At 70.7% G+C, this 55603-nt stretch carries 54 protein-coding genes, 1 tRNA gene and 2 pseudogenes (1 of these 57 only partly in view); 19 read left to right on the top strand and 38 right to left on the bottom strand.

The features are described from left to right. The 11 genes from AB0G17_RS06240 to AB0G17_RS06190 all read right to left on the bottom strand — a co-directional run. Window positions 1–646 carry the 5' portion of a tryptophan 2,3-dioxygenase family protein gene (locus AB0G17_RS06240; RefSeq protein WP_361376245.1) on the bottom strand. 215 nt of this gene lie to the left of the window's left edge, so 646 of the gene's 861 nt are visible here — the first part of the coding sequence; the start codon lies at window positions 644–646; its stop codon lies off the left edge, out of view. Between the two features lie 102 nt (window positions 647–748). Beyond that, window positions 749–1447, bottom strand: a complete 699-nt coding sequence (locus tag AB0G17_RS06235) for a DUF3152 domain-containing protein (protein WP_361376242.1) — start codon at window positions 1445–1447, stop codon at window positions 749–751. Between the two features lie 158 nt (window positions 1448–1605). Then, window positions 1606–2019, bottom strand: a complete 414-nt coding sequence (locus tag AB0G17_RS06230) for a DUF3151 domain-containing protein (RefSeq protein WP_361376239.1) — start codon at window positions 2017–2019, stop codon at window positions 1606–1608. A 181-nt stretch (window positions 2020–2200) separates the two neighbouring features. After that, window positions 2201–3670, bottom strand: coding sequence for a DHA2 family efflux MFS transporter permease subunit (locus tag AB0G17_RS06225; RefSeq protein WP_361376236.1), 1470 nt, complete (start codon window positions 3668–3670; stop codon window positions 2201–2203). Between the two features lie 98 nt (window positions 3671–3768). Next, on the bottom strand, window positions 3769–4791 hold the full coding sequence (fbaA, locus tag AB0G17_RS06220) for a class II fructose-bisphosphate aldolase (protein ID WP_361376233.1): 1023 nt from the start codon (window positions 4789–4791) through the stop codon (window positions 3769–3771). Window positions 4792–5083: 292 nt separating this feature from the next. Further along, window positions 5084–5623, bottom strand: a complete 540-nt coding sequence (gene pyrE, locus AB0G17_RS06215; protein WP_361376230.1) for an orotate phosphoribosyltransferase — start codon at window positions 5621–5623, stop codon at window positions 5084–5086. Between the two features lie 24 nt (window positions 5624–5647). Next, window positions 5648–6454, bottom strand: a complete 807-nt coding sequence (locus tag AB0G17_RS06210; RefSeq protein WP_361376227.1) for an aldose 1-epimerase — start codon at window positions 6452–6454, stop codon at window positions 5648–5650. A 91-nt stretch (window positions 6455–6545) separates the two neighbouring features. Further along, the gene (locus AB0G17_RS06205) at window positions 6546–7394 is read right to left on the bottom strand and encodes an SRPBCC domain-containing protein (protein ID WP_361376224.1); all 849 of its coding nucleotides are present in this window, start codon (window positions 7392–7394) and stop codon (window positions 6546–6548) included. 152 nt (window positions 7395–7546) lie between these two features. Continuing rightward, window positions 7547–9127, bottom strand: a complete 1581-nt coding sequence (locus tag AB0G17_RS06200; protein WP_361376221.1) for a polyamine aminopropyltransferase — start codon at window positions 9125–9127, stop codon at window positions 7547–7549. A 122-nt stretch (window positions 9128–9249) separates the two neighbouring features. Next, complete coding sequence (locus tag AB0G17_RS06195) at window positions 9250–9774, bottom strand: DUF2617 family protein (protein ID WP_361376218.1); 525 nt, start codon at window positions 9772–9774, stop codon at window positions 9250–9252. A gap of 335 nt (window positions 9775–10109) precedes the next feature. Further along, window positions 10110–10406 (bottom strand): hypothetical protein, encoded by a 297-nt coding sequence (locus tag AB0G17_RS06190; RefSeq protein ID WP_361376215.1) that lies wholly within the window; start codon window positions 10404–10406, stop codon window positions 10110–10112. A gap of 102 nt (window positions 10407–10508) precedes the next feature. Here AB0G17_RS06190 and AB0G17_RS06185 point away from each other — a divergent pair, with 102 nt between their 5' ends. Then, window positions 10509–11711 (top strand): pyridoxal phosphate-dependent aminotransferase, encoded by a 1203-nt coding sequence (locus tag AB0G17_RS06185; protein WP_361376212.1) that lies wholly within the window; start codon window positions 10509–10511, stop codon window positions 11709–11711. A gap of 99 nt (window positions 11712–11810) precedes the next feature. Beyond that, complete coding sequence (locus tag AB0G17_RS06180; RefSeq protein ID WP_361376209.1) at window positions 11811–12941, top strand: glycosyltransferase family 39 protein; 1131 nt, start codon at window positions 11811–11813, stop codon at window positions 12939–12941. 27 nt (window positions 12942–12968) lie between these two features. Here AB0G17_RS06180 and AB0G17_RS06175 read toward each other — a convergent pair whose 3' ends face one another. From AB0G17_RS06175 to clpB, 3 genes are all read right to left on the bottom strand, one after another. Beyond that, the gene (locus tag AB0G17_RS06175; RefSeq protein WP_361376206.1) at window positions 12969–13517 is read right to left on the bottom strand and encodes a YbjN domain-containing protein; all 549 of its coding nucleotides are present in this window, start codon (window positions 13515–13517) and stop codon (window positions 12969–12971) included. Between the two features lie 120 nt (window positions 13518–13637). Then, window positions 13638–13961 (bottom strand): AAA family ATPase, encoded by a 324-nt coding sequence (locus tag AB0G17_RS06170; RefSeq protein ID WP_361376203.1) that lies wholly within the window; start codon window positions 13959–13961, stop codon window positions 13638–13640. 140 nt (window positions 13962–14101) lie between these two features. Beyond that, window positions 14102–16699 (bottom strand): ATP-dependent chaperone ClpB, encoded by a 2598-nt coding sequence (clpB, locus tag AB0G17_RS06165; protein WP_361376200.1) that lies wholly within the window; start codon window positions 16697–16699, stop codon window positions 14102–14104. 116 nt (window positions 16700–16815) lie between these two features. Here clpB and AB0G17_RS06160 point away from each other — a divergent pair, with 116 nt between their 5' ends. After that, window positions 16816–17268, top strand: a complete 453-nt coding sequence (locus tag AB0G17_RS06160; RefSeq protein ID WP_361376198.1) for a TIGR03618 family F420-dependent PPOX class oxidoreductase — start codon at window positions 16816–16818, stop codon at window positions 17266–17268. Between the two features lie 119 nt (window positions 17269–17387). Here AB0G17_RS06160 and AB0G17_RS06155 read toward each other — a convergent pair whose 3' ends face one another. After that, window positions 17388–17708, bottom strand: coding sequence for a (2Fe-2S)-binding protein (locus AB0G17_RS06155; protein WP_283142738.1), 321 nt, complete (start codon window positions 17706–17708; stop codon window positions 17388–17390). Between the two features lie 398 nt (window positions 17709–18106). Here AB0G17_RS06155 and AB0G17_RS06150 point away from each other — a divergent pair, with 398 nt between their 5' ends. Continuing rightward, the gene (locus tag AB0G17_RS06150) at window positions 18107–19033 is read left to right on the top strand and encodes a helix-turn-helix transcriptional regulator (protein WP_361376195.1); all 927 of its coding nucleotides are present in this window, start codon (window positions 18107–18109) and stop codon (window positions 19031–19033) included. Between the two features lie 35 nt (window positions 19034–19068). Continuing rightward, a complete protein-coding gene (locus AB0G17_RS06145) occupies window positions 19069–19527 on the top strand; it encodes a hypothetical protein (RefSeq protein ID WP_361376192.1) in 459 nt (152 codons plus the stop codon). A 168-nt stretch (window positions 19528–19695) separates the two neighbouring features. Here AB0G17_RS06145 and AB0G17_RS06140 read toward each other — a convergent pair. From AB0G17_RS06140 to AB0G17_RS06110, 7 genes and pseudogenes are all read right to left on the bottom strand, one after another. After that, window positions 19696–20636 (bottom strand): annotated as a pseudogene (locus tag AB0G17_RS06140) (sigma-70 family RNA polymerase sigma factor). Window positions 20637–20924: 288 nt separating this feature from the next. Further along, a complete protein-coding gene (locus AB0G17_RS06135; RefSeq protein ID WP_361376189.1) occupies window positions 20925–21371 on the bottom strand; it encodes a helix-turn-helix domain-containing protein in 447 nt (148 codons plus the stop codon). A 1-nt stretch (window position 21372) separates the two neighbouring features. Continuing rightward, on the bottom strand, window positions 21373–22557 hold the full coding sequence (gene dnaJ, locus AB0G17_RS06130) for a molecular chaperone DnaJ (protein ID WP_361376186.1): 1185 nt from the start codon (window positions 22555–22557) through the stop codon (window positions 21373–21375). Window positions 22558–22602: 45 nt separating this feature from the next. Continuing rightward, a complete protein-coding gene (gene grpE, locus AB0G17_RS06125) occupies window positions 22603–23244 on the bottom strand; it encodes a nucleotide exchange factor GrpE (RefSeq protein ID WP_361376183.1) in 642 nt (213 codons plus the stop codon). Then, complete coding sequence (gene dnaK, locus AB0G17_RS06120) at window positions 23244–25097, bottom strand: molecular chaperone DnaK (RefSeq protein ID WP_361376180.1); 1854 nt, start codon at window positions 25095–25097, stop codon at window positions 23244–23246. The genes grpE and dnaK overlap by 1 nt, the downstream gene beginning before the upstream one ends. Before the next feature lie 701 nt (window positions 25098–25798). After that, entirely contained in the window at window positions 25799–26584 is a 786-nt protein-coding gene (locus AB0G17_RS06115; RefSeq protein WP_361376177.1) for an FkbM family methyltransferase, read from the bottom strand. Beyond that, entirely contained in the window at window positions 26581–27612 is a 1032-nt protein-coding gene (locus AB0G17_RS06110; RefSeq protein ID WP_361376174.1) for an MraY family glycosyltransferase, read from the bottom strand. Before AB0G17_RS06110 ends, AB0G17_RS06115 begins: the two co-directional genes overlap by 4 nt. A gap of 332 nt (window positions 27613–27944) precedes the next feature. On the opposite strand from AB0G17_RS06110, the gene AB0G17_RS06105 reads away from it, so the two are divergent. Both AB0G17_RS06105 and AB0G17_RS06100 read left to right on the top strand, forming a co-directional pair. Then, window positions 27945–30203: a (Fe-S)-binding protein gene (locus tag AB0G17_RS06105; protein WP_361376171.1), complete on the top strand. Its 2259-nt coding sequence runs from the start codon at window positions 27945–27947 to the stop codon at window positions 30201–30203. A gap of 323 nt (window positions 30204–30526) precedes the next feature. Continuing rightward, entirely contained in the window at window positions 30527–31495 is a 969-nt protein-coding gene (locus AB0G17_RS06100) for a Yip1 family protein (protein ID WP_361376169.1), read from the top strand. A gap of 71 nt (window positions 31496–31566) precedes the next feature. Here AB0G17_RS06100 and AB0G17_RS06095 read toward each other — a convergent pair whose 3' ends face one another. The 3 genes from AB0G17_RS06095 to AB0G17_RS06085 all read right to left on the bottom strand — a co-directional run bounded on the left by AB0G17_RS06095 (window position 31567) and on the right by AB0G17_RS06085 (window position 32910). Then, window positions 31567–32064, bottom strand: coding sequence for a phosphoribosyltransferase (locus AB0G17_RS06095; RefSeq protein ID WP_101392481.1), 498 nt, complete (start codon window positions 32062–32064; stop codon window positions 31567–31569). A gap of 14 nt (window positions 32065–32078) precedes the next feature. Continuing rightward, window positions 32079–32654, bottom strand: coding sequence for a dCTP deaminase (gene dcd, locus AB0G17_RS06090; protein ID WP_266981245.1), 576 nt, complete (start codon window positions 32652–32654; stop codon window positions 32079–32081). Window positions 32655–32724: 70 nt separating this feature from the next. After that, the gene (locus tag AB0G17_RS06085) at window positions 32725–32910 is read right to left on the bottom strand and encodes a hypothetical protein (RefSeq protein WP_361376315.1); all 186 of its coding nucleotides are present in this window, start codon (window positions 32908–32910) and stop codon (window positions 32725–32727) included. Window positions 32911–33167: 257 nt separating this feature from the next. Between AB0G17_RS06085 and AB0G17_RS06080 the strand changes: the two genes are divergently transcribed. Together AB0G17_RS06080 and AB0G17_RS06075 are read left to right on the top strand one after the other, a co-directional pair. Further along, a tRNA-Gly gene (locus AB0G17_RS06080) sits at window positions 33168–33241 on the top strand. Window positions 33242–33447: 206 nt separating this feature from the next. Then, complete coding sequence (locus tag AB0G17_RS06075; RefSeq protein WP_361376165.1) at window positions 33448–33924, top strand: hypothetical protein; 477 nt, start codon at window positions 33448–33450, stop codon at window positions 33922–33924. A gap of 320 nt (window positions 33925–34244) precedes the next feature. Here AB0G17_RS06075 and AB0G17_RS06070 read toward each other — a convergent pair whose 3' ends face one another. Then, window positions 34245–34583: a MerR family transcriptional regulator gene (locus AB0G17_RS06070; protein ID WP_361376162.1), complete on the bottom strand. Its 339-nt coding sequence runs from the start codon at window positions 34581–34583 to the stop codon at window positions 34245–34247. 859 nt (window positions 34584–35442) lie between these two features. Between AB0G17_RS06070 and AB0G17_RS06065 the strand changes: the two genes are divergently transcribed. Further along, on the top strand, window positions 35443–35982 hold the full coding sequence (locus tag AB0G17_RS06065) for an NAD-dependent epimerase/dehydratase family protein (protein WP_361376159.1): 540 nt from the start codon (window positions 35443–35445) through the stop codon (window positions 35980–35982). Here the strand turns inward: AB0G17_RS06065 and AB0G17_RS06060 are convergent. Continuing rightward, window positions 35975–36850 (bottom strand): glycosyltransferase family 2 protein, encoded by an 876-nt coding sequence (locus AB0G17_RS06060; RefSeq protein WP_361376156.1) that lies wholly within the window; start codon window positions 36848–36850, stop codon window positions 35975–35977. The genes AB0G17_RS06065 and AB0G17_RS06060 overlap by 8 nt on opposite strands. A 211-nt stretch (window positions 36851–37061) precedes the next feature. On the opposite strand from AB0G17_RS06060, the gene AB0G17_RS06055 reads away from it, so the two are divergent. From AB0G17_RS06055 to AB0G17_RS06045, 3 genes are all read left to right on the top strand, one after another. After that, window positions 37062–37643: a transferase gene (locus AB0G17_RS06055; protein ID WP_361376153.1), complete on the top strand. Its 582-nt coding sequence runs from the start codon at window positions 37062–37064 to the stop codon at window positions 37641–37643. Between the two features lie 607 nt (window positions 37644–38250). Continuing rightward, window positions 38251–38844, top strand: a complete 594-nt coding sequence (locus AB0G17_RS06050) for a hypothetical protein (RefSeq protein WP_361376150.1) — start codon at window positions 38251–38253, stop codon at window positions 38842–38844. Continuing rightward, entirely contained in the window at window positions 38841–39095 is a 255-nt protein-coding gene (locus AB0G17_RS06045; protein ID WP_361376147.1) for a hypothetical protein, read from the top strand. The genes AB0G17_RS06050 and AB0G17_RS06045 overlap by 4 nt, the downstream gene beginning before the upstream one ends. A 619-nt stretch (window positions 39096–39714) precedes the next feature. On the opposite strand, the gene AB0G17_RS06040 is transcribed toward AB0G17_RS06045, so the two are convergent. Then, window positions 39715–40179 carry a hypothetical protein gene (locus tag AB0G17_RS06040; protein ID WP_361376144.1) on the bottom strand — a complete coding sequence of 155 codons (465 nt, stop codon included), beginning with the start codon at window positions 40177–40179 and terminating at the stop codon, window positions 39715–39717. Between the two features lie 798 nt (window positions 40180–40977). Continuing rightward, window positions 40978–41598, bottom strand: a complete 621-nt coding sequence (locus tag AB0G17_RS06035) for a helix-turn-helix domain-containing protein (protein WP_361376141.1) — start codon at window positions 41596–41598, stop codon at window positions 40978–40980. 130 nt (window positions 41599–41728) lie between these two features. Here AB0G17_RS06035 and AB0G17_RS06030 point away from each other — a divergent pair, with 130 nt between their 5' ends. Beyond that, on the top strand, window positions 41729–42421 hold the full coding sequence (locus AB0G17_RS06030) for an NAD(P)H-dependent oxidoreductase (RefSeq protein WP_361376138.1): 693 nt from the start codon (window positions 41729–41731) through the stop codon (window positions 42419–42421). Between the two features lie 54 nt (window positions 42422–42475). Here the strand turns inward: AB0G17_RS06030 and AB0G17_RS06025 are convergent, their stop codons facing one another. The 4 genes and pseudogenes from AB0G17_RS06025 to AB0G17_RS06010 all read right to left on the bottom strand — a co-directional run bounded on the left by AB0G17_RS06025 (window position 42476) and on the right by AB0G17_RS06010 (window position 46866). Then, window positions 42476–44572 (bottom strand): PIG-L family deacetylase, encoded by a 2097-nt coding sequence (locus AB0G17_RS06025; protein ID WP_361376135.1) that lies wholly within the window; start codon window positions 44570–44572, stop codon window positions 42476–42478. 222 nt (window positions 44573–44794) lie between these two features. Beyond that, entirely contained in the window at window positions 44795–45898 is a 1104-nt protein-coding gene (locus AB0G17_RS06020; RefSeq protein WP_361376132.1) for an acyltransferase, read from the bottom strand. A gap of 234 nt (window positions 45899–46132) precedes the next feature. Then, a pseudogene (locus AB0G17_RS06015) lies at window positions 46133–46444 on the bottom strand (FAD-binding domain-containing protein); the annotation flags it as partial. Window positions 46445–46446: 2 nt separating this feature from the next. After that, window positions 46447–46866 (bottom strand): MazG nucleotide pyrophosphohydrolase domain-containing protein, encoded by a 420-nt coding sequence (locus AB0G17_RS06010; protein ID WP_361376129.1) that lies wholly within the window; start codon window positions 46864–46866, stop codon window positions 46447–46449. Window positions 46867–47266: 400 nt separating this feature from the next. On the opposite strand from AB0G17_RS06010, the gene AB0G17_RS06005 reads away from it, so the two are divergent. From AB0G17_RS06005 to AB0G17_RS05990, 4 genes are all read left to right on the top strand, one after another. After that, entirely contained in the window at window positions 47267–47719 is a 453-nt protein-coding gene (locus AB0G17_RS06005; RefSeq protein WP_361376126.1) for a hypothetical protein, read from the top strand. Window positions 47720–47874: 155 nt separating this feature from the next. Further along, entirely contained in the window at window positions 47875–48432 is a 558-nt protein-coding gene (locus AB0G17_RS06000; protein WP_361376123.1) for a toxin, read from the top strand. A gap of 151 nt (window positions 48433–48583) precedes the next feature. Next, window positions 48584–49837: an MAB_1171c family putative transporter gene (locus AB0G17_RS05995; RefSeq protein ID WP_361376121.1), complete on the top strand. Its 1254-nt coding sequence runs from the start codon at window positions 48584–48586 to the stop codon at window positions 49835–49837. Beyond that, entirely contained in the window at window positions 49834–50553 is a 720-nt protein-coding gene (locus AB0G17_RS05990; RefSeq protein WP_361376119.1) for a hypothetical protein, read from the top strand. Before AB0G17_RS05995 ends, AB0G17_RS05990 begins: the two co-directional genes overlap by 4 nt. Before the next feature lie 284 nt (window positions 50554–50837). On the opposite strand, the gene AB0G17_RS05985 is transcribed toward AB0G17_RS05990, so the two are convergent. The 3 genes from AB0G17_RS05985 to AB0G17_RS05975 form a co-directional block, all read right to left on the bottom strand. Continuing rightward, complete coding sequence (locus tag AB0G17_RS05985) at window positions 50838–51938, bottom strand: helix-turn-helix domain-containing protein (RefSeq protein ID WP_361376117.1); 1101 nt, start codon at window positions 51936–51938, stop codon at window positions 50838–50840. A 350-nt stretch (window positions 51939–52288) separates the two neighbouring features. After that, window positions 52289–52549, bottom strand: coding sequence for a DUF397 domain-containing protein (locus tag AB0G17_RS05980; RefSeq protein WP_361376114.1), 261 nt, complete (start codon window positions 52547–52549; stop codon window positions 52289–52291). After that, the gene (locus AB0G17_RS05975; protein WP_361376111.1) at window positions 52509–53360 is read right to left on the bottom strand and encodes a helix-turn-helix transcriptional regulator; all 852 of its coding nucleotides are present in this window, start codon (window positions 53358–53360) and stop codon (window positions 52509–52511) included. Before AB0G17_RS05975 ends, AB0G17_RS05980 begins: the two co-directional genes overlap by 41 nt. Before the next feature lie 136 nt (window positions 53361–53496). Here AB0G17_RS05975 and AB0G17_RS05970 point away from each other — a divergent pair, with 136 nt between their 5' ends. Continuing rightward, window positions 53497–53928 carry an ATP-binding protein gene (locus tag AB0G17_RS05970; protein WP_361376108.1) on the top strand — a complete coding sequence of 144 codons (432 nt, stop codon included), beginning with the start codon at window positions 53497–53499 and terminating at the stop codon, window positions 53926–53928. On the opposite strand, the gene trpS is transcribed toward AB0G17_RS05970, so the two are convergent. Further along, the gene (gene trpS / locus AB0G17_RS05965; RefSeq protein ID WP_361376105.1) at window positions 53925–54911 is read right to left on the bottom strand and encodes a tryptophan--tRNA ligase; all 987 of its coding nucleotides are present in this window, start codon (window positions 54909–54911) and stop codon (window positions 53925–53927) included. The genes AB0G17_RS05970 and trpS overlap by 4 nt on opposite strands. Window positions 54912–55207: 296 nt before the next feature. Then, entirely contained in the window at window positions 55208–55339 is a 132-nt protein-coding gene (locus tag AB0G17_RS05960) for a DUF6126 family protein (protein ID WP_361376102.1), read from the bottom strand. Between the last annotated feature and the right edge of the window lie 264 nt (window positions 55340–55603).

Genomic DNA, 55603 nt, shown 5'->3' with positions numbered 1-55603 from the left:
CGTACAGTCCGGCCCAGACCGCCTCGACCTCGGGCGACGGCTCGTACCGCTGGGAGAGGTCACGGTCGAGGACCGCGGCCGGGACGGCGTACCCGCGGCGGGCGAGGAGCGCGAGCACCTCGTCGTACAGGCTCGGCTCCTGGAGCGCCTTCTCCAGCTCGGCGTGCGCGCGCGGCGCGCCCCGGTGCGGAACCAGCATGGACGCCGACTTCTCGCCCAGCAGGAACTCCATCCGCCGGTACATCGCGGACTGGAAACCGGAGCCCTCGCCGAGGGCCGCGCGGTAGGAGTTGAACTGCGCCGGGGTCAGCTGCGCGAGCGGCGTCCAGGAAGCGTTGAGCGCCTCCAGCTCGCGTACGGAGCGCTTGAGCGCGTCCACGGCCACCGGCACCCGGTCCTCGCGCAACGCGCGCGTGGCAGTCTCCCACTCGTGGACGATCACCGTGAACCACAGCTCCATGACCTGGGTGGTGACCAGGAAGACCATCTCGCCGGGGTCGTCCGAGCGCAGGTGCTGGAGGTGGGTGAGGACGTCCGCCTGGACGTAGTCCTCGTACGGCGTCGTGCCCGCGAAGTCCAGATGGGGGGCCGTCTCGGCCTGCGAGGCGGCTTCGGTTTCGACCGGTTCGGACATCTTTGATGACATCGCTGTCTCCTCGACGTGTCCGGGTAGCGGTCCGCCCCTTCCTTCATCGGCATCGGAGCCCCGGTCCCCACCCGCATCATAAGCACGCCCCCGGCACCGCCGTCAGGGCACGGAGGGGCCCTCCACGAAGGTGCCGTCCGGCGCGTACGGCCAGGCGTTGGACTTGCAGCCGTTCAGGCCCTTGATCTGCTGCATCATCACCGGCGCGGCCTTGCCCGGACCCGGGCAGGACATGTGCTGCCGGAAGCCGATCAGATGGCCGATCTCGTGGTTGATGATCAGATGCCGGTACTCGGCGGGCGCCCCGTCGTACTGCGGCGAGCCCAGCACCCACCGCTTGAGGTTGACCACGACCCCGTCGGCGACCTCGCAGTTCAGCTCGCCGTGGGTGTCGCCGTTGGCCGCGCAGAGCCGGTCCGTGGTGGCGGGGGTGGCGATCTTTATCGTCACGTCGGCGCTGTCTTCGCCCGAGACCAGCTGGAAGCGGCCACGCCCGTGCGCGGCCCAGCTGCGGGGGTGGGCGAGTATCGCCTGGATCTCGGTGGCGGCCCGGCCCGGCGAGACGTCGACGCCGTCCTCGACGAGCACCTTGTAGCGGCGCAGGGGGCCGCCGGTGCCGACGGGGGCGCCGGAGGCGCGGGCGGCGGTGAAGGTGCCGGGGGCGTGCGCCGGCTCGGAGACATCGTTGTCCGTGCCGGGCCATTCGGCGAGTGCGGCGCCGCAGACGAGCGCGAGGCCGAGGAGGCCGCCGACGGGGAGGAGAGCGCGCGGGGTTTTGTTGCGGGATGTTCGCTTGCCCAAGACAGACTTCTCCCCTTGCTGTGGCTGGAGTTGGGGGGAGAGGTGTGGGGCCTCGTGCGCCAGCGCCGGATGCGATCCGGTCGTCCTGTAATCGATGGTGCGTGCGATCGTACCGTCCGTACGGGAGCTGCCGTCCGGACGGTACGGATCCGCGCAGGTCAGCCCAGCGTGTCGGCGGCCAGCGGGGATGAGTCCCGCAGGAACGTGGTGCAGCGCTCGAACTCGGCCTGCTCGCCGATGGCTTGGGCGGCGCGGGCCAGGGCGTGCAGGGCGCGCAGGAAGCCGCGGTTGGGCTCGTGCTCCCACGGCACCGGGCCGTGGCCCTTCCAGCCGGCGCGGCGCAGCGAGTCGAGGCCGCGGTGGTAGCCGGTGCGGGCGTACGCGTACGACTCAACGGTGCGGCCCGCGTCGAACGCGTCGTCCGCGAGCTGGGCCCAGGCCAGGGAGGACGTGGGGTACTTGGCGGCGACGTCGGCGGGGGCGGCGCCGGTCGCGAGGAGCTCGCGGGGTTCGGGATCGTCGGGCAGGTGCGTCGGGGCGGGGCCGCCGAGCAGGTTCTCGTGAATGGACATGGCCCCAGTCTGCCGCGTCCGGCTGCCAACGGAGGCTCACCCCCACCCCGCCCCTCCCCGCTGTGACACTGGCGGCTCCGCCGCGTGGCCTCCGGGGGTGGGTGGGGGTGCTTCTCCCGGGTCTGCGCCCCACCCACCCCCGGAGGGTTCAGGTGAAGGGGCGGGGTGGGGCGGGGTGGGGTCAAACCCCCCGGTCGCGCTCCAGTGGGGGGCCCGTGACCCCGCACGACACCCGGCACTCCGGATGGCACACCCCCGCCGCCGGGCGGCGAACCGTCGCGTACGCCACGGCCGCGCCCAGTACCAACACCCCCGCACACACCGGCATGGCCCGCCGGAGCGTCTCCCCGAACGACGCCGCCGAGCGGTACGCCGACGGTGACATGCCCACCACCAGCGGCAGCGCCGCCACCGCGATCAGCCCCGCCGCCCGCGCCGCCGCGTTGTTGATGCCGCTCGCCAGCCCCGCCCGCCCCGCGTCCACCGACCCCAGCACCGTGGCGGTCAGCGGCGCGACCAGGGTCACCATGCCCAGGCCCAGGACGACGACCGCGGGGAGCACGTCACGTATGTACGACGCGTCCACCCCCACCCGCAGCATCAGCAGCATCCCGCCCGCACACAGCAGCGGCCCTACCGTGAGCGGCACGCGCGGGCCGATCCGCTCGCCCAGCGCGCCCGAGCGGGCCGACAGCAGGAGCATCAGGACCGTGGTGGGGAGCAGGGCCGCCCCCGCGCCCAGCGCCGAGTACCCCGCCACCACCTGGAGCTGGAGGGCCGCAAGGAAGAAGAAGCCGGCGAACGCCGCGTACACGCACACCGTCACCACGTTCACCGCCGTGAACTGGCGCGACGCGAAGATCTCCGGCGGCAGCATGGGGTCGGCCAGGCGTCGCTCCAGACGGATGAAGGCGGCCCCCAGCACCACCCCCGCCAGCGCCGCGCCCACCACCACCGGCGACGCCCCCTGCCCCGGCGCCTCGATCAGCGCGTACGTCACCAGCGCGAGCGCCAGCGCCCCCAGCACCGCGCCCGTCACATCGAACCGGGCCGTGTGCACGCGCGTGTCCTTGGACTCCGGTACGTGCCGCAGCGCCACCGGCACACACAGCGCGGCCAGCGGCACGTTCAGCAGGAAGACCCAGCGCCAGCCGGGGCCGTCCACCAGCCAGCCGCCCAGGAACGGGCCGACGGCCGCGCCGACCCCGCCGAGGCCGGACCACAGGCCCACGGCCCCGGCCCGGTCGTCGGGGTGGAAGCTCGCCTGGATGAGGGCGAGGGAGCCGGGCGTGAGGAGCGCGCCGCCGATGCCCTGGAGGGCCCGGGCGGCGATCAGGACGCCCGCGCCCGGTGCCAGGCCGCACAGCAGCGAGCCCACGGCGAACCAGACGACGCCGACGACGAAGACCCTGCGGCGTCCATAGCGGTCGCCCAGCGCCCCGCCGAGCAGGATCAGCCCGGCGAGCGTGAGCATGTACGCGTTGACGGTCCACTGGAGCACCGCCATGTCCGCGTCCAGGTCCGCCCCGATCCTCGGCAGGGCCACATTGACCACGGTCGAGTCGAGCATGGCCATCCCGGACCCGAGCACGGTCGTGAACAGCACCCACCGGCCCGCCGCCGTGCCCATCCGTACGCTCACGTCGCTCATGCGTTCCACTCTCGCCGAACGCACAAGGCCCGGCATCCCCCACGAAGGGGACACCGGGCCTCGCACGGGGGAGCGCGGGCGATGGGCCCGCGCGCCCGTTACTTCAGCTTCGTGCCGGTCGAGCGCAGGTTCGCGCACGCCTCGGTGACGCGCTTGGCCATCGACGCCTCGGCGAGCTTGCCCCAGGTGCGCGGGTCGTACGTCGACTTCTTGCCGACCTCGCCGTCGACCTTCAGGACGCCGTCGTAGTTGCGGAACATGTGGTCCGCGACCGGACGCGTGAAGGCGTACTGGGTGTCGGTGTCGAGGTTCATCTTCACGACGCCGTTCTCCAGCGCGGTCGCGATCTCCTGCTCGGTGGAGCCGGAGCCGCCGTGGAAGACGAAGTCGAACGGGGAGGCCTTGCCGTACTTCGCGGCGACGCCCTCCTGGAGGTCCTTGAGGAGCTCCGGACGCAGCACGACGTTGCCCGGCTTGTAGACGCCGTGCACGTTACCGAAGGAGGCGGCCAGCAGGTAGCGGCCCTTCTCGCCCAGGCCCAGGGCCTCGGCGGTGCGCAGCGCGTCCTCGACGGTCGTGTACAGCTCGTCGTTGATCTCGTGGGTGACGCCGTCCTCCTCGCCGCCGGTCGGGGTGATCTCGACCTCAAGGATGATCTTGGCGGCGGCGGCCTTGGCGAGCAGCTCCTGGCCGATGGCCAGGTTGTCCGCGAGGGTCTCGGCGGAGCCGTCCCACATGTGCGACTGGAAGAGCGGGTTCAGGCCCTTGGCGACGCGCTCGGCCGAGACCTCCAGGAGCGGACGTACGTAACCGTCCAGCTTGTCCTTGGGGCAGTGGTCGGTGTGCAGCGCGACGGTGATGTCGTACTTGGCGGCGACGACGTGCGCGAACTCGGCCAGGGCGACCGCGCCGGTGACCATGTCCTTGTTGTACTGGCCACCCAGGAACTCGGCACCACCGGTGGAGATCTGGATGATGCCGTCGCTCTCGGCCTCCGCGAAGCCGCGCAGCGCAGCGTGCAGGGTCTGGGTCGAGGTCACATTGATGGCCGGGTAGGCGAACTTGCCTGCCTTCGCCCGGTCGAGCATCTCGTTGTAGACCTCGGGGGTTGCGATGGGCATCTGTCCGCTCCTTGTGATGTGCGGGGTGTGCGATATGTGCTGGCCCTGACCTGGGGGCGACGTCATCGTCGCGGCCCATCTTTCCAGACTCTCCGCCCGGCTCCACCCTGCGGACGGACGAGGGGGCGGCTGTTTCACGTGAAACAGCCGCCCCCTCGGGGAAAGCACAGGTCAGAGCCGGTATGCGGGCGATCGGGGAGCTCGGGCACCACTTTCGGAGTGCCCGTCAGTCGATCTTGCCGAGTACCCCGGACCGGTTACGGCCACAAGGATGAACGCGGCATTTCGCCTGTTACGCCAGGCCCAGGTCCCCGAGCTGGTAGCCCGTGAGGTACGTCAGTCCCGCTCCGGCGATCGCGTCGGCCGCGCCCCGGTCGACGATCGTGGCCACGGCGACGACCTCGCCACCCGCCTCGCGCACCGCCTCGACGGCCGTCAGCGGCGAGCCGCCGGTGGTGGAGGTGTCCTCGACGACCAGGCAGCGGCGGCCCTTGACGTCGGTGCCCTCGATCCGGCGCTGCATGCCGTGCGCCTTCTGCGCCTTGCGTACGACGAAGGCGTCCAGGCGCCGGCCGCGCGCCGCCGAGGCGTGCAGCATCGACGTCGCCACCGGGTCGGCGCCCAGCGTCAGCCCGCCGACGCAGTCGAAGTCCAGGTCGGCGGTGAGGTCGAGCATGACCTGACCGACCAGCGGCGCGGCCTCGCCGTCCAGGGTGATCCGGCGCAGGTCGATGTAGTAGTCGGCTTCCCGACCCGACGAGAGGGTCACCTTGCCGTGCACCACGGCCTTGTCCTTGATCTGCTGGAGCAGGTCAGCGCGTACGTCAGTCATGCCCGCCAGCTTAAAGGCGCCGCCTCAGAGCCGCCGCCAGCTCCAGGTCGTCGCCATCTCCAGCGGGTCCACCGGCGTCACCAGCCGCGGGAGCGTGTTGAGGCCGTTGGGCGGGCCGGACTGGGGCTCCACACACACCGCCTCCTCCTGCTCGTCGTAGACGACCACCCACTCGCTGCGGCTGGTCACCTTCAGCTCCAGCTGCTCGGGCCAGGTGAGGGTCACGTCCACGCCGTCCGGCATGCCGAAGCAGTCGTCCCAGGGGCCCGGCAGGGGGTCGATGCGACGGCCGGTGGGCAGGTGGTCGTCGCCGCGCTCCTCCTGCCAGCCGGGCGCGAACCCGAGCCGCACGTCCCCGCCGCCCAGGCTGCGCCGGAACCAGGGGTGCCAGCCGACCTGCGCGGGGAAGGAGTCGCCGTACGTCTCGACGCCCATGGTGAGCGTCAGCGCGTTCTCGGACAGCTCGAAGATCTGGGTGACGCGGCCGGTGTACGGCCACGGGTCGGCCAGGTCGTACGTGAAGTGGGCCTCGGCGTGGCCGGACTCGGTCTCCCCGGTGCGCACGCGCTTCCAGGCCGTGTCGCGGCCGGTGCCGTGGATGGCGTGCGGCGGGGCGTTCACCGGCAGCTGGTGCTTGGTGCCGCCGTTGCGGAACTCGCCGCGCTCGATGCGGCCGCACCAGGGCACCATCGGGAACGAGCCGTACTTGTCGCCCTGGCGCAGCACTTCCGTACCGCCGATGCGCAGGCTTTCGATCCGGCATCCGAGGTCCGGACGGACCGTCAACTCGACGTCGCCGGCCGCCAGCCGGACACTCTTGTCGCTACTCACGCCCCCGACACTACTGGCGTCACCGCACGCGCCGACGCGCGCGCCGCCGTGTTGGCCCCGGCGGCGCGGTCAACGGCGGGTCAGCGCCGGGTCAGCGGCGGCGGCGCAGGACGCGGCCGACCACCACGGCGGAGGCGAGCGCGAGCGCCGCGGCCGGGGCGACCCAGCGCAGGGTGGCCCCCGCTCCGGCGCCCCCCGGGGCGGGCACGGGCGCGTACCGCCCGCGCGGCGGGGCGTGGTCGACCTCCTCGGCGCTGCGGCCGATCATGGTCCGGCGCGCGTGCGCGGCCTCGGCGGGTACGTAGTCCGCGTCCCCGGGAAGGTCGAACTCCTCCTCCGCGAGGGGGTCGAGCGAGGGCGGCGGGACGACGGCGTCGAAGACGGAGTGGCCGGCGCCGTCAGCGGCGGCGTCGGCGCCGGGGGCGGTCCCGGTCCCGGACGCGGTCGGCCCGGCGGGGTCCGCCGCGGTTTCGTCGCCGGGCGTGGCGGCCTCCTGGGCGGCCTCCTCGTTCTGCCCGCCCTCATCCGCGGCCAGCGCCGCGCCGAAACGGTCCAGCAGGCGGGAGACCGACGCCCGGGCCCCCTCCGGGGTCGCCGTGGCCACGCGGCCGTCCGCCGTCGCCGTGGCGGTGAAGGACAGCCGGGTGCCCTCGGCCTCGGGGGCCAGGCGCAGGGTGAGGGAGCACTTCGCCGCGCCCGTGCCGCGCGCCTCCGTGCCCTGTGCCTCCACGCCGAACGTGTCCTCGTCGAGCTCGGTGATCCGCAGCGTGCCCCGGTAGGTGATCGTGTGCCCCTCGACGCGCAGCTTCAGCCGCCCGGCCACCGGTGGCTCGCCCGCGTCCTGCTGCAGGCCGGGGACGCAGCGGGCGACCCTCGCCGGGTCCCGCAGCGTCTGGCGGAGTGACTGGACCTCAACCGGAACGAACACCTCGTGCTCCATGCAAACGAGCCTACTCAGGGGCGGCCGTCCCGTCTCCGCAAACGCCGCCACGGCCCGCGCCGAGCCGCTCTTGCGTCGAGCCGCTCTTCCGTCGAGCCGCTCTTGCGTCGAGCCGCTCTGGTTCCGCCCGGCCGCTCGCCCGCCGAGCGCCCTCACCCCGTATAGCGCGGATGCACCAGCGTCGACGGGGGCAGCTCGTCCCGGGGGCGGGCGTCCGCCAGCGGCTCCAGCTCGGGGGCGAGCGGGGCCCACGGGGGCCCGGACGGGGAGGCCAGGACGAAGCCCCAGTCGTGCGGGGACTTCGTGGCGTCCGAGGCGCGGTCGGGGCCCGCCGTGAAGCCCGTGAGGCGGCCCGTCGCGCGGTAGGGCACGGTCCACAGGCCGGCCGCCCGGACCGTCGACTCCACCGTCCAGTAGGTGTGCGCCCGCGTCGCGACCGGGCCCGCGTGCACCACGATCCGCCCGCCCGGCGCCAGCACGCGCGCGGCGAGGCCGAAGAATTCCTGCGAGTAGAGCTTGGTGCTCGGGGTGATGCCCGGGTCCGGCAGATCGGAGATCACCACGTCGAACGGTCCGGCCGAGTGTCCCGGCCCGCGCAGCCAGCCGAACGCGTCCGCGACCACCGGCCGCACCCGCCGGTCGTCGTACGCGTGGCTGTTCAGCGCCGACAGGGCCGGGTCGTGGCGCGCCAAGTCGACCACGCCCGCGTCGAGTTCGACCAGGGTCACCGAGCGCACCGACAGATAGCGCAGCACCTCGCGCGCGGCCAGTCCGTCCCCACCGCCCAGGATCAGTACGCGCCTGTGCGGCCCGGAGTCCATCGCGGGGCGCACCAGCGCCGAGTGGTAGCGGTGTTCGTCGCGGCCGCTGACGCGCAGCCGGCCGTCGAGGAAGAGGTCGAGCGGGCCGCCGGGGCCGTGGCCGGTGCGGCTGCCGGTGAGGACGATCTCCTGCACCCCGGTCTGCACCGCGACCCGCACCTGATCTCCGTACACCGCGCGCCGCGCCGCCTGCTCGAAGGCGCCGACCAGGGCGGCGGTGGTCGCCAGGACCGCGAGGACCAGCACGTTCGCCGCGAGAAGCCACCATCGCGCGCGTGGGGTCAGATCGCGCCGGAACAGCCACAGCACCAGCGCGCCGCCCGCCACCGCGTTGACGGCGCCGGTCAGCAGCGCGCCCGTGAGCTGGCCGAGCAGCGGCAGCAGGAGGAAGGGGAAGGCGAGGCCGCCGACGAGCGCCCCCACGTAGTCGGCGGCGAAGAGGTCCGCGACCGTGCCGCCGGGGTCCTGCCGGGAGACCCGCTGGATCAGGGTCATCAGGAGCGGGATCTCCGCGCCGATGAGCACGCCGATCCCGAGCGAGAACGCCACCAGGGCGTACCGCGCGCCGCCGAGCCAGGCGAACGTCGCGTACAGCACCATCGCCGAGCAGCCGCCGACCAGCGCGAGGGCCGCCTCGATCAGGCCGAAGCCGACGGCGGCGTGCAGCCGCAGCCGTTTGGCCAGCAGGGATCCGATGCCCATGGCGAAGACCATCACGGACAGCACGACGGAGGCCTGGGTGACGGAGTCGCCGATCAAGTACGAGGCGAGGGCGACCAGTTCGAGTTCGTACACCAGCCCGCAGGCCGCGCAGATGAACACGGTGCCGAGCACGATGAACCGCGCGGTGCTGCGCCGGGGCGCCGGCGGCGGGATGCCACAGGGCAGGACGGGCAGAGACGGTTCGATCATGATGGGAACGCTACGTCACGACTCGCTGGCATCACGTCACCCACAAGGGTGCAACTAGCGCACTGCGGAGGGAATTACGGCTCCCGGAGTGGCGGTACACCCCCTCCTGCCTGCACGCATTCTCAGGGCGCCACGGGCGCCGCCATCCGGACACCGACCCTCGTACGGGTCACCACCAACTGCCCCTCCTGCGGGTACGCGTGCCAGGTCCGCCAGCGCACCTGGCCGTCGCCGCGCTGCGCGAGCATCGCGGTGAACGCGTGCGGCGAGCCCGGAAACGTCCCCGCGAGGCCGTGGGGGTGGTCCGCGACCAGCGCGAGGAGCTCCTGTGCGCGCCCCGCGAACGAGCCCGCGGACAGCGTCTCCACGCGCGCGGCGAACTCGTACTCCCACTCCCCGAGACGTTTCGCCACCCCGAGGGGGAGCGGGGTGCTGCTGCCGGGCATGCAGGCGACGGTCTCCGAACAGGAGCCCTGCTCCTCTTCGAGGAGCACCTGGTGGGACGCGCCGAGAAGTCTCAACTGGAGTTTGGCGCCGGAGAGTTCGAGGTCGAGGACGGCCAGCGCGGGCAGCGGCTCCCTGCCCAGAGCCCAGGCGAGGTCACTGGCACGCGTGTCGGTATAGGCGGTCTGGAGAGTCGTGAGCATGGGTGGGCTCCGCAAAAACACACATGGGGAGGGTGGACGACCGGGGTCACCCCGGAACCGGTGCGAGGGAAGGAGGGACCGCCTGCTCAGGTCCGCCGGGTGGGGGGTCCGTGGGCTGCGTTCTCAACAGCGAGGGAATCATGAAGTGCGCGGCGCTCACAGCGTTTTTACCCAACTTGACGTGGTTTCCATCCCCTGGGATGCAAGCCGGTTCACCTGTTCAACCGCAGGGGTGCGCGCGAAGGCGCCCGGCGGGTTGTCGGCCGCCGGGCGCGCGGGGGGGGGTGTGCGGACGGAATCGGCTGCCCCGTGTCAGCCGCGACCGCCGCGCGCGGTCAGCCGGAGCCGCAGCCGCCGCCCCCGCAGGACGAGCCGCCTCCGCAGGACGAACCGCCGCCGCAGGAGGAGTGGCCGCCGCCGCACGAGTGGCCGCCGTGGTGGCCGTGGCCGCCACCGCCGCCACCGCTGTCACCGGCCCACCAGGAGCCGGCGGACGAGCCGGCCGAAGCGGACGAGCGGCCCGGCTTGGACGAGTACCACCCCCGTCGCCGCCGGGCGCGGCTTCCGCTGGTCACCTTGCCGGCGACGTACCAGATCAGTACCAGTACGGCGCCCCCGACGACATATCCCATCTCCCCCACCGTCCTTCGCTCTTCTCCTGTGCGTGACAGGGGGATGCCCTCGGCCACCGCGCGCGAAAGCGGACTTGAGCAACTCCAGAGGTTCCGCGCAGGATGGCCGCCATGACCTCCAGCGCGCGCCCTCTCCTGAACCGCCGCCTCGCCGAGTTCGGCACCACGATCTTCGCCGAGATGTCCGCCCTCGCGGCGTCGACCGGAGCCATCAACCTCGGCCAGGGCTTCCCCGACACCGACGGCCCCGAGGAGGTGCGCGAGGCCGCCGTGCGGGCCCTGCGCGACGGGCGCGGCAACCAGTACCCGCCGGGCCCGGGCGTGCCCGAGCTGCGCACCGCGATCGCCGACCACCAGCTGCGCCGGTACGGGCTCGCGGTCGACCCGGACCGCGAGGTGCTGGTGACGGCGGGCGCCACCGAGGCGATCGCGGCCTCGCTGCTGGCCCTGGTGGAGCCGGGGGACGAGGTGATCGCACTGGAGCCGTACTACGACTCGTACGCGGCCTGCATCGCCATGGCGGGCGGCACCCGCGTCCCGGTGACACTCCACCCCGACAACGGCCGCTATGTCCTCGACCTCGACGAGCTGCGCGCCGCCGTCACCCCGCGCACCCGCCTCATCCTGCTCAACACCCCGCACAACCCGACCGGGACGGTGCTCACGCGCGCGGAGCTGACCGCCGTGGCGGAGCTGGCGTGCGAGCGGGACCTGCTGGTGGTGACCGACGAGGTGTACGAGCACCTGGTCTTCGACGGCGAGCACGTACCGATGGCCACGCTGCCGGGGATGCGCGGGCGCACCCTGTCGATCGGCTCGGCGGGCAAGACGTTCTCGTTCACCGGATGGAAAGTCGGCTGGGTGACCGGCGCGCCGGAGCTGGTCGCGGCCGTCCGCTCGGCCAAGCAGTTCCTGACGTACGTGGCCTCCGGGCCCTTCCAGTACGCGGTCGCCGAGGCGCTGCGGCTGCCGGACGCGTACACCGACGGGCTCCGCGACGACCTGCGGGCCAAGCGGGACCTGCTGTGCCAGGGCCTGACGGCGGCGGGCTTCGCGGTGTACCGCCCGGCGGGCACGTACTTCGTCACCACCGACATCCGCCCGCTCGGCGAGGAGCTCTCGCACGGCGGCGACGGCTTCGCCTTCTGCCGCGCGCTGCCGGAGCGCTGCGGGGTGGTGGCGATTCCCAACGCCGTCTTCTACGACCACCGGGACGCGGGCGCGCCTTTCGTCCGATTTGCCTTCTGCAAGAGGGAGAGTGTGCTCGAAGAGGCCGTCTCCCGGCTGAAGGCGCTCGCGGGCTGAGGGCCGGGGGGCCGCGGGACCGACTGCGCGCGCGCCCGGAGGTGCACCCTGTCCGCCGAGATCACCGCTCTCGTACGCCGGTCCGGCGCCGCCCTGGCCATGCCGCGCAGGCTGACCGCGCTGCGCCGGGCGGTCCCCGCGCTCGCGCTGTTCGCCGCGGCCCGGCTGGCCGGGATGCTGTGTCTGGCGGGGTGGGCCTGGCACCTGGGGCGCTCGCCGCGCGCGCTGTTGGCGAAGGCGTGGGACGCCGACTGGTACATCAAGATCGCGGCGAACGGCTACGGGCGGACGCTGTACTGGCCGGACGGGACGGTCCAGAGCGACCTGGCGTTCTTCCCGCTCTACCCGAGCCTGATGCGACTGGTGACGACGGTGCTGCCGGTGGCGGGCGGCACGGCCGGGCTGCTGGTCTCCTGGACGGCGGCGGGGGCCGCGGCGTGGGGGGTGTACGCGGTCGGGGAGCGCCTGGCGGGCCGGCGCACGGCGACGGCCCTCGTCCTTCTCTGGGGCCTGCTCCCGCACTCCATCGTGCTCTCGATGGCGTACACCGAACCGGTGATGACGGCGCTGGCCGCCTGGTCCCTGTGGGCGGTCCTGGAGCGGCGCTGGCTGTGGGCGGGCGTGCTGGCGGCCCTGGCGGGCCTCTCGCGGCCGAACGCGATCGCGGTGGCCGCGGCGGTCACGGCGGCGGCCGCGGCGGCCCTGTGGCGCGGCGGGCGGGGCGTACGGCGGGACTGGCGGGTGTGGGCGGCGGGGGCGGCGGCGCCGCTCGGCTGGTGCGGATACGTCCTGTCGGTCGGCGCCCGAAGAGGTGATCCGCTGCGCGGCTACTTCGCGGTCCAGGCCGCGTGGACCTCACGCTTCGACTTCGGCAGGGGTTCGCTGCGCTTCGTACGGAAGCTGGCGACGGGGCCGTTCGACCTCGGCTACACGATGGCGTTCGTGATCACGGTGGCGGCGCTGCTGCTGTTCGCGCTGCTCCTGCTGGAGCGCCCGCCGCTGCTGGTGCTCGTCTACACGGCGGTACTGGTCGTGATCACGGTGGGCGGCTCGGGATTCTTCGAATCGAAGCCGAGGTTCCTGCTCCCGGCCTTCCCGCTGCTGCTGCCGCTGGCGGCCGCGCTGACGAAAGCCCGGCCGAGGGCGGCGGTCACGGTGACCGCGGCCCTGGCCGGGCTGTCGTTCGCGTACGGGGCGTATCTGCTGACGCTGGCCCCGATGGCGCTGTGACGCCGTGGGCGTCGTGGGACCTGTGAGTCAGGCGTCGTCGCCGGGGGCGTCCCCGTCGTCGTCACCCTCCGCGCCCTCGACGTCCTTCTCCAGCCCGAGCTGCTCCACGAGCCACTTGTCGAACTCGATCGAGGCGCGGACCCAGCTGACGGTCGACGACACGAAGTGCTCCAGGGCGACGCCGGTGCCGATCAGCATCTGCGCCTCACCGATGAGCCGGACGGCGCCGTCGTCGTGGGTGTGCGTGTAGACCTTGGGCCACAGGGTGCGGCGGTTCCAGTCGTCGATCGTCTCCAGCAGCGCGAGCTTGTCGTCGATGCTGTGCGGGCGGTCGTAGAAGGTCCGCACCGAGAAGACCTGCTGGTCGTCCTCGCCGCGGAACATGAAGTACGTGCGGAACTCCTCCCACGGCGCGGCGAGGTCGCCCTCGTCGTCCACGACGTACTTGAGCTCCATCTGGTCCAGGAGCTGCTTGACCAGATCCTGGTCGGGTACGACGGGCCCGGCCGGTCCACCGGTGGGCTGCGGGCCGGGCTGAGCCCCGAAATTCGGAATCGAGGACGGGTCGATGCTCATCGTGAATCTTCCTTCGTACGGTTCCGGTCATCCTCCCCCATGCCGGGCGGGGGCTGGCAACCCCCGCCACGGGTATCCGCTGACGGCTGACCGAATCCCCTCACGTGTGGCGTAAGCGCGTCAGCGCTTCGTCATGCGATCGGTGAGGCACCAGACCCCGGTGGATGCCTCCGCGTACGACGAGGACTCGCCCCGGCTCACATGATCGAGCAGAAAAGGGCGCCTCGGTACGGGCGCGCCGGGCAGCCATTTGGCCTGCGATTCCTGGACCGCCTCGGCGAAGAACCGGAAGGCGTCGATCACTGTCGACTTCCCCGACGCGTTCGCCCCATAGATCGCCACTACCGGGACCGCCGGCCGGTCGTCCTCGTACGCCGGGACGAAGTTCAGTTCCTGCGGTTCGCGCAGGGAGCCGTGGTTGGCGACACGGAAGCTCAAGAGCATGTGCTCATCCCTCCCACACCCGCTTGTGAACAAGTGAATCGCGAAAACCGGCTCAAGGCGAACGTAATCCCCATTCGCGAACAGGGACAGGCCCGCCACCCACGAGGGTGACGGGCCTGTCCACAACCAGATACGAACGGCTACAGCGTCTTTCCGGTCGCCGCCCCCACGATCAGACCCTCCCCGAACCGGTCCACCCGGACCGTGTCGCCGTCCTTGACCTCGCCTGCCAGGATCTCCTTGGCGAGGCGGTCGCCGATGGACGTCTGGATGAGGCGGCGCAGGGGGCGGGCGCCGTAGGCCGGGTCGTTGCCCTTGTCGGCGAGCCAGGCCAGGGCCTCGGGGGTGACCTCCAGGGTGAGGCGGCGGTCGGCCAGGCGCTTGGCCAGGCGGGCGATCTGGAGCTCCGCGATGTGCGCCAGCTCGTCCCTGGTGAGGGCCGAGAAGACCACCAGGTCGTCCAGGCGGTTCAGGAACTCGGGCTTGAAGGACGCCCTCACCACTTCCAGAACCTGCTGTTTCTTCTCCTCCTCGGAGGTCAGGGGCTCTACCAGGTACTGGCTGCCGAGGTTCGACGTCAGGACCAGGATCGTGTTGCGGAAGTCGACCGTGCGGCCCTGGCCGTCGGTGAGGCGGCCGTCGTCGAGGACCTGGAGGAGGACGTCGAAGACCTCCGGGTGCGCCTTCTCGACCTCGTCGAGCAGGACCACGCTGTACGGGCGGCGGCGGACCGCCTCGGTCAGCTGGCCGCCCTCCTCGTAGCCGACGTACCCGGGCGGGGCGCCGACCAGACGGGCCACGCTGTGCTTCTCGCCGTACTCCGACATGTCGATGCGGACCATCGCCCGCTCGTCGTCGAAGAGGAAGTCGGCCAGGGCTTTGGCCAGTTCTGTCTTGCCCACGCCCGTCGGGCCCAGGAAGAGGAAGGAGCCGGTGGGGCGGTCCGGGTCCGCGATGCCCGCCCTGGTGCGGCGGACCGCGTCCGAGACCGCGCGGACCGCCTCGCCCTGGCCGATCAGCCGGCGGCCCAGCTCGTCCTCCATGCGCAGCAGCTTCTGCGTCTCGCCCTCCAGGAGGCGCCCGGCCGGGATGCCGGTCCAGGAGCCGACCACGTCCGCGATGTCGTCCGGGCCGACCTCGTCCTTGACCATGGTGTCCTTCGAGGCCTCCTGCTCGGCCTCGGACGCCGCCTCCAGCTCGCGCTCCAGGGTCGGGATCTCGCCGTACAGCAGCTTGGAGGCGGTGTCGAAGTCACCGTCGCGCTGGGCGCGCTCGGCCTGGCCGCGCAGGTCGTCGAGGCGCTCCTTGAGCTCGCCGACCCGGTTCAGGCCCTCCTTCTCCTTCTCCCAGCGGGCGGTGAGGCCGCGCAGCTCCTCCTCCTTGTCGGCGAGGTCGCGGCGGATCTTCTCCAGCCGCTCCTTGCTCGCCGCGTCCGTCTCCTTGGAGAGGGCCAGTTCCTCCATACGGAAGCGGTCGACCGCGCGCTGGAGCTCGTCGATCTCGACGGGGGACGAGTCGATCTCCATCCGCAGGCGCGAGGCCGCCTCGTCCACCAGGTCGATCGCCTTGTCGGGGAGGAAGCGGGAGGTGATGTAGCGGTCGGAGAGGGTCGCGGCCGCCACCAGCGCGCTGTCCGCGATCTGCACCTTGTGGTGGGCCTCGTACCGGCCCTTGAGGCCGCGCAGGATCGCGATCGTGTCCTCGACCGTGGGCTCCGCGACCAGGACCTGCTGGAAGCGGCGCTCCAGGGCGGGGTCCTTCTCGATGCGCTCGCGGTACTCGTCCAGCGTCGTCGCGCCCACCATCCGCAGCTCGCCCCGGGCCAGCATCGGCTTGAGCATGTTGCCCGCGTCCATCGCCGAGTCGCCGCCGGCGCCCGCGCCGACGACCGTGTGGAGCTCGTCGATGAACGTGACGATCTGGCCGTCGCTCGCCTTGATCTCGGAGAGGACGGTCTTCAGGCGCTCCTCGAACTCGCCCCGGTACTTCGCCCCGGCCACCATCGCGCCCAGGTCGAGCGAGACCAGCCGCTTGTTCTTCAGGGACTCCGGGACGTCGCCCTTCACGATCCGCTGGGCCAGGCCCTCCACGACCGCGGTCTTGCCGACGCCGGGCTCACCGATGAGCACCGGGTTGTTCTTCGTGCGCCGGGAGAGCACCTGCACGACCCGGCGGATCTCCTGGTCCCGGCCGATCACCGGGTCGAGCTTGCCCTCTCGGGCCGCGGCCGTGAAGTCCGTACCGAACTTCTCCAGCGCCTTGTACTGACCCTCGGGGTCGGGGGTGGTCACCCGCCGTCCTCCTCGTACTGTCTCGAATGCCTCAAGGAGCTTCTTCGCCGTCGCGCCCTGCTGGGAGAGCAGCTCGCCGGTCCGGCCGCCCTTGGCGGCGAGGCCGATGAGCAGGTGCTCGGTGGAGAGGTAGTCGTCGCCCAGCTCCTTGGCGCGCTGCGCGGCGTCGGCGATGACGGCCAGCAGGTCGCGGTCGGGCTGCGGCGGCGCGACCGTGGAGCCGGTCACGCTGGGCAGCGCGGCGAGCAGCCGCTCCGCCCCGGACCGTACGGCGGCCTGGTCGGCGTCGACGGCCGCCAGCAGGTCGACGATGTTCTCGTTCTCCTCGCCCGTCAGGAGGGCGAGCAGCAGGTGCGCGGGCGTCAGGTCCGGGTGCCCGTCGGACACGGCCCGGTTGCTGGCCGCGTTGATCGCGTCCCGGCTCTTGTTGGTCAGCTCGGCGTCCACGTGCGGTCTCTCCTCCTCGGCGTAGGGGTCCGAACTCCATGACTCATCCAGCGTACATAAAGTTGAGCCTATTCCGCTCAAGGTGTGGGGAACGGGTTCGGCGTAGGTTTCGGCCCATGACCACGACCACGGAGACGGCCGCCGTCCCGGCCACCCGCACCCGTACCCCTCTGGACCCCCGTCAGCCCGACGAGGCCTACCTCAGCTTCTGGCGGGAGCGGCACCTGTGCACGCTGACGACCCCGCGCCCGGACGGCAGCCCGCACCTGGTGCCGGTGGGCGTCACGTACGACCCGGAGGCCGGGGTCGCCCGGGTGATCGCCGACAAGGCGAGCAAGAAGGTCAGGAACGTGCTGGCCGCCGGGCCGGACGGGGCGCGCGTCGCGGTCTGCCAGGTGGACGGGCGCCGCTGGGCCACGCTTGAGGGACGCGCGTACGTGCGTACGGAGCCGGGGCCGGTCGCCGAGGCGGTGGCGCGGTACGCCGAGCGGTACGGACGGGTGCCGCGCGAGAACCCGGACCGGGTGCTGATCGAGATCGTCCTGGAGCGGGCGCTGGGGAAGGGCTGAGCGGGCCCCGGCCCTCGGCCGTACGCGGACAGCACAGCGGCGCCACCGTGTTCAGGTCCACGATGGCGCCGCTGTGTGGGGGAAGCGCCTGAGCGATTTACAACGACGGGGGAATCGCTTCAGGCGCTGCGGGGGGTGGCGGTAGATGACTCGGGGTCGAACAGTTGGTGGTCACGCTGGTCCAGATTGACGAACACCATGCCGTACCTCACGGCACAGCGAATCGGCTGCGGCGCCCCTCGTGGCCGGCGGAGGCACCGGTAGGCACGGACGTCCTCGTCGTCCTCGCGAGCGACCAGGATCGGCTCGCCGAACAGGGTGACCATCAACGAATCGCCACGGTGCGGAATCGCCGTGACGAGGTCGATGAAGTGCCACCCCGAGCGGTAGGCCGTGGCCATCTCGCGCCGGAAGACCCGGTCGTCCGGCGGGAGGCTCATGCGCCGACACCCGCGGGCGCGACCTCCCAGGTGGGCTCCACCGGAGCCGCCAGGACCCGCGTCACCGGCTTGTGCTCCCAGGTGGGCTCTCCCGGAGCCGCGACGGTTCCGTGGGACGGCTTGCTCTCCCACGTGGGTTCCCCATTCGCGGCGAGAGCGCAAAGAGCAGCCGTGACAACGGCTATAGCGCTGAGTGCTCGAACCATCCTGCTCATGGCCGATCTCCACCTCTTTATGATCATTCCCTCCCCCCGCGCATAAGACGATGGCTCACTCTGAGCGCTTCCACCAGCGAGGCCAGGCATCATGTTCCTGTAATTCAGGAGTATGAGGGGGGTGTAATCCGGTTGTATCAGGGGCACTTCGGACATAGTCATGGCCCTACAGACCTGTGCGAGATGGGCAAGACCCTCTACGCCACCGCGTTGCGTACCGGCGGAATAACTCGCACGGAAGCCCAGGCCGCTCCCTGTCTCATCGATCTCGCGCTGCTGCGGCCCGACGCGGAGGACGCGGAACAGCTGCGGCCGGTCCCTCCCTCCGTCGTCCTGAACCAGCTCGTGCAGCCGCTGGAGCGCGAGATCCAGGAGCGCAGGAAGCTGTCGATGTCGCTGGCCAGCACTTTCGAGCCATTCATGGCCATCACCAGCGAAGACGCGGCAAGCACCCACGCGATCACGGTCCTTGAGGGGCTCGAACTCATCAACGCGACGCTGGACCGCGTCATCGACGAGTGCACCAAGGAGCTGCTCACCATCCAGCCCGGCAGCGGGCGCAGACCCGAGACCCTGGAGTCGGGCCTGCGCCGGGTCCAGCCGCTGCTCGACCGGGGCGTCGACATGCGCACCCTCTATCAGCACACCTCCCGCCACCACTCCGCCACGATCGGATACGTGGAGCGCATCGCGCCGTACGGGCTTGAGGTGCGCACGCTGGAAGAGATCATCGACCGGCTGATCATCGTGGACCGCCGGGTCGCCTTCATCCCCGCGCGCAGCGACCGCCGGGTCGCGCTGGAACTGCGGCACGAGGGGCTGGTGCAGTATCTGGTCGGCGTCTTCGACCAGTTCTGGCTGCACGCGGTGCCGTGGGAGGAGGAAGTCCCGTACGCCCAGAAGGCGGAGGGCATCACGGGCGTCCAGCGCTCGATAGCCAAGCTGCTGGTCGAGGGCCACGTGGACGACTCGATCGCACGGCGGCTCGGGATGAACGTCCGTACCTGCCGCGCGCACATCGCCAAGCTCAACGCCGCCCTCGGCAGCGGCAGCCGGGCCCAGCTCGGCTATCTCATCGCCCAGTCCGGAATTCTGGAGCAGGACAACTGAACGCGCTTCCCACCCACGAGCCCGGAGAGCCGCTCGTGGAGTTCGATCCCGTCGCCGGTGCCGTCACGGTCTCCGGCGACGGGCTCCCCCGCGTCGAGCTGCGCCGCACCGGCGGCGAGGCGGACGCCCACACGCCCGTGGGGACCCGCGCCGCCGACCGGCTCGCGCTCACCGTCGACGGCGAACCGGCCGCGCTCGCTCTGGCCAAGGGACGCATCACGAGGCGGTCCTACCGGGTCGACGCGGTCTGCGACGGCGTCCGCTACCGGCTCGTTCCCGACTCGTTCGCGGGCAGCCGTCTGTTGCGGGACGGCCGCCGCCTCGGAACGCTCATGTGCGACGGGGACGGCCGCGTGGACGCGTCGTGGCGCGAGAACGCGAAGGTGCTGGCGCTGGACGTGAGCGTCGGGTACGCGCTGGCCGCGGCGTTCGGTACGGGGGCTCAGCCGATGTGGATGACGGCGACGGAGATCGTGGCGGATCTGCTGAACTGAGGGCGGTGCCTTTGGCTGCGGGCCGTCCCGAGCTGGTCGCTCCCCCAAGTTCTCGGCTTCGCTCGAACAGGGGGGACCCCCATCGCGGCGGAGCCGCACATGTCATAGCCCCGCGCCCCTGGAAACGCCCCTCCGGGGCGCCCAGGGGATTGCCGCGCAGCGGCATTCTCAGGGGCGCGGGGAACTGCGCGACCAGCCCACCACCGGCCCGCAGACAAACACCGGGCCCGGGCCTACGCCGCCAGTACCGCCAAATCCAGCCGCCGTAGCCTCTCCGGGTCCGCCCGTAGCGTGATCTCGGTGATCCTGCCGTCCACCAGGGTGAACCCGATGACGACCTTGAGGCACCCGGCCGGGGCCCACACGGCACCCACCGCGCCCTCCACCAACGCCAGTTGAGCGGTATGGGCACGCCCCTTGAACGTGCCGGCCACCGCAAGGGCACCCCGCACCTCGCCCATCGCGCCGACCGCCACGGTCGCGCGGTCGGCCCGGACCACCACATCGGGGTCGAGCAGTTCGAGCAGCGCGTCGAAGTCGCCCCCGCGCGAGGCGGCGAGGAAGGCGTCCACGACCTCCTTCTGGCGGGCCAGGTCCGCGTCCGGCACCGGAGCCGACTCCTGCACCCGGCGCCGCGCCCGGCTCGCCAGCTGCCGGGTGGCCACCGTCGAGCGGCCCACCACGGCGGCTATCTCGTCGAACGGCACCATGAACATGTCGTGCAGCACGAACGCGATCCGCTCGGCGGGCGCCAGCGTGTTCAGGACGACCAGCATGGCCAGGCCCACCGAGTCCACCAGCAGCACCTCGTGCTCGGGGTCGCCCGGCTCCTCGTGCCCGCGCGCGTGGACCGGCACGGGTTCGTCGTACAGCAGCTCGCGGCGCGAGTCGCGCGAGCGCAGCATGTCCAGGCAGACCCGTCCGACGACGGTGGTCAGCCAGCCGCCGAGGTTCTTCACGCCGCTCGCATCGGTACGGCTGAGCCGGAGCCACGCCTCCTGAACGGCGTCGTCCGCCTCGCTCAGCGAGCCGAGTATCCGGTAGGCGACGGCCCGCAGGTGGGTGCGGTTGGCCTCGAACCGCTCCGCGAGCCGTTCGCCCTCGTCCACGTTCACGGTCACTTTTCCCCTGCCTCACCCGAAGAGGTGACACCGACTGTATCGGCTGCGCAGCCCCCGAGCAGACCGCCCGTGCTCTCAACTCCATTACGGATCACGAGAGTTCCCGGCGGCGCCCCTGGCCGCCTCTCCCGCCTCCCCCGCGTGCGCGCATGCGAAAGGGCCCGCGGCCCCCGTGAGGGGCTGCGGGCCCTTTTGCGCGTGCGCCAGGGCTGCCAGGACCTGCCAGGACCTGCCAGGCCTGCCAGGGCCTGCCAGGGCCTGCCAGGGCCTGAGGCCTTAGTCCTTTGGCCGCTTGGGCCGCCACACCACCAGCGCGCTGGTCTGCTGCACGTCCTGGTACGGGACCAGGTCGCGCCGGTACGACGCGTGGACCTGGGCCTCGCGCTGCCGCATCGCGGCCGCCGCCCCGTCCACCGCCGCCGAGAGCTCGGCGACGCGCTGCTGGAGCGCGGCCACCTGGTTCTCCAGCTCGATGATGCGCTTGATGCCGGCCAGGTTGATGCCCTCGTCCTGCGACAACTGCTGCACCGTACGGAGCAGTTCGATGTCGCGGGCCGAGTAGCGCCGGCCGCGCCCGGCCGTGCGGTCGGGCGAGACCAGGCCGAGGCGGTCGTACTGACGGAGGGTCTGCGGGTGCAGACCGGAGAGCTGAGCGGCGACCGAGATGACGTACACCGGCGATTCTTCGGTCAGTTCGTACGGGTTGCGTCGTCGGCCGTCCATCTCATGCTCCCTTCGCGGCCTGGAACAGTTCTGCCCGCGGGTCGTGCTCCGCGGTCGCCTCGCGGTACGCCTCCAGGGCCTCGCGCGCCTTGTCGTCGAGGTCCTTGGGCACCATGACCTCCACGGTGACCAGGAGGTCGCCGCGCGAGCCGTCCTTGCGGAGCGCGCCCTTGCCCCGGGCCCGCATCGTACGGCCGTTGGGCGTGCCCGCGGGGAGCTTCAGGGTGACCGGGGGCCCGCCGAGGGTGGGCACCTTCACCTCGCCGCCGAGCGCCGCCTCCACAAAGGTGACGGGCACGGTGACCGTGAGGTTGTCGTCCCTGCGGCCGAACACCGGGTGGCTGTCGACGTGCACGACCACATAGAGGTCGCCCGCCGGTCCCCCGCGCTCGCCCGCCGCGCCCTTGCCGCGCAGCCGGATCCGCTGGCCGTCGAAGACGCCCGCCGGGATCCTGACCTGCATGGTCCTCGACGACTTGGCGCGGCCGCTGCCCTTGCAGACGTCGCAAGGGTCCTGGGCGATCAGGCCCCGGCCCTTGCAGTCCACGCACGGGTCGGTCAGCGAGAAGCCGCCGCCGGTGCCGCGCGAGACCTGGCCGGTGCCGACGCACGTCGGGCACACCCGAGGCGTACCGTTTTTGTCGCCGGTGCCCGAACAGGCCTTGCAGGGAGCCTGGCTGGAGAGCCGGATCGGGACCGTGGCCCCGTCGACCGCCTCGGTGAAGCTGAGCGTCACCTCGGACTCCAGGTCCTGGCCGCGGCGCGGCTGGGTCCGGGTGCCGGTGCCCGCGCCGCCCCGGTTGAAGAGGCCGCCGAACACGTCGCCCAGGCCGCCGCCGAAGCCGCCGCCGCCGGCGCCCGCCCCGCCCTGGGCGCCCCCGAAGAGGTCGCCCAGGTCGAAGTTGAAGCTGCCGCCGCCGGCGCCGGGACCGGCCCGGAAGCCCCCGTTGCCGAAGAGGGCGCGTGCCTCGTCGTACTCCTTGCGCTTCTTCGGGTCGCCGAGGATGTCGTTGGCCTCGGAGATCTCCTTGAAGCGCTCCTCCGCCTTGACGTCGCCCTTGTTGGCGTCCGGGTGGTACTCCCGGGCCAGCTTGCGGTACGCCTTCTTGATCTCGGCCTCGGTGGCGTCCTTGGGGACGCCGAGAACCTTGTAGTAGTCCTTCTCGACGAAGTCCTTCGTGCTCATCGACGTCCCTCCTTCCGGACTATCACTTCATCCATGACCGCTGCGTCAGCCCTTCTCCGGGCCACCGCTCTCCTCGTCGGCCTTGCCTTCCTTGCCCTCCTTGGCCGCGCCCGGCTGGGGCTCGGCGACGGCGACCCGGGCGGGGCGGATCGTGCGCTCGCCGATCCGGTACCCGGGCTGGAGGATCGCGACGCACGTCGTCTCGGTGACGTCCGGCGCGTAACTGTGCATCAGGGCCTCGTGCACCGTCGGGTCGAAGGGCTCGCCCTCCTTGCCGAACTGCTGCAGGCCCATCTTCGCGGCGACCGTCTCCAGAGATTCGGCCACCGACTTGAAGCCGCCGGTCAGCTCACCGTGCTCGCGCGCCCGGCCGATGTCGTCGAGCACGGGCAGCAGCTCGGTCAGGAGGCCGGCGACGGCGATCTCCTTGACCGTGACGCGGTCCCGCTCCACGCGGCGGCGGTAGTTCTGGTACTCCGCCTGGAGGCGCTGGAGGTCCGTCGTGCGCTCACCGAGCGCCGTCTGGGCCTGGTCCAGCTGGGCCTGCAGGGCGATCTCCTTGGCTGCGTCCCCGGCCGGGGCCGCCTTCTCCTCCTTGGCGGAGTCGGCGGCCTTCGGCTCGGCGTCTTCCTGTGCGCCGGAGGGGACGTCGGGCTTCTCCTCGAAGCCCGGGGTCTCCTCAGACATCAGGCCGCGCCACCCTTCGCGTCGCCCGGCTTCTCGTCGTCGACGATCTCGGCGTCGACGACGTCGTCCTCGGCCTTGGGGGCCTCGGCGCCCTCGGCGCCGGCGGCACCCTGGGCGGCCTGGGCGTCGGCGTACATCGCCTGGCCGAGCTTCTGCGAGACGGCCGCGAGCTTCTCGGTCGCGGTGCGGATCTCCGCGGTGTCCTCGCCCTTGAGCTTCTCCTTCAGCTCGCCGACGGCGGCCTCGACCTCGGTCTTGACCTCACCCGGGACCTTGTCCTCGTTGTCCTTGAGGAACTTCTCCGTCTGGTAGACGAGCTGCTCGCCCTGGTTGCGGGACTCGGCGGCCTCGCGGCGGCGGTGGTCCTCCTCCGCGTACTGCTCGGCCTCCTCGCGCATGCGGTTGACCTCGTCCTTCGGCAGCGAGGAGCCGCCGGTGACGGTCATCTTCTGCTCCTTGCCCGTGCCCAGGTCCTTCGCGGTCACGTGCATGATGCCGTTGGCGTCGATGTCGAAGGCGACCTCGATCTGCGGGACGCCGCGCGGGGCCGGCGGCAGACCCGTCAGCTCGAACATGCCGAGCTTCTTGTTGTACGCCGCGATCTCGCGCTCGCCCTGGTAGACCTGGATCTGCACGGAGGGCTGGTTGTCCTCGGCGGTGGTGAAGATCTCCGACCGCTTGGTCGGGATCGTCGTGTTCCGCTCGATGAGCTTGGTCATGATGCCGCCCTTGGTCTCGATGCCGAGGGACAGCGGGGTCACGTCGAGGAGCAGGACGTCCTTGACCTCACCCTTGAGGACACCGGCCTGCAGGGCGGCGCCGATGGCGACGACCTCGTCCGGGTTGACGCCCTTGTTGGCGTCCTTGCCGCCGGTCAGCTCGCGCACGAGCTCGGCGACGGCGGGCATACGGGTGGAGCCACCGACGAGAACGACGTGGTCGATCTCGGAGAGCTGGATGCCCGCGTCCTTGATGACGTTGTGGAACGGGTGCTTGCAGCGCTCGAGCAGGTCGGCGGTCAGCTGCTGGAACTGAGCGCGCGTCAGCTTCTCGTCCAGGTGCAGCGGGCCCTCGGCCGAGGCCGTGATGTACGGCAGGTTGATCGAGGTCTCGGTGGACGAGGACAGCTCGATCTTCGCCTTCTCGGCGGCCTCGCGCAGGCGCTGGAGCGCCATCTTGTCCTTGGAGAGGTCCACGCCGTGGCCGGAGTGGAACTGCTTCACCAGGTAGTCGACGACGCGCTGGTCCCAGTCGTCACCACCGAGGTGGTTGTCACCGTTGGTGGCCTTCACCTCGACGACGCCGTCACCGATCTCCAGGAGCGACACGTCGAAGGTGCCGCCGCCGAGGTCGAAGACGAGGATGGTCTGGTCGTCCTTGTCGAGGCCGTACGCCAGGGCGGCCGCGGTCGGCTCGTTGACGATGCGCAGGACGTTGAGGCCCGCGATCTCACCGGCCTCCTTCGTCGCCTGACGCTCGGAGTCGTTGAAGTACGCCGGGACGGTGATGACCGCGTCGGTCACCTTCTCGCCCAGGTACGCCTCGGCGTCGCGCTTCAGCTTCTGCAGGATGAAGGCGCTCATCTGCTGCGGGTTGAAGGTCTTGCCGTCGAGGTCGATCTTCCAGTCGGTGCCCATGTGGCGCTTGACCGAGCGGATGGTCCGGTCGACGTTGGTGACGGCCTGCCGCTTGGCGACCTCACCGACGAGGACCTCGCCGTTCTTGGCGAAGGCGACGACGGACGGCGTGGTCCTGGCGCCTTCGGCGTTGGTGATGACGGTGGGCTCGCCGCCTTCGAGAACGCTGACGACGGAGTTAGTCGTGCCCAGGTCGATGCCGACCGCACGTGCCATTTTGATTCCTCCAACAACTGACCATCTTGAGTGGAACTGACTCAAGGATGCATGACTCGTCCCGAGCGGTCAACAGAGCTGAGTCGCCTCGGCTCAACTTTTATATCGGCCTTATCCGCAGTCGCCTGCGGGCGCGGTGTCTTCGGGCGCAGGTGGGGGGCTGATCGCGCAGTTCCCCGCGCCCCCTGTTGGCCCGGCCTTTGCCTGCGGGCCGGTGGGGGTTGCTCGCGCAGTTCCCCGCGCCTCCGTTGGCCCGGCCTCTGCCTGCAGGTCGGTGGGGGCTGGTCGCGCAGTTCCCCGCGCCCCTTCAGTACGCCCCTGCGGGGCGATCCTTCACCCGCGGGGCGTGCGATCGCCCCGGAGGGGCGCCTATAGGGGCGCGGGGAACTGCGCGAGCAACCCCCACCGGGCCGCAGTCGAAAACGCGTCAGCCGGCGGGCGCCGCCCGCGCAGGGACCTGGTCCGTCGGGGTCGCCGCGAGGATCGCCCCGCAGGGGCGCCTTTAGGGGCGCGGGGAACTGCGCGATCAGCCCCCACCGGGCCGCAGACGAAAACGCGTCAGGCCGTGGGCGCCGCCTGCGCGGGACCTGGTCCGTCGGGGTCGCCGCAGGGGCGCCTATAGGGGCGCGGGGCTGTGACATTTGCGGCTCCGCCGCGTGGGCGCGGCCAGCCCCCCCCACCGGGTCGCAGGTGAAAGCGCGTCAAGGCGTGGGCGTCGCCTGTGCGGGGAACTGTTCGGCCGGGGTCGGGGCGTCCTCGCGGAGCAGTACCAGCTCGCACTGGAGCAGGCGGCCGTCCCGTGGGTCCGCGAGGCCCGGCCGTACCGACATCAGGGTCAGCCCGAGTTCCTCCCGCGCGAACGCGAGCGTGTCGTCGAAGCCCGCCCCGCCCTCGTACAGCGGCACCAGCGCGGCCCCGGCCTGAAGCCCGACGATCTCGTCGGCGTACGCGCCCGCGCCCCGCAGCACCTGGTGCTCGTACCCCTGCACCGCCAGCCGTACGAAGACCCGCTCGCCGGGGGCCGTGACGCCCTCCCACAGCGCGTCGAGCCGGTGCGCCTCGACGCTGCGCGTGCCGGTGTACGCGGCGTGCGGCGCGGCGGCGCGGTGGCGGGGCAGCGTGGGCAGCGCCGACGTGCTCAGCCCCGCGTCGCCCGCGATGTTCAGGGTGAGCGGACCGGTGCGGTCGCCGAGCGCGTACGGCAGGACCGACCAGAACGGGTCCTCCGCGGCCCGCAGCCGCAGCTCGGCGCGCGGCTCGCGCAGCGGCTCGAAGGAGACGATCCGGCCCTCGTAGCCACAGCGGCGCAGCATCGTGCCGTACGCGCCGGAGTACGCCCCCACGTCGAGGACGAGGTCGATCTCGTACCGCCGCAGCAGCCGCACCAGGCGCGAGCCCTCGTCCGCCGCCGGGTCGCGCGGCGGGCCGAGGGGGCGGGCGAGGCGGCGCAGGGCGGTGCGCGCGCGGTCCTTCACGTCGATGCTCACGCCGGTGCTCCTTCGCGGGCGGCGGCCTCGGGGGCCTGTTCGGTACGCAGGGCCTCGTCGCCGTAGACCGGCACCCTCAGCAGGGCCACCACCGCGACCGCCGTGCCCAGCACCAGCGGCAGCACGGCGGGCGGGGCGAGGCTGCCGTCGTGGACGAGCAGCGCGGTGACCGTCCCGGCGGCCGTGGCGATCCCGAGGACCACCGCCGTGCCCTGCACGGTCAGCCCGCTGCGGCGCAGCCGGTGCGCGATGTGGTCGGCTCCGCCCTCGGACAGCGGCCGCCCGGCGCGCCGCCGCGACACCAGGACCAGCACCGCGTCGGCCAGCACCACGGCGGTCAGGGCGAACAGCGAGGCGCCGGCCCGCGCCGGGCCGGCCTCGGTGTGGACGAGCACGGTGGCCGACGCGAGCAGGAACCCGGTGAAGAGCGAGCCGCCGTGGCCGAGGACGATCCGCGCGGGGTGCCAGTTGTGCACCAGGAAGCCGGTGAGGGACGCGGCCAGCACGCTGAGCAGCAGGGCGAGTCCCGGCAGCCTGTCCGCGATGGCGCAGACGGCGAGGCCGAGCGCGGTCACCGCGGCCACCGTCCCCATCGCCCCGTCGGAGGCGTCCAGCAGGCTGAAGGCGTTGGTGACGAGGACGATCCACAGCACGGCCAGCGCGCCCGGGCCCGGCGAGAGCCCCGAGGCCAGGGCGACCACCACGGTGGCGGCGGCGGTCTGCACCCCGATCCTGACGCGGGCCCCGAGCGGCCACAGGTCGGCGGCGAGCCCGAGCAGCGCCACGGCACCGGCGGCGCCGATCAGCGGCCCCACTCCGTCCCCGAGGGCGGCGAGCCCGAGCACCGGCCCGGCCCCGACGGCGCCGAGCGTGCCCACCGCGACCGCGATCCCGCCCAGGTGCGGGGTGCGGGCGGCGCGGGCGCCCCGGCCCCGGGCCCCGGCGCGCAGGACGGCCGCGCGGACCACCGCGGCCAGCAGGGCGGTGCACAGCAGGGCGGCGACGGCGGCCATGAGCCCGGAGATCATGCGAACCAAGTTAGATTGTTATGTCCGTGTATGGGCTGAATAACACGATGGCCATTTCAAAAGTGCCGAAACCCTGACCGACACTGGTCCCCGTACTGATCCCGAACTGGTCCCCGTACTGATCCCGAACTGGTCCCGCGTACTGATCCCCTGATCCCGGAACTGGCCCCCGACCCGGTCGGCGATTCGTCGTCGACCCCCTCACTGAGGGCCGCCTGAGCGACACAGATCACCGCGTGCGCGGCTACAGCGCCGCCGCATAAATGGGTACGCTCAGACGAGCTCGATAAGTTACTGCTTAGTAATCCCTGGCAGGCCCGAGGAGCCCCCACATGCAACTCGCCGCGATCATTGTGTCGCTGGTCCTAATCGCGGTCGGCGTAGCGCTGTTCGGCCGCGCCATCTGGCAGATCTACCGATTCGTACGGCTCGGCCAGCCGGTGCCCGCGGGCACCCGGACCGACGAACCCGTGCAGCGCACCGTGACCGTGGTCAAGGAGTTCCTCGGCCACACCCGGATGAACCGCTGGGGCATCGTCGGCGTCGCGCACTGGTTCGTGGCGGTGGGCTTCTTCTCGCTGCTGCTGACGATCGTGAACGCCATCGGCCAGCTCTTCCAGGCCGACTGGCTGATCCCCGTCATCGGCGACTGGCTGCCGTACGAGATCTTCGTCGAGTTCCTCGGCCTGATGACGACGCTCGGCATCCTCACGCTGATCACCGTCCGCCAGCTGAGCAAGGCCGACAAGCCGGGCCGCAAGTCCCGGTTCGCGGGCTCCAACACCGGCCAGGCGTACTTCGTCGAGACGATCATCCTCGTCGTCGGCGTCTGCATCATGACGCTGCGCGCCCTGGAGGGCGTCCAGCACCACGTGGACAGCTACGAGCCCGGGTTCTTCGCCTCGTACCCGCTGATCCTGGCCCTCAAGGGCCTGAGCCTGACCGCCATCCAGAACCTCACCTACGCGGTGGCGGGCCTCAAGATCGCGGCCTCGTTCATCTGGATGATCACGGTCTCCCTCAAGACCGACATGGGCGTGGCCTGGCACCGCTTCCTCGGCTTCCCCAACATCTGGTTCAAGCGCGAGGCGGACGGTGACGTCGCCCTCGGCGCGCTCCAGCCGATGACCTCCGGCGGCAAGCCGATCGACTTCGAGGAGCCGGGCGACGACGACGTCTACGGCGTCTCCCAGATCGAGCACTTCTCCTGGAAGGGCATCCTCGACTTCTCCACGTGTACGGAGTGCGGACGCTGCCAGTCGCAGTGCCCGGCCTGGAACACGGGCAAGCCGCTCTCCCCGAAGCTCCTGATCATGTCGCTGCGCGACCACGCGCACGCCAAGGCGCCGTACCTGCTCGCGGGCGGCGGCAAGGACATGGAGGGCAACGAGAAGGCGACGCCCGAGCAGCTGAAGGACGTCCCCGCGTCGGCGATCGCCGAGGCCGAGCGCCCGCTGATCGGCACGGTCGAGGAGAACGGCGTCATCGACCCGGACGTCCTGTGGTCCTGCACCACCTGCGGCGCCTGTGTCGAGCAGTGCCCGGTCGACATCGAGCACATCGACCACATCGTCGACATGCGCCGCTACCAGGTGATGATCGAGAGCGCGTTCCCGTCCGAGGCGGGCACGATGCTCAAGAACCTGGAGAAGAAGGGCAACCCCTGGGGGCTGGCCAAGAAGCAGCGCGTCGAGTGGACCAAGGAGGTCGACTTCGAGGTCCCGATCGTCGGCAAGGACGTCGAGGACCTGTCCGAGGTCGACTACCTGTACTGGGTCGGCTGCGCGGGCGCCCTGGAGGACCGCGCCAAGAAGACCACCAAGGCCTTCGCGGAGCTGCTGCACATGGCGGGCGTCAAGTTCGCGATCATGGGCGGCGACGAGAAGTGCACCGGCGACTCCCCGCGCCGCCTGGGCAACGAGCCGCTGTTCCAGCAGCTCGGCCAGGAGAACGTGGCGATGCTGAACATGGCATTCGGTGAGGACGACGAGTCCCCCGAGACCAAGAAGCCGAAGTCGGCGAAGAAGATCGTCGCGACCTGCCCGCACTGCTTCAACACGATCGCCAACGAGTACCCGCAGCTCGGCGGCGAGTACGAGGTCATCCACCACACCCAGCTGCTCCAGCACCTCATCGACGAGGGCAAGCTGATCCCGGTGACGCCGGTGGAGGGCCTGATCACCTACCACGACCCGTGCTACCTGGGCCGTCACAACAAGGTGTACACGCCCCCGCGCGAGATCATGTCGGCCGTCCCGGGCCTGCGCCAGCAGGAGATGCACCGCCACAAGGAGCGCGGCTTCTGCTGTGGCGCCGGTGGCGCGCGGATGTGGATGGAGGAGCGGATCGGCAAGCGCATCAACAACGAGCGCGTCGACGAGGCCCTGTCCCTCAACCCCGACATCGTCTCGACGGCCTGCCCGTTCTGCCTGGTCATGCTGACCGACTCGGTCAACGGCAAGAAGAACGACGGCCAGGCGAAGGAGTCGGTCCAGGTCGTGGATGTGGCGCAGCTGCTCCTCGACTCGGTCAAGACCCCCGCGGACCCGGCGGCGGACGAGGAAGCGGCGACGGAGACGGTGGCGCCCTAGCGCGACCGGCCCACGTCGGCCCGCAGCCGAAACGAAAGCGGCCAGTCCTGCCCCCGAGGCGGAACTGGCCGCTTTCGCGTACGCGCCTGGCCGCTTGCGCGTACGTGCCTGGCCGCTTGCGCGTACGTGCGCCGGCCGCGCCGCTGACCTGGGGGCGGACCACCCGGAGGCCGGGGTCCGGGCCGGTGTCCGGGTCGGGGTCCGGGCCGGGGTCCGGGTCGGGGTCCGGGTCCCCCTAGGGGATGTCACAGGTCAGCCGCAAACACGGCCTCTTCCCGCCGCCCCGGGCTTGGCGCCCCGTCAGAACAGGTACGTTCGAAAGCGTGGCAGGATTCAGGATGGGGCGCGGCGCCCGGGACGACCGGAACAACCCGCGACGGCAATCGCAGCAGGGGCAGGGGCACGGCCAGGGCCAGGCACACGGCCAGGGACAGCAGTGGCCCGGTCCCGGCTCCCAGCAGCGCGCACAGCAGCAGTACGGGTACGGGCAGCAGCAGCCGCCCCAGCCGTACGCGCAGCAGGGCGAGCCGGAGTACTTCGGAGATCCGTACGGCCAGGGTGGTCACGGCGGCCAGGGCGGGCACGGCGGGCACGGCGGCGGATACGGCCAGGGCATACCCCAGGTGTACGCGCCGGCCCAGGACCCGTACGCCAACAACCCGGGCCACACCCAGGCCTTCAGCATCGGCGAGGACCCGTACGGCGCGGGGGCGACCTATCGCGCCGGGGCCGCCACGGCGCCCCCGTCCGGCCCCCGGCTGCGCTGGAAGGAACTGCTCAACGGCATCGTGATGCGGCCGGGCCCGACGTTCTGGCAGATGCGCGACTACCCCGTGTGGGGCCCGGCGCTCACCATCACTTTCCTCTACGGCCTGCTGGCGATCTTCGGCTTCGACAAGGCCCGCGCGGACGTCATCAACACGACGCTCAGCAAGGCCGTGCCGGTCGTCCTCACCACCGGCGTGGTCTTCGTCCTCGGCGGCATGATCCTCGGCGCGGTGACGCACACGATGGCGCGCCAGCTCGGCGGCGACGGCTCCTGGCAGCCGACCGTCGGCCTCTCCATGCTGATCATGTCCCTCACGGACGCGCCCCGGCTGCTGCTCGCCCTGTTCCTGGGCGGCGACAACGGCCTGGTCCAGGTGGTCGGCTGGGCGACCTGGCTGGCGGCGGGCGCGCTGTTCACGTCGATGGTGAGCAAGTCGCACGACCTGCCGTGGCCGAGGGCGCTGGGCGCGAGCGCGATCCAGCTGGTGGCGCTGCTGAGCCTGATCAAACTGGGCACGATCTAGCGGGTACGGGTACGGAGAGGGGCCCGGGGTTCACATGAACCCCGGGCCCCTCCCCGTACTCCTTGCGCGTCCTACGCGTCCAGAACCTGCCCCTCACGGCGTACGACGGGCGGCTCGACGCTCCACGGGAAGTTGATCCACTCGTCGGTGCGCTTCCAGACGTACTCGCACTTCACCAGGGAGTGCGACTTCTCGTAGATCACGGCGCTGCGGACCTCGGCGACGTGGTCGACGCAGAAGTCGTGGACGAGCTTGAGCGTCTTGCCGGTGTCGGCGACGTCGTCCGTGATCAGGACCTTCTTGCCGGAGAAGTCGATCGCGTTGGGAACGGGCGCGAGCATGACGGGCATTTCCAGGGTGGTCCCCACGCCCGTGTAGAACTCCACGTTCACGAGGTGGATGTTCTTGCAGTCGAGCGCGTACGCCAGACCGCCCGCGACGAAGACGCCGCCCCGCGCGATGGAGACGACGATGTCGGGCTCGTAGCCGTCGTCCGCGATGGTCTGCGCGAGGTCGCGGATGGCGCCCCCGAACTTCTCGTAGGTGAGGTTCTCTCGTACGTCGCTCATGTTCTCGCTGCCGCTCACACCTGGGTCCGATGGAAATTGAGGTACGACCGCGAGGCGGTCGGTCCGCGCTGGCCCTGGTACCGGGACCCGTACCGCTCCGAGCCGTACGGCGACTCCGCCGATGAGGTCAACCGGAACAGGCACAGCTGCCCGATCTTCATGCCGGGCCACAGCTTGATCGGGAGGGTCGCGAGGTTGGAGAGCTCCAGCGTGACGTGCCCGGAGAAGCCGGGGTCGATGAAGCCGGCCGTGGAGTGCGTGACCAGCCCGAGGCGCCCGAGCGAGCTCTTGCCCTCCAGGCGGGAGGCGAGGTCGTCGGGGAGGGAGATGACCTCGTAGGTCGAGGCGAGGACGAATTCACCCGGGTGAAGGATGAAGGGCTCGTCGCCGTCCGGCTCGACGAGCCGGGTGAGGTCCGCCTGCTCGATCGCGGGGTCGATGTGCGGGTACCGGTGATTCTCGAACACCCGGAAGTAGCGGTCGAGCCGCACGTCGATGCTGGATGGCTGGACCATGGATTCGTCGTACGGATCGATACGGACGCGACCCGCGTCGATCTCGGCCCGGATGTCCTTGTCTGAGAGAAGCACGTCCCGAGGATACGCAGGGTGCGCGGGCCTGCCGTAATCGGACAGACCCGCGCGCGCCACGGCGTACCCCCTACCGCTGCCCGCCCACCACGGGGACGGCGTGCCGCAGCCGGGCGCAGCGAGGGCACCGGAGCAGCCGGCCGGGCCCGATCCGCTCGGCCCCGAGCTGCTGCATCGGGAACGAATCGGTGGTGAAGACGTGCCCCTCGGCACAGCGGACGACGGTGCGCTCCAGCGAGTCCATCAAGTGGCTCAAGTCCCTTCCCCAACAACAAGCATGGACGAAGAAACCACCACATTAAGGGATGAACGGGACGCCACTCCAGGCGGCACTCCGACACCACGCCCACCCACCCGAACCCCCAGCACGGTACGCCCCAACTCCGGCCTCCCGCACCCGGATTCGGCCACATCGCCGCACCCACCCAGCACAAAGGCCCCGGGCTGATACGCCGGGGGCCTGGGATGGGGTAGGGTGAGCAACGATGCGAGTCCCCTTCGGGGGGTCGTTACGCGAGTGTAGTTTAATGGTAGAACATGAGCTTCCCAAGCTCAGAGCGCGGGTTCGATTCCCGTCACTCGCTCCACAGCTAAGGCCCTGGTCGGTGACCGGGGCCTTTTTTGTTGTCTGGACCATTTCTGGGGCACGTGCCATTCGCGTGCCATAAGGCGCCGCGCGAAGTACCTGCATATCCGACGACAGGAACGCGACGGCGCCAGACCGGGCGAGCGTGGATCCCGGCGCCGCACTGATCACGCCCCCCGGAAAGCCCGTTTCGCGGATGATTCCCGCATGCATCCCACTGAGCTGGTGACCCGTCAGGCCGAAGCGATCGTGAACCGTCTCGGCCTGGCAGGCCGGTGCAAGACCTCGGTCGTGACCGTCGGATACGACTCGACAGCCATCACGCCGGAACACGGGCATCCCAGCACTCCGCCCCTCCCTGCGGGGGCGTACAGCTCCCGGCTTGCCGTGCAGTCAGGGCCAGGGCCGCTCGACGATGAGCCGCCCCTGGACGACGGCGTCCACGTGCTGGTAACCAGCGCCGACGAGTCGACGCGGGTCCACCTGCCACTGGACATGGATCACGTCGAGGCTCTGGTGCTCCTCGCTGACCGACTTCAGGACTGGGCCATCGAGCTGACACATGGCCAGGCCATTCCGCTGTGTCCGGGGCACCCTCACCCGATGTCCGCTGCCGCGGTGGATGACTCTGCGGCCTGGGTCTGCCCCGCCAGCCCCGAACAGGCGCTGCTCCCGATCGCCTGACCCGCCGGGCCCCACCACAGCGCGGCTCCAGGCCAACCAGAACCACCTCTTAGCGAGGGTCGTGACTGGACACGCCACAGGGCCGGACCAGTGGGACGCCGGCCCAGAACCTGCGGGCGCTCATGCCCCGTCAGGCGAAGGGGCGGACGACTGTCCACCCCTTCCGTCCACGCGCATGCGACACAGCCGATGCCGAGGTCGTGCGCAAGATGGCCGATCTGCGGCGCCTGCGTCGACGACGCGCCCGCCGCCCAGGCCCACATCACCGCACTGGCCGAAACCCTCGACGCCCTGCCCCCGCCCGGCGGGCGCGCACTGGCTCAGGCTGCGGTCGACGGCTTCCCCGGTTCGGCAGCGCTGCGGTATTCGGCGTTGATGCGTTGTGCTTCTTCGAGCTGGTCCTCGAGGATGACGATGCGGCAGGCGGCTTCGATGGGCGTGCCCTGGTCGACGAGCTCTCGGGCGCGGGCGGCGACGCGCAGCTGGTAGCGGGAGTAGCGGCGGTGTCCCCCGGCGGAGCGGAGCGGGGTGATCAAGCGGGCTTCGCCGATGGCGCGGAGGAAGCCCTGGGTAGTGCCGAGCATCTCGGCGGCCCGGCCCATGGTGTAGGCGGGATAGTCATCGTCGTCGAGTCGGCCGTAGGAGTCGTCTGCTGTCATCTGCACCTCTCTGTGGAACGCGCCGAGGGGCCCTGGCGCCGTACTGGCACCAGGGCCCCGAAGGAACTGCTACACCATCTGCCGGCCCTGATACTGCACCGGCCTTCTGTGTCCGCAGACCCGACGTGAATGCTGTCGGGATTGCGGGGATCGCGGATGCGTGACCGGAGACCACCTCACTATCGATGTCCTGCGGTACCCGGACTCAGATCTTCCGTCCGGGCGATCCTGATGGCGCTGGCTCCTCCGTTCTTTCCTCTGGATACTTACTAAGGGGACTGCGTACTGCTGTACTGCGAACCGCTTGTACTGCTCGTGACCTGATCAAGCGCCACGCGTCGGCAGCCAGCCCCGTCGCCCGTCCTGCGTCTGCTCTGGCTTGGAACCCCACTGCCGAACTTCCCGGTGCGCGCGCCCGCAGCCGACGCCTTCACCGAGGTACTGCTCACTGCTTCACTGCTGGGTACTGCGAACTGCGCTTACTACGGGTACTTCCACCTGCGTTAATGCGGTACTGCTTGCGGCGGCCCCTGATCACTGCGGGCCACCCGGTCCGGTCGTCAGTCCCGTCGCCGTCCTGCAACAACCCTGGCTTCGGAACTCCACCACCGCACCGTCCTACACACTGCAACTACCTGTACTGCGGGTACTGCTGCCCGGCAGTTCGTCTCTGCCAGGCCCTGCGATCTCTCTGAGCTACGAGAGAAACCATAACCACACCACTGCCCAATGTCTACTCCGGCCACCATAGATTTTCGTGCGTGCGGCAGTAAGGTAATCGACCTCGAACAGTGCCGAGCGGCGGCGCGCGGCGGTCATCGCCGGGTCCACCCCCCGCGGGCCGGGGGCGTGGGGCGAGGTGCAGACGGCTCTCACGCTCGGCGCGGTCGGCACGTCGTACACGGTCGTGCGCTACTTCTCCGTCTACGGAGAGCCCCAGACCGTCAAGCCCGGCAGCCACTCCTGGGTGGTGGCCTGGTTCGCGGCCCGCGCCGCACTCGGCCTGCCGCTGCACCTCAACGGCGGCGGCCACCAGGTCCGGGACCTGATCCACGTCGACGACGTGGCCGAAGCGACCATCCGGGCGATGGTGTCGGCGCAGACCCACACGGAGACGGTCAACATCGGCACGGGCGTGGCGACCAGCATCCGCAAGGTGGCGGAGCTGATCCGCGACCACCATCCGAACGCCCAGTTCATGGAGACGCCCATGCCACCCGGCGACCCGCTCGGTGGATACGCGGCCACTCGCCGCATGCAGGCCATGCTGGGCTGGGCCCCGAAGGTGACCGTCGCCGACGGGATCCGCCGGTACGTGGAGTGGTTGCGCAAGACCCCGGAGGCGATCCCGGAATGGCTGGACGAACGGGTCGCCCAGGTGGCCGGGGCGCCTAGATGACCGGCGGACGGCCGAGCCGGGTCATCCGCCACACCGTCGACCACCGCATGGGCCGCCGCACGCCGCACGGCTGGCGCACCCCTTCGGCGAAGCCGCCGGCCCAGGCCCGCAGGCCCCCGAGCGAGCGTGTACGGGCCAGGGTGAGGGCGGTCCAGGTGCCGAGGTAGACCGGGACGAGGGGAGCGGGCAGGTGGCGCTTGGCCAGCCAGACCCGGTTGCGGGCGGTCATCCGGTAGTAGACGGCGTGCCGGGCCGGGCTGGTCTTGGGGTGCTGCAGCAGCAGGGCGGGCTCGTAGAGGACCTTCCAGCCGTCGTCCAGGGCCCGCCAGGCCAGGTCGGTCTCCTCGTGGGTGAAGAAGAACTCCTCCGGCCAGCCGCCGACCCGCTCCAGCATCGCCATGGACAGCGCGTGGCCGCCGCCGAGGAATGTGGTCACCTCGCCGCGGCGCATCGGATCGGACGACCGCAGCCGCGGTACATGCCGCCGCTGCGTCTCCCCGCTCTCGTCCGCGATCCGGAACGACACGATGCCAAGCTGCGGGTCCTGCTCGTACAGGTCGGCGATGCGCCGGACGACGTCCGCGTCCACGAGCAGCCCGTCGTCGTCCAGGTCCACCAGGATGTCCACGTCTCCGTACGCGCGGAGCCGGTCCATGGCCACGTTGCGGCCGCCGGACACGCCCAGGTTCTCGTCGAGTTCGACGGCCGTGACCCAGTCGGGCAGGTCGGGCAGGGGCGAGCCGTTGCCCACGACCACGACGCGGGCCGCCGCCTCGTCCTGCTTGGCCACCGAGTCCAGCAGAGCGGCCAGTTCGGCGGGCCGGTTGCCCATGGTCAGTACGGCCACACCCACACGCGGTCGCGTCACGACGACCCACTCCCGTCCTCGGCGGCACCCCCGAAGCCCGTGATGCTAGCGGCTGCGCAAGGGCCGCCGTTCACCCGGAAGGAGCCCCAGCCATGCCCTCCGTCCACTTGGCCGACTACACCCGAGGAAGCAGCAAGGGCGCCCTGGCCGCCACCCCGTACGGCGACCTCGCCGCGTACGACCTGCCGACTTCCTCGCCCAGTGGCCCACCTTGCACGCAGCAGCGCTGGACCACCTCGGCGATCAGCGCATCCACCCCACCGCGTACATCCACCCGACCGCGATCGTCGGTGACGACGTGATCGTCGGCCCTCACGTTCAGATCCACGAGTTCACCACCGTCCGCAAGAGCTCCGTCCTCGCGGACGGAGCTTTGATCGGCTTCAACTGCGAGGTGACCAGGGCTTTCGTCGGAGAAGGGTCGGTACTGGGCCACCGCATCGGCATCAATCACACGATCATCGGCGCCGGGGTCCACTTCTCGGCGTCCGTCACCGTCGCCGCGATCAACATGTGCGAGAACATGCGCCGCCCCGACCGCGAAGTCCTCATGCGAGTCGACTGGGGTCTGTACCGATGTGGCACCACGCAGTTCGGAGCCCTGATCGGCGACGGCACCCAGACCGGCAACAACATCTCCCTCGGACCCGGCGTCGCCGTCGGCCGCAACTGCCGCATCGACAGCGGCGTCACGCTCGCCGCCCGCATCGTCCCCGAGCACAGCGTGATCAGTGCGCCGCATACCGCTGATGCAAAGGTGCGCGGGCGAGGGAAGGTGCGACCGCCGTTGTGAGTCGTTTGTCGGGGGCCAACACTCCTGGGACCTCCCACTCACTTGCGACCACAGCGTCCGCCGTACCCAATACCGCGATCACCGGTACTACTCGGCATCCGTTGTGGAGTGCCCGAGCTGTGGGAAGCGGCGAGGCGGGGTCGAGGCCGTTCACATCGGTCCCACAGAAGACCCCGAGGGCGAGGACCAGCGGGAGCGCTTGGCCACCGAGCTTCGGAAAGCTGAGACGAAGCTTGATCGGCAGCGCAGGGCCGCGTCCAAGACGGAGCAGCGGATCAGCGAGATCACCGCGGAACTCGGAGGCACCGAAGGAGACTCTGACGGATGACCGGAGTGACGCTGCAACGGCAATCTGTTCGGACAGGGGGCAGCCTCATAGAGCAGGACCCCGAATCGGGCTGTGCATCCCGAGACTGAGACAGGCTTTAGCGGCACCGCTGAGGGCTCCCTACACCGTCATGGATAGGACGACAAGATCAAGGCGGCTAGGGACGACCTGAAGGATCTCTGCGAGAATCCGCCCGCCGGCATCACGATCCACGCCGACGGCACGCTGACCCGTAGCGCCCCGCCACAGCGCATGTCCCACGGGGATCCCGTGTACGTGGTGGCTCAGGACGACTTCGACGCACTGCAGCGGCGCATCGACGCGATCATCGGTCGCGCGGCGGAAGCGGACTCGACTTGCTCTTGGGGCCTGTGGCAACTCACCAAGGACAAGCATCAGTTCGGCGGCACGTACTACGGCTCTGTGAAGGATGCGGGGGCCGACGCCCAGCAGGCGCAGCAGACCAAGACGGACTCGCAGGATTACACGCCACCCTCGAAGTGGGGCAGCGGCACCATCAAGCCCATTGCCGAGTTCCTCAGTTACCGTTCCTGGATGGGCGGCGGCGAGGCGGCACTGCACGGAGACGTCAACGGCGCGATACAGGGCGCGATCGGCGGCTCCCCCTCCGCGGCCGGCGGCGAGGCCAGCAAGCACCTCGCCAAGGGCTCGCTCCTGGGCGACGTACGCGGCAAACACCATCGCCCCACGTTCATCAACACGGTCGGCAGGTTCGGAGAGAAGATATTCGGCGCGCCGGTCGCCCTGGCCGCGACAGGGATCGACTTCTACTACACGCCGAACCAGCCCAGGAACCCGAGCGACACCCATGTGACCGCCCCGGCGGAACCGGGAAAAGTGAGGTACCGATGACGCACTCCGCACGCCCGCCCACGCGCAGGCGCCGGCGCCCGGAGCTGCGGCACTGGCTGAAACCCCAGAGTTCGCGGTTTCTCGTCTTCGGCATCTGCTTCGGCGTCGGCGGGCTCGCCGGTGGGGTGCGCTCCGCGCTGGACGGGAAGGGGATCTCGACGATCCTCGCCCTCTTCGGCATGGGAATTCTCGGCGTGCTCACTGTTGTGAGCTACTTCGTCAACTACGAGGATCGGCGAGGCCGCCGCTGAGCCCCTTGGAAGTCCGATGCAGCCGACGCGCGACGGCCTAGGAGCGGAGCATGGTTCCCCACGGTATGAAATACCGCTGGTAGCGAGCTTGCGCGCCGGAAGGGAGAGCGGAAAGCGGGATCTGCCGTCGCCGACTCGCCTGCGTCCGCAGCGAGCCGAGAGCCACCGACACCGCCCTGGCCACCGTCGGCTTCCTGCGCGAACTGGGCAGCGGCCCTGTGGAACGCGTGGCCCTGCGCATTCTGTTGAACAGCGCCAGCGGGCTACTCCCGCCGTGGGCCGCCCGCCAGCTCGACCTTGACCGCTCCCGCCCCGCTGCCCGCTCTGCTCGACCGCTGGGCTGCCCGGGCCATGGGAGCGGTCCTGCGCCATGCCTGTGAGCCGTTCGCTGTCGTCGACGCCACTCGTGCCCGCGCCGGGGCCCGGCCGAACGCACCCGCGACCGACACGGACGCCGACGGGTCAGGCACAAGCGAGGGGCGGCCGAGATCCGGGCTGCCGGGTAAGGGCCGGGGACCGGGCGGCCCGCTCTCGCCCTTCGCCTACGTGCAGGCGCGTCCGTGTTACCGCCGCCGACAGACCCGGCGGCGGTGGGTCGACCTCTTCGTCGACGTCCTCGTCACCCATGCCCATGCCCATGCCCATGCCCGGAACACTGTCCGGAGGGCCAAGTTCCTGGATCGTCGATGTCAACTGTGATCTCGAACCCCGAGGTTGAGCTGAAGGTGGCCACGTTTCCGGACAGCTGGATCCGATCAAATGGATTGGATTCCGTGAAGAAAATTGCCCAGATGAGCGCACGGTCAACAGTCAACCGCGCAATGAACCCCTCCGACCCGTACGAACCTTCGCCGCCCCACAGCAGTCCCTTACTCCCCAGGTCTACTGCGACCAGCCCATCAACCGAAGAAACCCCAGAGGGATCACTCTCCAGCATTTCATCGAGATGAAACGGGGCGAGCACCCTCAAACCGCTCGGCACGCCGGGGTCGAGGTCGACACCAAAGGACCTCCCATCTGCATAATGCAGGGCATCTCTGACGGGAAGGTGAAAATCTGCCCAGAGGCATTCAATCGTGGTCATTTTTGCTTACACGTCCCGTTGCGCACGTGCTGTGGCTGCTGTGGCCTTTCTTGCAGTCCCGTTGGAGGGACCGGCCCGCCCAGTGCATTTCTCTTCGGCCCGGAATTCATACGCTTCCTGAATTGCTCCGCCCTGATCTACTCGCTCAATGATTACCGGCCTCCACGTAGCCGTTGGGGGATACGGTGCGTTGGGAGAAGTTTATTTCGTCCGGATTGGCCCATTCTGGATCCCAGGCAAGCCTCAGGTGGTCAGCCCAACTATGCGGGTTCATCGGGCCCAGTTGTTCCGGGCCCGCCCCTCTGCGGCGGCACCGCCGCCGGCAGGCGCACACGGCTGGGACGTCGCGCCCGTACTCGGAAGCCGGGACGGACGATCACGGTGGAGCTCCGGCGCCAGGGGCCCGATGCTGCTCCTTGAAGGCTGTGGAGCGACCTGGATGGGCCTCGTTCCAGGCTCCGCTGTCAGTGGCGTCCGCTAGCGTCTGAACTGTTGGGCCGGTCAGGTACGTCCGTACAGGACTCCGCGGTCATGAGGGGTGGGAATTAAGGTCCCCGGCAGCCGGCTCGGGACTCAACTGATGAAACCGTGTCTCACCCCTCTCCGCGCCTCACTCACGTAAATCCCGCACGCCGAGACCGACTTCGGTGAGGCACCCAGCAGCCTGGGCGGTCCGGCGCTCTTCGGCGTGGGAATCAGCCAAGGTAGCCGTGTTGCCATACTGCGGACGGCTGCGAGGGGATCCGCGGTGGTGGTCAGCAGAGGGGTTGCGTGGCCGGAAAGCCTTGACCGGCCGAGTCAAGAGCCCAGGGTGTGATGTGCCAGCGTGGTGAGCCCCGCCGTGATGCGTTCCGTGCTGACGCCCCGTTCGCGTTGGTGTCGGAACAGTTCGGGGGCCAGCGGGGCCAGTAGGTGGTCGGCGAGCGGCTGTGGGTCGGCGAGGCCGGCCTCGCGTACCAGGTGGGCGACGTGGGCGTGCCAGAAGCCGTACGCGCCCGTCCCGTAGCGGACCGCCCCGGTCTCCGCGCCTAGGGCCAGGGGGAGGTGGGCCTCCAGGAGTTCCGCCATCTCGGCGTAGAACGCGGCCAGTCGCTCGCCCGGTGACACGGGGCGCCCGCCCGGCTCTGCGGGGCCGAGCGGCGGCGCGCCGCGCAGCAGCTTCTCCTGGAGGGCCCGCTCGTGCTCGTCGAGCAGTGCGCGGGCGATCGCCGCGCGGTCGGGATAGCGGCGGTACAGCGTCCCGCGGCCGACCCCGGCGGCCTTCGCGATGTCGTCCATGGTCACCGAGGCGGGGTCGCGCTCGGAGAAGAGCCGTTCGGCGGCCGCGAGGATCCGGGCCCGGTTGCGCGCGGCGTCCGCCCGCTCGGGCGGCGCGCCGGGTGCGGTCCCGGCTTGGGACAGCAGCGGAAGTTCGCTCATGACAGCACCCTAGAAGCTAAGTGGACGCACTGTCCACTTAGGTGTACGGTCCTGCGGCGGAGGTAAGTGGACACTGCGTCCACTTACCTCGCTCGGCCCGCAACGCCCACACCTGCCCCGGGAGTTCCCCATGCCGCGCCTCCTCCACCTCGACTCCAGCGCACGCCCCGACTCCTTCTCCCGGCGGCTCGGGGCGGCGTTCGCCGCCACGTGGCGGGCGGCCGGCGGCGGCACCGTGACGTACCGGGATCTCGCCGCCGAGCCGGTGCCGCCGATCCGCGAGGCATGGACCCGCATCTGCGACACGCTCCTGCGCGAGGGCATCACCGACATCGACCGGTACACCGAGGCCGTCCGCACCGACGAGGAGCGTGCGGCCTGGGCGGTCGTCGAGCCGCTCCTCGCCGAGCTGGTCGCCGCCGATGTCGTCCTCATCGGGGCGCCGATGTACAACTTCGGGGTCCCGGCCGCCCTCAAAGCGTGGATCGACCAGGTCACCTTCCCCAAGATGGTGCTCGCACCGCGCAAGTTCGTGGTCGCCTCCGCACGCGGCGGCGCCTACGGCCCCGGCCTGCCGCGCGAGCCGTACGACCACCAGGGCCGCTACCTCCTGGACTTCTTCCGCGGGCACTACGCCGTCGACGACGCCGAGATCATCAGCGCCGAACTGGTCAACGCACACGTCGACCCCGCCCTGGCCCCACGCCTCGATCAGCACCACGAGTCGTACGCCGAGGCCACCCGGGCCGCGCGTGAACTCGCGGAGAAGCTTGCCCACTTCACCATCAGCACCGCCCTTCACGGGGACCGGCACGGTGGGTGAGGCGGGCCGTCCGGCGGCGGGAGCCCCGGGCCGCCGGCCCGGGGCTTTCCCCCCTCAGGCCCGGACCGGAGCCGTGGTGCGGTCCGGTTCGCGGTCGGTCGTCGGGTGGGGCGACCAGGTGGGGGTCTGCGACGGGCGGTAGCCCGTCGCGGCCGGGAGCGTCAGGGTGTTGAGGCGGGCCTGGGCGTCCAGGTGGGCCACCACCAGGTTGCCGGCCGCGTCCAGGGCCGCGGAGGGGGCGTGGAGGAAGGGGCTGCCGCCCAGGGGGGTCCACTCGTGGGTCAGGGGGCTGCCGTCCAGGGGCTGGATCGAGAGCGTCAGGCCGTGGTCGTCGCTGCGCTGGACCAGGGCCGCCTCGCCGGTGGGCAGGACAGCGTGGGCGAGCGGGCCGAAGCCGGGCGTGGTGTCGGCGATCTCGGGCTGGGTGTCCCAGATGCCGCCCTGTCCGTCCTGGCGGTTGGCCAGCACCCATCCCGTACCGGGCTGGCGCGAGAACATCAGCAGACTGCCGTCGGACTGTTCGACGAGGGTCACGGGGGCGGCGGGGCGCGCGAGTTGGGTGCCGTAGTCGCGCTCGAACGCGCCGCCGGGGGTGCGCTGGTGCCAGCGCAGCATGCCCATGCCGATCATCCGGCTGGTGGCGTAGAACTCGACCGTGCCCCGGCGCAGGGTGACCGCCGCGGCCCCCTCCAGGGCGCCGCCCTGCAGGTCGTCCCACGGCTGCCAGCCGTCCTCGGTCAGCAGGCGGGTGCTGAGGCCGCCGCCGAAGTTGCGGATGACGACCCGGACGTGGTTGCCGGTGACGGCGACGATCGGCATGCCCAGGGCGCGGCGGCGCGGCTCATGCTGGGCCGCCGTGCTGTACGGGCTCTGGAGGTCGGTCCAGGCGCCGAACGCGCCGGTGTGCGCGTCCTGCACGACGTGCATCAGGTCGCGCTGCTGGCGCTCGGGGGCGGCGCCGACCCTGGCCCGCACCGCGATGACGTGGATGCGGCCGCTGGCGTCGCGTACCGCGTCGAGGCGGGACAGGCAGCGGCCCTCGGCCGCGGGCCACTGGCCGAGCGGCTCCGGGCCCGACCAGCTCTCGCCGCCGGGCCGGTCCTGGGTCCACATCACCGGGCGGCCGCCGCGCACGCCGAAGGCGGTGAGCCGGCCGTCGGCGCGCTGCTGGAGCCAGCTGGTGCTGGGCTGCCAGCGGTAGCTGGTGCTCTGGCCGTAGAAGCGGTTGTACGCGCGGTTGCCCAGCGGCCGGTCGCCGCACAGGCCCGGGGGCCGCTCGCAGTCGTGGCCGTCCTCGCCGCCGTAGACGCTGAGGTACGAGAACTTCCTGGCGGCCTGCTGGGCGCTGAGGTTGTTGGGGCGCAGCTTGTTGCAGTAGCCGAGGTAGCTCTCGACGGCGGGCGGCTGCTCCGGCTCGGTGCGCTCGTAGACGTCGAGGGCGGCCATGGCGAAGAACGCGGTGGCCGTGTGGTCCGGGTTGTCGGCGTAGGTGATCTCGCCGGTCTTCTGGTCGATGGCGGTGCGGTCGGGGTCCGGGTTCATGATCCGGACCACCGAGGGCGCGTAGTGCTTCAGCAGGTCGGCGAGGGTGTCGATCACCGCGGACCGGGTCATCCGCCGGCCGTCGCTCTTGGCCGGGATGGGGCTGTCGGTGGGGCGCAGGGTGGCCAGGTCGGCGCTGGTCTCGCGCCACAGGCCGATGATGCTGGAGCCGGCGGCGCCGTGCCCCGTACGCAGGTTGAGGAAGATCAGAACGACGCGGTTCTCGCCCAGGGTGCTGATCTCCGCGGTGACGCCGTCGCGCACCTTCAGGGTGGAGCGCTGCCACGGGGCGCGGCGGCTGCCGGTCACCATGGCGGCGTAGGCGGCGCGTATGCCGTGCTGGCGGGCGGCGGTGTAGCCCGCGAAGTCGGGCACGGCGGTCTTGCGGGCCGGGTCGTCCATGGCCAGGTTGATGCCGTCGGCCTCGCCGGTCGTCAGGTAGACGCTGACGATGGGCACCCCCGCCTCGACGGACTGGAGCAGGTCGGGCGTCATGAAGTACAGGTCGTCGTCCGTGTGGGCGCAGATCTGCAGGTGCGGTGCCGGTCCGGTGGTCCCGCGCTGACGGGGCAGGGACGGGGCCGCCGCGAAACGGTTGAACAGACGCATGGTGTGGATGGGCCTTTCTGAACTCTCCGATCGGTGGGGACGGTCGGTTCAGGGACAGGTGGGCAGCGCGCCTGGCGGGAACACGCTCCCGGGCGACGGCTGTTCTTCGGTGGATCGGGCGCGCGGCGGCTGTGGGCCGGCCGTCGCGCGTGCGCTCCGCCGGGGCGTGGGGTTTCCCGGCGAGAGGAGAAGGCGGTACGGGTCAGGGGCGCGGCGAGTCGCTCAGAGCTGGGCGAGTCCCCGCTTGAGACGTCTGGCCAGGGGCCGTTCGACATAGCGGTGCAGCAGCCAGGCGGCGGCCAGCATGGCCGCGATCACCGAGACGAGCAGCACATGGGCCGGCATGCGCGGCGCCAGCAGACTGAACAGCTCGCGCCCGATGACCTGGTGCAGCAGATACAGCGGATAGGTCAGCGCCCCCGCGTACGGCAGCCAGCGCCAGGAGATCCGGGAGAGCTTCCCGGTGGCGACGAGCGCCATGACCCCGAAGCAGGCGGCGATGATGAGGACCACCGGCCAGGACGGCACCGTGTGGCCCATGTACCGGTTGGTGTTCTTCCACGTGCTGTGCGCGAACGGCAGCGACGAGCAGAAGCAGAGCAGGACCACGCCGGCCAGCATCAGGTTCGGGCGGAACCGGTACATCAGGTAGAACGCCATGCCCGCGATGAAGTACCAGCTGTTGTCCGGCATGATCAGCATCCGCACGGGGTCGTCCGTCGGCGCCTTGGCGTACATGGCGCTGGCCGCGGCCCAGACGCAGCAGAAGAGCAGCACCCGGCGGTAGGTGAGTCCCCACCAGGCGACCACGGCGAACAGCAGATAGAAGCGCAGCTCGACGAAGAGGGTCCAGTAGGCGCCGTCCACGTGCTCGACGCCGAACGCCTCCTGAAGCATCGTCAGGTTGGACAGGATGTCGCTCAGCGGCAGCGGCTTGGCGCCGCCGTGGATCAGGGCGACGGTCAGCGTGGTCGCGAGGATCGCGAACCAGTACGCCGGGTAGAGCCGCACCACGCGGGAGACGAAGAAATCCTTGAGCGTCTTGCCCCAGCAGCTCATGCAGATGACGAAGCCACTGATCAGGAAGAAGAGTTGAACGCCGAGCCAGCCGTAGGCGGCGATCGGAAAGGCCGTCGGGAAGAGCGCCTTCACATCACCGTGCCAGCCTCCGCCGCGCGCCATGTAGTGGTAGAGCACCACGGTGAGTGCGGCGAACAGCCGCAGCCCGTCCAGCGCGTACAGTCGCCCGGAGCGAGGCGTCTCGGCAGGCGCTCTCGGCTCGATTCGAGGCGAGGGTATGAGCGCATGGCGAGCCGTGTCGGGCATGGTGGTAAGTCCCCCTGGGGTGCAGTGAATCCATATGCCGGACAGCCGCTGGTCAGAAGGCTTCGGCGCGCCTGCGAATGGTATGACAATCCACAGATTTCTCACAAGATTCATATTCAACGGCGCGTCATGTTCGCCGCACGGGGCGTTTTGTCTCCCTTTTGGCCGTCCTGCATTTGCTTTCCAAGATCATAAAAGCCGCGTCCCCGGACACCGGGGTTTTGCCGTGCCGCTTCAGCCCCCGCCCGCCCGCTCGAACCGCGCCCGCCCCTCCCCCGGTTCGACGAGCGGGGGCGGATAGCCGGTCGCGGCCCGGTCCGCAGCGGGGAGCTTCCACGGCTCGTGGACGAACCGGTCCGCCACCCCCGCCAGTTCCGGGACCCAGCGGCGTACGTACATGCCGCGCGGGTCCAGGCGCTTGCCTTGGCTCACAGGATTGAGGATGCGATTCGGGCGGGTGTCGTTCCCTGTTCCGGCCATCCATTGCCAGTTCAACTGGTTGTTGGCGATGTCCCCGTCGACCAGCAAGTCGAGGAAGTGGCGGGCGCTCAGCCCTGCCACCCCTGCCCCCGCAGCACCTGGGCCACGTCCGGCGCCCGGTAGTGCTCGCCCTTGAGGACCTTGCCGTCGGCGCGCAGCAGCGGGCGGCCGTCGGGGCCCAGTTTGGTCATGTTGGCGCGGTGGACCTCCGCGATGACCGCGTCCAGGTCGATGCCGTGGACCAGGGCCGTGCCGTACGCCACGTACACGACGTCCGCCAGTTCGTGGGCCAGGTGGTCCAGGGGGCCCTCGACCGCGGCCTCCGCCGCCTCGGCCGCCTCCTCCACCAGCAGGTCCCGGCGGTGGGCCGCGAGGTCCGGCGGGACCTCCGTGGGGGTCGTCCGGGCGTCCAGGCCGAACGCGGTGTGGAATTCCCGCACCAGCAAGGCCGGGGAAGCGGTCGGTCGTACGGTCGTGGGCTCGCTCATCGGCCTGATCTTACGTTCCCCGTACGGGAGTTACCACGAGGTACGTAGGCGGGCGGCTGTGCATCTGCTATCGGCACGACCGGCGGGCGGACCCCTCCCGTCGGCGCGGTTGCGTACGTACGTACGCACGCGCTATCGGCGAGGCGACTGTTCCTGACGCCTGATGCGGTGTCATAATGTATGGGTAGCCCTTCGTGCATCCCCCGTCGCGAAGGGCTACATCTATGTGCGGGCACGCCTGAGCACGGCCGCGCGGGCGCCCCGCCCGGCTTCGGGCATGGCGGGGCCTTCACACGGGCAAGGGACTCCCCTCGTGGCCCCCTGCCCGTGTTTTTTCGAGTTAACAGTGGCGTAGAGTGTTTGTGCAAGCCCAGTTCTGACCAGACGGGGTGGGGATCCGATGGAAGACGACACGCCTGAACTGGCGACCTTGCAGCAGAAGGTCGCCTACATGGTGGAGAAGACCTTCCCCGGCGAGAACGTCTCGGGGCGGGCGTTCTCCGACCTGGTGAAGGAGCGCGGCGGACACCTGTCGCACAGCTACTTCTCCAACATCCTCGCGGGCAAGGTCACCCAGCCCTCCGAGGACATCCTCAAGGCGCTCGGGCTCGGCTTCGGTGTCGACTGGCGGTTCTTCAAGGACGAGTCCGAGGTCGTCGACGACGTCGTGGCCGGACTCCAGTTCCTCGCCAAGCGGCGTACGGGCGAGATCAGCGGCATCGCGGGGCGCGGCGTCGACGACGACGGCCTCTCCGCCGAGCTCCTCCAGTTCGCCCTCTCGCTCCTTGAGGAGAGCAGCGGCAAGAAGGACAGCGAGGGCGGCTCCGACGCCCAGGGCCCGTCCAACTCCTGACGCCTTCCTGACGCCTTCTGACGCCTTCCTGACGTCGCCGGACCCCCCGTATTCACTCTCGTTCGTTAAGATGCGCCGACCGCTCAGCTGTCCAGTCGGTCGACCGCATGTCCAGACGCACGCGTGACTACGCCCAGAGGGACCGAGACACTTCCATGTCCATGCGTGAGCTGCGGAGAGAGTGCGAGGCCGGGCTCGCCGACCTGCCGATCCCCGCCCCGTTCAGCATCGAGGGCCTGGTCGCGAACATGGAGGAGGCCCGCGGCCGCACCATCGTGCTGCGGGAGCTGCCCGACCGGCTGGCGCGGGTCAACGCCGCCTGCGGGCTCCGGCTCAAGGCCGGGACCACCAGCTTCGTCCTCTACCGCAAGCGGCCCACCGACTACCAGACCCAGCACGTCATCCTCCACGAGCTGTGCCACGAGTGGTTCGACCACGGCACCTCCCTCGACGCCGAGCAGCTCAAGGCGCTGCTGCCGATGTTCGACACCTCGCTCATCCAGCGCGTCGTCAGCTCCGGCGCCACCGTGCAGGCCCGCGCGCAGTACGACACCCACGACGAGCGCGTCGCCGAGTTCGGGGCCTCCCTCATCCCCCGGATGGCCCTGGACGTGACCAGCGACGACATGGTCGGCCGGCTCGCCAACTCGCTCTCCCGGCCCGTCGCCCACCGCCGCCGGGGCCTGGGGCTGAACCCCTTCCGAAGAGACTGAACCGCAGAGACCGCAGCCGCAGAGAACGAACCCGCAGAGAACGCAGCCGCAGAGAACGCAGCCGCAGAGAACGCAGCCGCTCCGCACCGCCCCCGCGCTTCCCGGCGCGGATCCCGTCCCCCCCATTCCTGCCCCCGAGGAATCCCCCCGAATGACTCCCCTCGACCTCGCCGGCTATCTCATAGCCGCGCTGATGACCGCCGTCGCCCTGTGGCGCATGCCCGCCGCCCTGTGGGGCGACGAGGAGGACAAGCGCCGGCGCGCCCTGTGGGGCTGTTACGCCGGGTTCGCCGTCGCCCTGTGGACCAAGACCAAGGTCGTACGGATCACACTGAACGACAGTGAGGTGACCGACCTCGCCGTCCTCATCAAGCACTACACCGCCACCATCGCCATCCTGGCGATCCTCAGCTACATCGTGGCGATCTACGGCCACTTCCCGGACGAGGGCGCCATCCCCCGGCACGTGCGGTTCGCGCGGACCGTACAGCGGGTCGCCACCAAGGCGTCGGTGGCGACGCTGATCCTGCTGACCGTGCTGTTCTTCACGGTCGTCGACCGTTCCGTCCCCTCCGACCGGTTCGTCTCGGACCACGCGGGGCAATGGGGCGCGACGCTCTACATGAGCGTGTTCTACCTGTACTTGGGCGCCTCCTCGGCCGTGTGCGCGTACCAGTGGGCGCTGGCCACCGGCAACGCGCGGGTGCGGCACCTGCGCGTCGGGCTCGGGATGATGACCTTCGCCATGTTCATCGGCGTGGCCTACACCCTCAGCCGGACGCTGTTCCTGTGGGTGAGCGTGGCCGACCAGCCGAGCAAGTCGTTCGCGCTGCGCTTCGACGAGATCACCGAGGCCTCGCAGGTCGTGCTCTTCGCGTTCTTCGCGCTCGGCGCGTCCATCCCCGCGTTCAGCAAGGGTTGGCGGCGCGTGCGGCTGTGGCGGGCGCAGGCGCGGCTGCACCCGCTCTGGTACGAGCTGATGACGGCCTTCCCGGACCAGCCGTTCGAGCCGCCCGCCTCTCTCGTACGGGAGCTGACGCGCTTCGACACCCCGGCCGACCTGCGGATCGACCGGTGGGCTGCGGACATCGCGGACGCGGTGGAGAAGCTGCGCCACTACGTGCCGGACGAGCTCCTGGACGCCGCCAAGCGGGCCGCCGGGCCCGAGGCGGCCGGGCCGCTCGCCGACGCGCACTGGATCAAGGCCGCCCTGGCGGCCAAGGCCGCCGGCGCTCCCGCCGGGCGGGCCGCGGCGATCGAGTCGCAGCACGTCACGGACCAGGACGGCGAGGTCGCCTGGCTGGTGCGGGTGGCCGCCGCGTACAAGACGATCGGCGCCGGCCGGGCCCGCGAGGTGCTCGCGTCGGCGCAGCCGGATGCCCAGGCCCAGGAGAGCCCCGCGTGACCCGTACGACTCCCGACACCGACATCGACACCGACGCCGGTCCCGACACCGACGCCGTTTCCGACGCCGGTCCCGACACCGACGCCGGTCCGGACACCGGTTCCGGCACCACCGAGAGCCGCACCGCCGGGCTCGACGACCCCACCCGGCGGCCGGTCGCCCTCGCCGTCACCAACGTGCTCCAGCCCCGCAACTGCCTCCTCGTCGGCATGCTCGGCATCGGGCTGGCGGCGGCGGGTGACTGGACCGGGCTGCTGTGGGGGTTCCTCGGGGCGCTCTGCGCGGGCCTCATCCCCGCCGGGTACATCGAGTGGGAGCGGGGGCGCGGCACTTGGGGCGATCGGCACGTGGTCGACCGTACGAAGCGGGCCCCGATCTTCTTCGTCATCCTCGGCTCGATCGGCGCCGGCTCGCTCGTCATGGTCCTGGGCGACGCGCCCGTCGGCATCCTGGCGGCGATGCTCGCGCTGTGGGTGATGACGGTCGGGCTGCTGGCGGTGAACACGGTCTGGAAGATCTCGGTGGACGCGTCGGTGGCGTCGGCGGTGGTGGCGCTGCTCGCCGCGGTCCAGCACGAGCCGCGCTGGCTGTTCCTGTACGCGCTGACGATCGCGGTGTGCTGGTCGCGGGTGGCCCTGAGCTACCACACGGTGGCGCAGACGGTCGCGGGCGCGGCGCTGGGGGCGGCGACGGCTTCGGCGTTCCTGTTCGTCTGAGGTCCAGCACAGGAAGTGGCTTGTTCTCCGTCTGCGGCTCGGTGGGGGCTGGTCGCGCAGTTCCCCGCGCCCCTTTCAAGCCCGGCCTTTGTCTGCGGCTGAGTGGGGGCTGGCCGCGCAGTTCCCCGCGCCCCTTAAGTGCCGCTGCGCGGCAATCCCCTGGGCGCCCCGAAGGGGCGCTTCCAGGGGCGCGGGGCTGTGACATGTGCGGCTCCGCCGCGTGGGCGCGAGCGTCACGAACCGTCACGTCGGCTCGCTCCCGAACGTGTCGTCGGGCTGGACCCTCATCGAAGGCGGCGTCTGAGCCCGGTCCCGCCAGTCGCGTCGGACACAGACCCGCCGGACACAGACCCGTCGGACACTCCGGGTACACCTTGCTCCGGACCCAACAGCCGGAACCGTAAGGCTACTTCGAGCTCGAAGCGGGCGTCCGGGTCGTCGAGCGCGGCCCCGAAGAGCTCTTCGATGCGGCGCAGGCGCTGGCGTACGGTCTGCGGGTGCAGCGCGAGCCGCTCCGCGACCTCGGGGGCGCTGCCGCGATGGGACTGGAGCCACACCAGGAGCGTGGTGGCGAGCCGGTCGGCCTGTTTCGGGGTGAGGTCGTCCAGGGCGCGAAGGCGCCGGTGGGTGAAGAGCCGTACGAGAGGCTGGTCCCCGAGGAGCAGCAGCTCGGGCAGGCGCTCCTCGCAGCGCACGATCCCGGCGGGCCGCTCGATGCGCGCGAGGAGGGCGCGCGCCCAGCGCAGTGAGTCGGCCGCCATGGCGAGCGGCACGGCGGGCCCGACCACGGCCCCGCGCAGCTCCAGCGCCGCCGCGAACGTCTGGTCCCCGAAGGCGCTCTCCGGCTCCGGGACCAGCAGATACGGCTCGGCACCGTCCAGATCGGCGAGGACCGGCGGGGGCAGTCCGCGGTGGGTACGGTCGCGCTCGGCGGGGGGTCCGAGCGCGACGCACGCCACGGTGTCCGGCAGCGTCCAGCCCGCCGCCACCGCCGCCTGTTCGAGTGCGGACGGGTCCGCGCCGGAGACAATCCGTCCCAGCAGATGGTGGCGCCGCCGCCCCAACGCGCCCGCCTTGTCGGCTTGTGCCTCGGCGTAGCCGCGCACCGAGACGGCGGAGATCTCGTCGATGTGCAAGAACACGGCCTCCGCGAGCAGCACCACCTGGTCGGCGCCCACCCCGGCCCGCCGCGCCGTGCGCGCGTACCGCCGCCAGGCGACGCGGGCGCCGAGCCGGTACGCGGCCTGGAGCGCGTCCAGGCTGCGGCCCTCGGCGAACTCGCCGCGCCCCAGCACCCAGTAGACCCGCCACCGCTCCTCACCCGGGCCGGCGGGCGGGGCCGCGCCCTCCACGAGGTCCGCGAATTCGGCCAGCGCGGTCTCCACACCGCGCTGGATTCCCTGCCCGAACTTCCCTTTCAGCGGCCTGGAGAATTCCGGCACGTGGTGCCTTATCTCCCGGATTACCTCGGCCGCGGTGGAACGCTGTTCTTTTCGCAGCTCTGCGGCGAGAGTACGGGGCAGAGCGGCCCATGGCCCGGCCATGGCTGCGATTATGAGCGGTTGTTACTCACCAGTCAATGACCCTGACGTGCCTGGTTGTTGGGCCTCCAGCCCGGTTCGCGCCGCGAAGTGCTCACCGGTCGGAATTGCAGAACTCCAGGGGCAGGGACGGTAACCGGACACGAGAGCTGCACTTTGCCGCATTTACCGATCTGCCCCTCAGAGGCGAGCTTTCAGAGGCTGCGCACGAAGGCCGTGAAGGCGGCGGGACCGACGACGAAGGCCCCGCCGTCCGGGTTCTTGGAGTCACGGACGGCGATGCGGTGGGGTTGGGTGGCGATTTCTACGCATTCGCCACCGGTGTCGGAGCTGTACGACGACTTCTGCCAGGCGGCTGCGCCGAGGGGCGCGCACTCGACGCAGTCGCCACCCGTGCTACTGCTGTACGAAGACTTACGCCATGAAGCGTCCGTCAGGTACTCGTTGATCCCCATAACGCTCCTTCATTACGCGCGCGATCAGTGCCGCCGAATCCTCCACGGAGAGGGCAGTCGCCTGCAAGTGATCGTAACTGAGCGAACCCTCCCTGATAGCTTGCGCGTTGGCCGTCATATGACCGCTGACGAAGTCCTCGGTGTACACGAGATCGGGGTCCTCGTCGAACCGCAGGAGATTGAACGAGCCGGGCAGCCCCGCGTGCGCACCGACCTCGAAGGGCAGGATCTGCATCTTCACCCACTCGCGGGCCGTGTTCAGGTGCAACAGGTGCTCAAGCTGCTCCCGCATGACCTTGTGGCCGCCGATCTCCTGGTGGAGCACCGCCTCGCTCATGACCGCCCAGACCAGCGGGGGCGTCTCGCGGTCCAGGATGCGCTGGCGTTCCATGCGCGCCTCGACGAGCGCGTCGATGTCCCCTTCGGGCCGCGCGCAGAGCACCGCACGTGCGTAATCCTCGGTCTGGAGCAAGCCGTAGACCAACTGCGCCTGGAACGAGGAGATGTAAGCCGCCCGCGCCTCCATCTCCGCGTACTGCTGGAACCACGACGGCAGCTGGCTGCGCAGGACCAGGCCCACCAGCCGGGCGAAGAACCCGTCCGTGAGGAGTGCCGCGTCCAGACGTTCCGAGATGTCCCGCGTCGGAACCTTCCGCGCCGTTTCGATCTGGCCGATCAGCGACGCGGCGCAGAAGATGCAGTTCCCGAGCTGCTCCTGGGTCATTCCGGCTGCTTCGCGTTTGCGGCGCAGTTCGGAACCGTAGTAGTCCAGCGGCGAGGCGCCGGGATCAAGGTTTCGGATGTTGACCATGACGAAGGGTCACCCCCAACCACACACGGTGGGCAGATTTTTCGGCCCGTAGCCGAGCGTAACCAGATCACTGCACTCTGGTGACGTGAATCACGCAACTCACTCTTCCGAGGCGGAAGTTGGTGGGCGCTACGGCATGAACTTCACCGTGGGCGACCACTCGGCCCGGCATTTGCGCCGGATCCTCCGCCAGTACCTGGCCAACTGGTCCATGAGCGACCTGGCCGACGACGCGGAACTCGCGCTGACCGAGCTCATGGCGAACGTCGTACGCCATGTGCCCGGCCGTCACTGCCAGTTGGTGATATTCACCAAGGCGGGCGGGCTCCGCGTGGAGCTGACGGACGACTGCCCGAAGCTGCCGGCGATGCCCTCCCACCCCGACGAACTGGCCGAGTCGGGGCGGGGGTTGCTCATCGTGGCGACGGTGGCGGACCGGTGGGGGGTCGTGCCGCACGTGTGGGGCGGGAAGACGGTGTGGTTCGAGTGCGACACGCGGAGCGCAGGGGGCTCGTCGGGCGGCGGGGGATCGTCGGGCGGCGAGGGCTCGTCGGGCAGCGAGGGCTAGCGGAAGCTGCCCATCGCGGTGCGTACCTCGTCGAGCGTGGCTTCGGCGATCGCGTTGGCGCGTTTGTTGCCCTCGCGCAGGACCTCTCGTACGTACGGGAGGTCCTGCGCGTACTCGGCCCGGCGGGCCCGGACCGGCGCGAAGTACGTGTTGACGGCCTCGGTGACGGTCCGCTTGAGCGCGGCGGCGCCGCCGTCCCCGATGTCGGCGGCGACGGCGTGCGGGTCGCGGCCCTGGCAGAGGGCGGCGAGCTGGAGCAGGCCGGAGACGCCGGGGCGGTTGGCGGGGTCGTATGTGATGCGGCGGTCCGCGTCGGTGGTGGCGCGGCGGATGAGGGCGGCGGTCTCGTCGGCGGTGGCGGAGAGCGGGATGGAGTTGGAGCGGGACTTGCTCATCTTCGTACCGTCGGTGCCGAGGAGGACGGGCGCGGCGGAGAGCATGGCCTCGGGTTCGGGGAAGACGGGCCCGTAACGCTCGTTGAAACGGCGGGCGATCGTACGGGTGACTTCGAGGTGGGGGACCTGGTCCTGGCCGACGGGGACGACGTCGGCCTTGCAGAAGAGGATGTCGGCGGCCTGGTGGGCCGGATACGTGAACATCAGGCCGCTGACGGCGGACTGGCGCGAGTGCGCGATCTCGTCCTTGACGGTGGGGTTGCGGCCGAGCTCGGCGACGGAGACGAGGCTGAGGAAGGGGAGGAGGAGCTGGTTGAGCGCGGGGACGGCGCTGTGCGTGAAGACGGTGGCGCGGGCGGGGTCGATGCCGACGGCGAGGTAGTCGAGGACGAGGCGGTGGGTGTGGCCGAGGAGGTCGTCGGCGATGTCGCGGTCGGTGATCACCTGGTAGTCGGCGATGACGACGAAGATCTCGGCGCCGCTGTCCTGGAGGCGGACGCGGTTCTGGAGGGTGCCGAAGTAGTGGCCGAGGTGGAGGGGGCCGGTGGGGCGGTCGCCGGTGAGCATGCGGGGCGCTGGGCTGGGCATGGGGTGGGCCTCTCTGAGTGGCTGACGGGCGTCGGGGGACGGCCTCGCCACCAGAGGGGTGGGTCTGGGGCATGTCTGGCATGCGAAAGGGCCGTCCGTGTCGAACGGCCCTCGGGATCGTGCAGGCGTCACGCCTCCGTGGTGGCCGCTCCTAGGAGGAGCGCCACCAGCAGAGGTTGCGGACGGGGTGCACGGAGGTCATGGGGCGAGTGTAGCGGGGAGGGGGGTTGGGGGGCGGGGGCTTTCGGCGTTCGCCCGGGGATTCTTGCGGCATTCTTGCGGGATTCTCCCGGCATTCACCTGTGGGCGTGCTCGCCCACGTAGAAGAGCAGCCAGACGAAGCCGGCGAAGAGGTGTGTGCCGAAGATGTAGAAGCCGGCGCGGAGGGCTATGCCGCGTTCCTTGCTCTTCTCGGCGTCCTCGGCCACGGGGGGCTCCTTGGGGGTCGGGTTCCCTTTCAGGGTACGGGGGGGCGGGTGCCGGGGGCGGTTTGCCTGCGGGCCGTGGGGTGGGCTGGCCGCGCAGTTCCCCGCGCCCCTTATGGCGTCTGCGGGCCGTGCTGGGTTGCTCGCGCAGTTCCCCGCGCCCCTTGTTGGGCTGCGGCAGGTGGGACCGTTCACGCGGTTCCACGTGGCCCCCGTTTGCCTGCGGGCGGTGGTGGGCTGGGCGCGCAGTTCCCCGCGCCCCTGTTG

The organism is Streptomyces sp. NPDC023838 (genome assembly GCF_040639555.1).
Lineage (GTDB): Bacteria > Actinomycetota > Actinomycetes > Streptomycetales > Streptomycetaceae > Streptomyces.
The sequence above is the reverse complement of the archived record's forward strand: the minus strand, read 5'-3'. Positions and strand labels throughout refer to the sequence as shown.

Coding starts and splice junctions, on each gene's coding strand:
- AB0G17_RS06180 (WP_361376209.1), top strand. CDS start 11,811: ATGCCGCGCAGGCTGACCGCGCTGCGCCGGGCGGTCCCCGCGCTCGCG.
- AB0G17_RS06035 (WP_361376141.1), bottom strand. CDS start 41,598: ATGAGCGAACTTCCGCTGCTGTCCCAAGCCGGGACCGCACCCGGCGCG.
- AB0G17_RS06225 (WP_361376236.1), bottom strand. CDS start 3,670: ATGAGCGACGTGAGCGTACGGATGGGCACGGCGGCGGGCCGGTGGGTG.
- dnaK (WP_361376180.1), bottom strand. CDS start 25,097: ATGGCACGTGCGGTCGGCATCGACCTGGGCACGACTAACTCCGTCGTC.
- AB0G17_RS06010 (WP_361376129.1), bottom strand. CDS start 46,866: ATGAGCGAGCCCACGACCGTACGACCGACCGCTTCCCCGGCCTTGCTG.
- fbaA (WP_361376233.1), bottom strand. CDS start 4,791: ATGCCCATCGCAACCCCCGAGGTCTACAACGAGATGCTCGACCGGGCG.
- AB0G17_RS06160 (WP_361376198.1), top strand. CDS start 16,816: ATGACCACGACCACGGAGACGGCCGCCGTCCCGGCCACCCGCACCCGT.
- AB0G17_RS06155 (WP_283142738.1), bottom strand. CDS start 17,708: ATGAGCCTCCCGCCGGACGACCGGGTCTTCCGGCGCGAGATGGCCACG.
- grpE (WP_361376183.1), bottom strand. CDS start 23,244: ATGTCTGAGGAGACCCCGGGCTTCGAGGAGAAGCCCGACGTCCCCTCC.
- AB0G17_RS06230 (WP_361376239.1), bottom strand. CDS start 2,019: ATGTCCATTCACGAGAACCTGCTCGGCGGCCCCGCCCCGACGCACCTG.
- AB0G17_RS05975 (WP_361376111.1), bottom strand. CDS start 53,360: ATGGTCAACATCCGAAACCTTGATCCCGGCGCCTCGCCGCTGGACTAC.
- AB0G17_RS06185 (WP_361376212.1), top strand. CDS start 10,509: ATGGCCGCCATGACCTCCAGCGCGCGCCCTCTCCTGAACCGCCGCCTC.
- AB0G17_RS06170 (WP_361376203.1), bottom strand. CDS start 13,961: ATGCTCTTGAGCTTCCGTGTCGCCAACCACGGCTCCCTGCGCGAACCG.
- AB0G17_RS06030 (WP_361376138.1), top strand. CDS start 41,729: ATGCCGCGCCTCCTCCACCTCGACTCCAGCGCACGCCCCGACTCCTTC.
- trpS (WP_361376105.1), bottom strand. CDS start 54,911: ATGCCCAGCCCAGCGCCCCGCATGCTCACCGGCGACCGCCCCACCGGC.
- AB0G17_RS06000 (WP_361376123.1), top strand. CDS start 47,875: ATGTCCATGCGTGAGCTGCGGAGAGAGTGCGAGGCCGGGCTCGCCGAC.
- AB0G17_RS06190 (WP_361376215.1), bottom strand. CDS start 10,406: ATGGGATATGTCGTCGGGGGCGCCGTACTGGTACTGATCTGGTACGTC.
- AB0G17_RS06005 (WP_361376126.1), top strand. CDS start 47,267: ATGGAAGACGACACGCCTGAACTGGCGACCTTGCAGCAGAAGGTCGCC.
- pyrE (WP_361376230.1), bottom strand. CDS start 5,623: ATGACTGACGTACGCGCTGACCTGCTCCAGCAGATCAAGGACAAGGCC.
- dnaJ (WP_361376186.1), bottom strand. CDS start 22,557: ATGAGCACGAAGGACTTCGTCGAGAAGGACTACTACAAGGTTCTCGGC.
- AB0G17_RS05970 (WP_361376108.1), top strand. CDS start 53,497: ATGAACTTCACCGTGGGCGACCACTCGGCCCGGCATTTGCGCCGGATC.
- AB0G17_RS06175 (WP_361376206.1), bottom strand. CDS start 13,517: ATGAGCATCGACCCGTCCTCGATTCCGAATTTCGGGGCTCAGCCCGGC.
- AB0G17_RS06045 (WP_361376147.1), top strand. CDS start 38,841: ATGACGCACTCCGCACGCCCGCCCACGCGCAGGCGCCGGCGCCCGGAG.
- AB0G17_RS06105 (WP_361376171.1), top strand. CDS start 27,945: ATGCAACTCGCCGCGATCATTGTGTCGCTGGTCCTAATCGCGGTCGGC.
- AB0G17_RS06040 (WP_361376144.1), bottom strand. CDS start 40,179: ATGACCACGATTGAATGCCTCTGGGCAGATTTTCACCTTCCCGTCAGA.
- AB0G17_RS06195 (WP_361376218.1), bottom strand. CDS start 9,774: ATGCTCACGACTCTCCAGACCGCCTATACCGACACGCGTGCCAGTGAC.
- AB0G17_RS06075 (WP_361376165.1), top strand. CDS start 33,448: ATGCATCCCACTGAGCTGGTGACCCGTCAGGCCGAAGCGATCGTGAAC.
- AB0G17_RS06025 (WP_361376135.1), bottom strand. CDS start 44,572: ATGCGTCTGTTCAACCGTTTCGCGGCGGCCCCGTCCCTGCCCCGTCAG.
- AB0G17_RS05995 (WP_361376121.1), top strand. CDS start 48,584: ATGACTCCCCTCGACCTCGCCGGCTATCTCATAGCCGCGCTGATGACC.
- AB0G17_RS06110 (WP_361376174.1), bottom strand. CDS start 27,612: ATGATCTCCGGGCTCATGGCCGCCGTCGCCGCCCTGCTGTGCACCGCC.
- AB0G17_RS06070 (WP_361376162.1), bottom strand. CDS start 34,583: ATGACAGCAGACGACTCCTACGGCCGACTCGACGACGATGACTATCCC.
- AB0G17_RS06205 (WP_361376224.1), bottom strand. CDS start 7,394: ATGGAGCACGAGGTGTTCGTTCCGGTTGAGGTCCAGTCACTCCGCCAG.
- AB0G17_RS06095 (WP_101392481.1), bottom strand. CDS start 32,064: ATGAGCGACGTACGAGAGAACCTCACCTACGAGAAGTTCGGGGGCGCC.
- AB0G17_RS06200 (WP_361376221.1), bottom strand. CDS start 9,127: ATGATCGAACCGTCTCTGCCCGTCCTGCCCTGTGGCATCCCGCCGCCG.
- AB0G17_RS06020 (WP_361376132.1), bottom strand. CDS start 45,898: ATGCCCGACACGGCTCGCCATGCGCTCATACCCTCGCCTCGAATCGAG.
- AB0G17_RS06150 (WP_361376195.1), top strand. CDS start 18,107: ATGGGCAAGACCCTCTACGCCACCGCGTTGCGTACCGGCGGAATAACT.
- AB0G17_RS06135 (WP_361376189.1), bottom strand. CDS start 21,371: ATGGACGGCCGACGACGCAACCCGTACGAACTGACCGAAGAATCGCCG.
- AB0G17_RS05980 (WP_361376114.1), bottom strand. CDS start 52,549: ATGGGGATCAACGAGTACCTGACGGACGCTTCATGGCGTAAGTCTTCG.